At 64.1% G+C, this 55,864-nt stretch carries 55 protein-coding genes and 1 pseudogene (1 of these 56 cut by a window edge); 19 read left to right on the forward strand and 37 right to left on the reverse strand.

Annotated features, from left to right (window positions below):
• From GJ695_RS24975 to GJ695_RS25000, 6 genes are all read right to left on the reverse strand, one after another.
• Positions 1-2,231 (reverse strand): FimL-related protein (locus GJ695_RS24975; RefSeq protein WP_229261301.1); only part of this gene is annotated, 2,231 nt, incomplete at its 3' end.
• Between the two features lie 57 nt (positions 2,232-2,288).
• On the reverse strand, positions 2,289-4,598 hold the full coding sequence (locus tag GJ695_RS24980) for a methyl-accepting chemotaxis protein (RefSeq protein WP_154369605.1): 2,310 nt from the start codon (positions 4,596-4,598) through the stop codon (positions 2,289-2,291).
• A gap of 18 nt (positions 4,599-4,616) precedes the next feature.
• On the reverse strand, positions 4,617-5,165 hold the full coding sequence (locus GJ695_RS24985) for a chemotaxis protein CheW (RefSeq protein WP_154369607.1): 549 nt from the start codon (positions 5,163-5,165) through the stop codon (positions 4,617-4,619).
• 2 nt (positions 5,166-5,167) lie between these two features.
• A complete protein-coding gene (locus tag GJ695_RS24990) occupies positions 5,168-5,533 on the reverse strand; it encodes a response regulator (RefSeq protein ID WP_154358213.1) in 366 nt (121 codons plus the stop codon).
• A 19-nt stretch (positions 5,534-5,552) separates the two neighbouring features.
• Complete coding sequence (locus GJ695_RS24995) at positions 5,553-5,945, reverse strand: response regulator (protein ID WP_154369609.1); 393 nt, start codon at positions 5,943-5,945, stop codon at positions 5,553-5,555.
• Positions 5,946-6,024: 79 nt separating this feature from the next.
• Positions 6,025-6,177 (reverse strand): rubredoxin, encoded by a 153-nt coding sequence (locus GJ695_RS25000; protein WP_110845658.1) that lies wholly within the window; start codon positions 6,175-6,177, stop codon positions 6,025-6,027.
• 95 nt (positions 6,178-6,272) lie between these two features.
• Between GJ695_RS25000 and thiD the strand changes: the two genes are divergently transcribed.
• On the forward strand, positions 6,273-7,127 hold the full coding sequence (thiD, locus tag GJ695_RS25005; protein WP_166455329.1) for a bifunctional hydroxymethylpyrimidine kinase/phosphomethylpyrimidine kinase: 855 nt from the start codon (positions 6,273-6,275) through the stop codon (positions 7,125-7,127).
• Positions 7,128-7,151: 24 nt separating this feature from the next.
• Positions 7,152-8,438, forward strand: a complete 1,287-nt coding sequence (gene hemL, locus GJ695_RS25010; RefSeq protein ID WP_154369613.1) for a glutamate-1-semialdehyde 2,1-aminomutase — start codon at positions 7,152-7,154, stop codon at positions 8,436-8,438.
• Positions 8,439-8,466: 28 nt separating this feature from the next.
• On the opposite strand, the gene GJ695_RS25015 is transcribed toward hemL, so the two are convergent.
• Together GJ695_RS25015 and GJ695_RS25020 are read right to left on the reverse strand one after the other, a co-directional pair.
• A complete protein-coding gene (locus GJ695_RS25015; protein WP_154369614.1) occupies positions 8,467-9,792 on the reverse strand; it encodes an ABC transporter ATP-binding protein in 1,326 nt (441 codons plus the stop codon).
• Between the two features lie 10 nt (positions 9,793-9,802).
• On the reverse strand, positions 9,803-11,533 hold the full coding sequence (locus GJ695_RS25020; protein WP_154369616.1) for an ABC transporter permease: 1,731 nt from the start codon (positions 11,531-11,533) through the stop codon (positions 9,803-9,805).
• A gap of 228 nt (positions 11,534-11,761) precedes the next feature.
• Between GJ695_RS25020 and GJ695_RS25025 the strand changes: the two genes are divergently transcribed.
• Positions 11,762-12,175, forward strand: a complete 414-nt coding sequence (locus tag GJ695_RS25025) for a hypothetical protein (RefSeq protein ID WP_229260641.1) — start codon at positions 11,762-11,764, stop codon at positions 12,173-12,175.
• Here the strand turns inward: GJ695_RS25025 and corA are convergent, their stop codons facing one another.
• The 9 genes from corA to mpl form a co-directional block, all read right to left on the reverse strand.
• Positions 12,176-13,141 (reverse strand): magnesium/cobalt transporter CorA, encoded by a 966-nt coding sequence (gene corA, locus GJ695_RS25030; protein ID WP_154358206.1) that lies wholly within the window; start codon positions 13,139-13,141, stop codon positions 12,176-12,178.
• A 134-nt stretch (positions 13,142-13,275) separates the two neighbouring features.
• On the reverse strand, positions 13,276-13,980 hold the full coding sequence (mtgA, locus tag GJ695_RS25035) for a monofunctional biosynthetic peptidoglycan transglycosylase (protein WP_154369618.1): 705 nt from the start codon (positions 13,978-13,980) through the stop codon (positions 13,276-13,278).
• Positions 13,977-14,795, reverse strand: a complete 819-nt coding sequence (gene aroE, locus GJ695_RS25040; protein WP_154369620.1) for a shikimate dehydrogenase — start codon at positions 14,793-14,795, stop codon at positions 13,977-13,979. Before aroE ends, mtgA begins: the two co-directional genes overlap by 4 nt.
• 3 nt (positions 14,796-14,798) lie before the next feature.
• Positions 14,799-15,686: a TonB family protein gene (locus GJ695_RS25045; protein ID WP_166455330.1), complete on the reverse strand. Its 888-nt coding sequence runs from the start codon at positions 15,684-15,686 to the stop codon at positions 14,799-14,801.
• Positions 15,687-15,770: 84 nt separating this feature from the next.
• Complete coding sequence (locus tag GJ695_RS25050; RefSeq protein ID WP_154369622.1) at positions 15,771-16,484, reverse strand: DUF6445 family protein; 714 nt, start codon at positions 16,482-16,484, stop codon at positions 15,771-15,773.
• Positions 16,485-18,530, reverse strand: coding sequence for a ribonuclease catalytic domain-containing protein (locus tag GJ695_RS25055; RefSeq protein WP_154369624.1), 2,046 nt, complete (start codon positions 18,528-18,530; stop codon positions 16,485-16,487).
• On the reverse strand, positions 18,527-19,129 hold the full coding sequence (locus tag GJ695_RS25060; protein WP_154369626.1) for a chorismate--pyruvate lyase family protein: 603 nt from the start codon (positions 19,127-19,129) through the stop codon (positions 18,527-18,529). Before GJ695_RS25060 ends, GJ695_RS25055 begins: the two co-directional genes overlap by 4 nt.
• A complete protein-coding gene (locus GJ695_RS25065) occupies positions 19,126-19,704 on the reverse strand; it encodes a YqiA/YcfP family alpha/beta fold hydrolase (RefSeq protein WP_154369628.1) in 579 nt (192 codons plus the stop codon). The genes GJ695_RS25060 and GJ695_RS25065 overlap by 4 nt, the downstream gene beginning before the upstream one ends.
• Positions 19,704-21,068 carry a UDP-N-acetylmuramate:L-alanyl-gamma-D-glutamyl-meso-diaminopimelate ligase gene (mpl, locus tag GJ695_RS25070; protein WP_154369631.1) on the reverse strand — a complete coding sequence of 455 codons (1,365 nt, stop codon included), beginning with the start codon at positions 21,066-21,068 and terminating at the stop codon, positions 19,704-19,706. Before mpl ends, GJ695_RS25065 begins: the two co-directional genes overlap by 1 nt.
• A 78-nt stretch (positions 21,069-21,146) precedes the next feature.
• Between mpl and GJ695_RS25075 the strand changes: the two genes are divergently transcribed.
• From GJ695_RS25075 to GJ695_RS25110, 8 genes are all read left to right on the forward strand, one after another.
• The gene (locus tag GJ695_RS25075) at positions 21,147-21,782 is read left to right on the forward strand and encodes a hypothetical protein (protein ID WP_154369633.1); all 636 of its coding nucleotides are present in this window, start codon (positions 21,147-21,149) and stop codon (positions 21,780-21,782) included.
• Positions 21,779-22,321 carry a TlpA family protein disulfide reductase gene (locus GJ695_RS25080; protein WP_154369635.1) on the forward strand — a complete coding sequence of 181 codons (543 nt, stop codon included), beginning with the start codon at positions 21,779-21,781 and terminating at the stop codon, positions 22,319-22,321. Before GJ695_RS25075 ends, GJ695_RS25080 begins: the two co-directional genes overlap by 4 nt.
• Before the next feature lie 83 nt (positions 22,322-22,404).
• Positions 22,405-22,842 carry a type II 3-dehydroquinate dehydratase gene (aroQ, locus tag GJ695_RS25085; RefSeq protein WP_154369637.1) on the forward strand — a complete coding sequence of 146 codons (438 nt, stop codon included), beginning with the start codon at positions 22,405-22,407 and terminating at the stop codon, positions 22,840-22,842.
• Between the two features lie 88 nt (positions 22,843-22,930).
• Positions 22,931-23,395, forward strand: coding sequence for an acetyl-CoA carboxylase biotin carboxyl carrier protein (gene accB / locus GJ695_RS25090; protein WP_154369639.1), 465 nt, complete (start codon positions 22,931-22,933; stop codon positions 23,393-23,395).
• 105 nt (positions 23,396-23,500) lie between these two features.
• Positions 23,501-24,877 (forward strand): acetyl-CoA carboxylase biotin carboxylase subunit, encoded by a 1,377-nt coding sequence (accC, locus tag GJ695_RS25095; protein ID WP_154369641.1) that lies wholly within the window; start codon positions 23,501-23,503, stop codon positions 24,875-24,877.
• A gap of 2 nt (positions 24,878-24,879) precedes the next feature.
• Positions 24,880-25,812, forward strand: coding sequence for a 50S ribosomal protein L11 methyltransferase (gene prmA, locus GJ695_RS25100; protein WP_154369643.1), 933 nt, complete (start codon positions 24,880-24,882; stop codon positions 25,810-25,812).
• Between the two features lie 9 nt (positions 25,813-25,821).
• A complete protein-coding gene (locus tag GJ695_RS30405; RefSeq protein ID WP_154369645.1) occupies positions 25,822-27,273 on the forward strand; it encodes a DUF3426 domain-containing protein in 1,452 nt (483 codons plus the stop codon).
• Between the two features lie 9 nt (positions 27,274-27,282).
• Positions 27,283-28,221 (forward strand): carbohydrate kinase family protein, encoded by a 939-nt coding sequence (locus tag GJ695_RS25110; protein ID WP_154369648.1) that lies wholly within the window; start codon positions 27,283-27,285, stop codon positions 28,219-28,221.
• Positions 28,222-28,278: 57 nt separating this feature from the next.
• Here GJ695_RS25110 and GJ695_RS25115 read toward each other — a convergent pair whose 3' ends face one another.
• The 3 genes from GJ695_RS25115 to GJ695_RS25125 all read right to left on the reverse strand — a co-directional run bounded on the left by GJ695_RS25115 (position 28,279) and on the right by GJ695_RS25125 (position 31,215).
• Positions 28,279-28,812, reverse strand: a complete 534-nt coding sequence (locus GJ695_RS25115; protein WP_371866600.1) for a YggT family protein — start codon at positions 28,810-28,812, stop codon at positions 28,279-28,281.
• Positions 28,813-28,892: 80 nt separating this feature from the next.
• Positions 28,893-29,843 carry a transcriptional regulator gene (locus GJ695_RS25120; RefSeq protein WP_154369650.1) on the reverse strand — a complete coding sequence of 317 codons (951 nt, stop codon included), beginning with the start codon at positions 29,841-29,843 and terminating at the stop codon, positions 28,893-28,895.
• Positions 29,844-30,771: 928 nt separating this feature from the next.
• On the reverse strand, positions 30,772-31,215 hold the full coding sequence (locus tag GJ695_RS25125; protein WP_208023459.1) for a winged helix DNA-binding protein: 444 nt from the start codon (positions 31,213-31,215) through the stop codon (positions 30,772-30,774).
• Between GJ695_RS25125 and GJ695_RS25130 the strand changes: the two are divergent.
• Positions 31,187-32,082 (forward strand): annotated as a pseudogene (locus GJ695_RS25130) (FAD-dependent monooxygenase). The gene GJ695_RS25125 and the pseudogene GJ695_RS25130 overlap by 29 nt on opposite strands.
• On the opposite strand, the gene GJ695_RS25135 reads toward GJ695_RS25130, so the two are convergent.
• The 13 genes from GJ695_RS25135 to GJ695_RS25195 all read right to left on the reverse strand — a co-directional run bounded on the left by GJ695_RS25135 (position 32,071) and on the right by GJ695_RS25195 (position 47,156).
• The gene (locus tag GJ695_RS25135) at positions 32,071-33,096 is read right to left on the reverse strand and encodes a PDDEXK nuclease domain-containing protein (RefSeq protein WP_154369652.1); all 1,026 of its coding nucleotides are present in this window, start codon (positions 33,094-33,096) and stop codon (positions 32,071-32,073) included. The pseudogene GJ695_RS25130 and the gene GJ695_RS25135 sit on opposite strands and share 12 nt — an antisense overlap.
• A 121-nt stretch (positions 33,097-33,217) precedes the next feature.
• The gene (locus tag GJ695_RS25140) at positions 33,218-34,327 is read right to left on the reverse strand and encodes a ribonucleotide-diphosphate reductase subunit beta (protein ID WP_110845188.1); all 1,110 of its coding nucleotides are present in this window, start codon (positions 34,325-34,327) and stop codon (positions 33,218-33,220) included.
• Between the two features lie 68 nt (positions 34,328-34,395).
• Entirely contained in the window at positions 34,396-37,332 is a 2,937-nt protein-coding gene (locus GJ695_RS25145) for a ribonucleoside-diphosphate reductase subunit alpha (RefSeq protein WP_154369654.1), read from the reverse strand.
• A gap of 222 nt (positions 37,333-37,554) precedes the next feature.
• Entirely contained in the window at positions 37,555-38,151 is a 597-nt protein-coding gene (gene ampD, locus GJ695_RS25150; RefSeq protein ID WP_166455331.1) for a 1,6-anhydro-N-acetylmuramyl-L-alanine amidase AmpD, read from the reverse strand.
• On the reverse strand, positions 38,148-39,569 hold the full coding sequence (locus GJ695_RS25155; protein WP_154369656.1) for a sigma-54-dependent transcriptional regulator: 1,422 nt from the start codon (positions 39,567-39,569) through the stop codon (positions 38,148-38,150). The genes ampD and GJ695_RS25155 overlap by 4 nt, the downstream gene beginning before the upstream one ends.
• Positions 39,569-41,272 (reverse strand): sensor histidine kinase, encoded by a 1,704-nt coding sequence (locus tag GJ695_RS25160; RefSeq protein ID WP_154369658.1) that lies wholly within the window; start codon positions 41,270-41,272, stop codon positions 39,569-39,571. Before GJ695_RS25160 ends, GJ695_RS25155 begins: the two co-directional genes overlap by 1 nt.
• Before the next feature lie 15 nt (positions 41,273-41,287).
• The gene (locus GJ695_RS25165) at positions 41,288-41,584 is read right to left on the reverse strand and encodes a PP0621 family protein (protein WP_154369660.1); all 297 of its coding nucleotides are present in this window, start codon (positions 41,582-41,584) and stop codon (positions 41,288-41,290) included.
• The gene (locus GJ695_RS25170) at positions 41,581-42,384 is read right to left on the reverse strand and encodes a cytochrome C assembly family protein (protein WP_154369662.1); all 804 of its coding nucleotides are present in this window, start codon (positions 42,382-42,384) and stop codon (positions 41,581-41,583) included. Before GJ695_RS25170 ends, GJ695_RS25165 begins: the two co-directional genes overlap by 4 nt.
• Positions 42,385-42,406: 22 nt before the next feature.
• Positions 42,407-43,204, reverse strand: coding sequence for an ABC transporter ATP-binding protein (locus GJ695_RS25175; protein ID WP_154369664.1), 798 nt, complete (start codon positions 43,202-43,204; stop codon positions 42,407-42,409).
• On the reverse strand, positions 43,204-44,028 hold the full coding sequence (locus GJ695_RS25180; RefSeq protein WP_154369666.1) for an ABC transporter permease: 825 nt from the start codon (positions 44,026-44,028) through the stop codon (positions 43,204-43,206). The genes GJ695_RS25175 and GJ695_RS25180 overlap by 1 nt, the downstream gene beginning before the upstream one ends.
• Entirely contained in the window at positions 44,028-45,008 is a 981-nt protein-coding gene (locus GJ695_RS25185) for an ABC transporter substrate-binding protein (RefSeq protein ID WP_371866601.1), read from the reverse strand. Before GJ695_RS25185 ends, GJ695_RS25180 begins: the two co-directional genes overlap by 1 nt.
• A gap of 108 nt (positions 45,009-45,116) precedes the next feature.
• Positions 45,117-46,118 (reverse strand): M48 family metallopeptidase, encoded by a 1,002-nt coding sequence (locus GJ695_RS25190; protein WP_154369668.1) that lies wholly within the window; start codon positions 46,116-46,118, stop codon positions 45,117-45,119.
• Between the two features lie 3 nt (positions 46,119-46,121).
• On the reverse strand, positions 46,122-47,156 hold the full coding sequence (locus GJ695_RS25195) for a YjgN family protein (protein WP_154369670.1): 1,035 nt from the start codon (positions 47,154-47,156) through the stop codon (positions 46,122-46,124).
• Between the two features lie 182 nt (positions 47,157-47,338).
• Here GJ695_RS25195 and ffh point away from each other — a divergent pair, with 182 nt between their 5' ends.
• Both ffh and GJ695_RS25205 read left to right on the forward strand, forming a co-directional pair.
• Positions 47,339-48,706 (forward strand): signal recognition particle protein, encoded by a 1,368-nt coding sequence (gene ffh, locus GJ695_RS25200; protein WP_154358179.1) that lies wholly within the window; start codon positions 47,339-47,341, stop codon positions 48,704-48,706.
• Between the two features lie 179 nt (positions 48,707-48,885).
• The gene (locus GJ695_RS25205) at positions 48,886-49,266 is read left to right on the forward strand and encodes an SWIB/MDM2 domain-containing protein (RefSeq protein ID WP_154369672.1); all 381 of its coding nucleotides are present in this window, start codon (positions 48,886-48,888) and stop codon (positions 49,264-49,266) included.
• Positions 49,267-49,374: 108 nt separating this feature from the next.
• Here the strand turns inward: GJ695_RS25205 and GJ695_RS25210 are convergent, their stop codons facing one another.
• Both GJ695_RS25210 and GJ695_RS25215 read right to left on the reverse strand, forming a co-directional pair.
• Positions 49,375-49,986, reverse strand: a complete 612-nt coding sequence (locus GJ695_RS25210) for a lytic transglycosylase domain-containing protein (RefSeq protein WP_154369674.1) — start codon at positions 49,984-49,986, stop codon at positions 49,375-49,377.
• Complete coding sequence (locus GJ695_RS25215; protein ID WP_154369676.1) at positions 49,986-51,722, reverse strand: proline--tRNA ligase; 1,737 nt, start codon at positions 51,720-51,722, stop codon at positions 49,986-49,988. The genes GJ695_RS25210 and GJ695_RS25215 overlap by 1 nt, the downstream gene beginning before the upstream one ends.
• 202 nt (positions 51,723-51,924) lie before the next feature.
• Here GJ695_RS25215 and GJ695_RS25220 point away from each other — a divergent pair, with 202 nt between their 5' ends.
• Complete coding sequence (locus tag GJ695_RS25220; protein ID WP_229260642.1) at positions 51,925-52,542, forward strand: RNA pyrophosphohydrolase; 618 nt, start codon at positions 51,925-51,927, stop codon at positions 52,540-52,542.
• 56 nt (positions 52,543-52,598) lie between these two features.
• Complete coding sequence (locus GJ695_RS25225; RefSeq protein WP_154369678.1) at positions 52,599-53,024, forward strand: DUF1841 family protein; 426 nt, start codon at positions 52,599-52,601, stop codon at positions 53,022-53,024.
• Positions 53,025-53,118: 94 nt separating this feature from the next.
• On the opposite strand, the gene GJ695_RS29870 is transcribed toward GJ695_RS25225, so the two are convergent.
• Both GJ695_RS29870 and GJ695_RS29875 read right to left on the reverse strand, forming a co-directional pair.
• Positions 53,119-53,460, reverse strand: coding sequence for a c-type cytochrome (locus tag GJ695_RS29870; protein WP_154369680.1), 342 nt, complete (start codon positions 53,458-53,460; stop codon positions 53,119-53,121).
• A gap of 11 nt (positions 53,461-53,471) precedes the next feature.
• Entirely contained in the window at positions 53,472-53,819 is a 348-nt protein-coding gene (locus GJ695_RS29875) for a c-type cytochrome (protein ID WP_154369682.1), read from the reverse strand.
• A 202-nt stretch (positions 53,820-54,021) separates the two neighbouring features.
• Here GJ695_RS29875 and GJ695_RS25240 point away from each other — a divergent pair, with 202 nt between their 5' ends.
• The 3 genes in view from GJ695_RS25240 to GJ695_RS25250 are tightly spaced (at most 1 nt apart) and all read left to right on the forward strand, a layout consistent with a single transcriptional unit that may run on beyond the window.
• Positions 54,022-54,870 carry an AAA family ATPase gene (locus GJ695_RS25240; RefSeq protein ID WP_154369684.1) on the forward strand — a complete coding sequence of 283 codons (849 nt, stop codon included), beginning with the start codon at positions 54,022-54,024 and terminating at the stop codon, positions 54,868-54,870.
• Positions 54,867-55,460: a GNAT family N-acetyltransferase gene (locus GJ695_RS25245; RefSeq protein ID WP_154369687.1), complete on the forward strand. Its 594-nt coding sequence runs from the start codon at positions 54,867-54,869 to the stop codon at positions 55,458-55,460. Before GJ695_RS25240 ends, GJ695_RS25245 begins: the two co-directional genes overlap by 4 nt.
• Position 55,461: 1 nt before the next feature.
• On the forward strand, positions 55,462-55,864 hold the 5' end (the start) of the coding sequence (locus GJ695_RS25250; RefSeq protein WP_154369689.1) for a vWA domain-containing protein. The gene runs 767 nt beyond the window's last position; 403 of the gene's 1,170 nt are visible here — the first part of the coding sequence; its start codon is at positions 55,462-55,464; the stop codon falls past the right edge of the window.

Here is a 55,864-nt window from a genome sequence, read left to right on the forward strand (position 1 = left end):
GCCGACGCGGCGGGCGGCGCGAGGTCGGCTTCGCCGCCGTCCTGCACGCGCGCTGCGGCAGCGGTCAGGGCGTCGGCGTTGCGCGCGGAGACGCCGCTGGCGACCAGCTCGGCCACCCACGCGCCCATCTCCTGCGCTGCGCCGTTCAGCAGTTCAAACAAGGCATCCGTGGCCGGCCGCTGCTCCGCCAGCCACACGTTCATCACCTTCTCCAGCGCATACGCGGCATCGGCAAACTGATTCAGGCCCACCATCCGCCCGCTGCCCTTCAAGGTATGGAAGGACCGCCGCAGCATGGTCAGATTCTCTTCGCTGCCCGCCTCCGCGCGCGGCCTGGCCAGCGTCGCATCCACGAACACCAGCACCTCCTGCGCCTCGGAGATAAAGATCTCCAGCAGCTCGGCCTCCACCGCCGCATCGCTGGCGGCAGGCGGCGGCGCTTCCGTCGGCATTGCGGTCGGCGCCGGCGCAGGCACCTGCTCGTCCAGCACCGGAATCGACTCCGAACCAGCCATCTTCTTGAACGGCACCGATCGGAAACTGCCCTGTTCAGCGTCAAACGCAAACCGCTCTCGCGCACCGGTCGCATTCTGCGCCAGCATATCGACAAAGAATCCCAGCGCGCCCACATTCTGCGCAATATCATCCAGCGCCTTCGGCTCCGCCGACGGATCGCCCTCACCGCGCGCCAGCGCCAGCACGGCCGCCTTCACATGCTGCGCAGCCTGCATCGCATCATCCTGATCCAGCACCGACAAGGCGCCCTGCAACTGATGCAGTACCGGGTCCAGCTCCAGCAGCGACGGCCGTTTCGCCGGTTCAGCGTAGTAGTCGTCCAGCACCTTCTCCACCTGGCGCAGACCGCTCTTCATCTCCATCGCCAGGGCGACCACGGTGTCGTCCTGCTGCATCTGATGCGTCAAGCCTTTTTGCCACTGCGCCGGCTCGGGCGGCGTGGCGCCGGAGACCAGCGCCAGCAGGCGCGCGCCGATGGTATCGGCATGCGCGGCAAAATCATCCGGCAGATGACGGATATGCTGCAAGCCATGTTCGGCAAACAGCAAGGCGGTGGCCATCTCCAGGGCCAGCTCTTCACTGCGGCCGGCGGATTGCGCCTTGCGCGCAACGTCCGCCAGTTGACGCAGCAAGGCGCTCAACGCCGGCAGGTTCAGTTTTTCGCATTCGGCCGCCGCGTCGGACAACGCCACATCAAAAGCGGCATCCAGATCGGGATCGATTTCCGCGTTGGCGAGACGGTCCCAGTTCGATTTGGCCTGCGCGATGCCGGCCTTGGCGCGCTCCAGCGCCTCGACATCGATCTGGCCGTAGCGGCGCGTTTCGTAATCCGCTGGCGCCAGGCCATCCAGCGCATAGGCGCCGCGCAGCTGCCGCACCACGCTGGCGGCCGAATCGGCGCCGGCGGTGGCGATGAAGAATAGCGCGTCGCGCAGCATCGCTTCCGGCTGCGCCGCCGTCCCCTGGCTCAACCGGCGGATCTGTAGATTGATCATGCCGAACAGCTGCTTGACGTACAGGCTGGCCGTGAGCTGGCCGCCGGCCACCAGCTCGGCGAAGCCCTGCATCGCCAGCCAGAAAGCGCGCGCCTGGCCGTCCTGCTGCGCATCGGCCACCAGTTCGACGGCGTTCAGCAAAGCGGCGGCGTGTTCCTGCTGCTGCGGCAGATCGGTGCTTCTCAGATATGGCAGCAGCGCGCGCTCGAAGCGCTGGCGGTAGGCGGCGTAATCCGGCGCGGCATCGGCAGCGTCACCAGTCGCGGCGGCGGCAAGCGGCAAGTTGACCGGTTGCGACAAATCAGGGAAGAACAAATCAGCCGGATGGATGCGCTCCGCCCCCATCATCTCCTGCACCGCGCGATAATACGGGAACAACCTGGCCGGCTGCGACGGCGCGCCTTCCAGCAGCTCCTCCAGATACTCCACCAGCGCCTGATATAGCTGCGCCACCGCCTGCACGTTATCGGTGCTGCATTTCAGCGTGCCGGCCTTGAAGCGGTCCAGCGCCGCCTCGGCCACCTCGGTCATCAGGCTCACGCCATCCAGATCCACCATCTGCAAGGCGCCGTGCGCCTGGTGCAGGTGCGACTTCGCGTGCTGCAATTGCGTGGCCTGATCTTCCGGTTCCCGGCCGCCCGCTTCAAACAGGGCGGTGCGCGAACGCGCCAGCGACTCGCGAATTTCCACCATCACCCACGACAGGGGGCCGGTATCCAATTGCGGTTGCGGGGGAAGCGAAAGATCGGTGTTGGTCATGCTTGTCTCGGCCTTTGATTAAGCGATCCGGAAGCGCGCCACGGAGTTCTTCAACTCCTGCGCCAGCACGGATAACTTGTGAATCGATTGCGCGGTTTGCTGCGTGCCGTCCTGGGTCTGCTGCGTCACCGTCAAAATATGCTGAATGTTCTGCGCCACGCCGGACGCCGACGTGGCCTGCTGCCCGGTCGCCTGCGAAATCCCGGAGATCAGCTCCGCCAGGCGGTTGGATACCTGCGAAATATCGTGCAGCGCCGCGCCGGCCGCGTCGGACAGGCGCGCGCCCTCGACCACGCCCTGCGTCGATTTCTCCATCGCCGCCACCGCATCGTGGGTATCGGTCTGAATCGTCCGCACCAGCGCGCCGATCTGCTTGGCCGCTTCGGCCGAACGTTCCGCCAGCCGCTGCACCTCCTCCGCCACCACCGAGAAGCCGCGTCCGGCCTCGCCGGCCGATGCGGCCTGGATCGCCGCGTTCAGCGCCAGCACATTGGTCTGCTCGGTGATGTCGGAAATCAGCTCGGTGATTTCGCCGATCTCCTGCGACGACTCGCCCAGCCGCTTGATGCGCTTGGACGTGTCCTGAATCTGTTCGCGGATCTCGTGCATGCCCTTGATGGCGTTTTCCACCGCCGTCGACCCCTGCTGCGCCGCCACCACCGACTGGCGCGCCACGTCGGCCGATTCGCTGGCCGAACGCGACACGTCGGTAATCTCGTTGGCCATCTTCACCACCGTGGACGACGCATCCTGGATCTCGCGCGACTGCTGCTGCGATGCCGACAGCAGGTCGCTGGAAATGCTCTGCGCGTGCGTGGACGCCCTGGTCACCTGCTCCGCCGTCGCCGTCACCCGGCCCACCAGGCCGCGCAGCTCTTCCACCGTGTAGTTGACCGAGTCGGCGATGGCGCCGGTGATGTCCTCGGACACCGTGGCCTGCACCGTCAAGTCGCCGTCCGCCACTTCCTGCAGTTCGTTCATCAGGCGCAGAATCGCCGCCTGATTCTGGTCGTTGGTGGCCTTGGCTTCCTCTTCCTTTTGCTGCGATTGCTGACGCATGGCTTCCGCTTCCTGGCGGCGGCGCTCGGCGCCGCGCGTGCGGTTGTGGGAATCCATCAGCAGCACGCGGCCGATGGCCGCCGCGCTCACCAGCGTCAGCATGCCGCCGGCTACCATCAGCCAGAAGGTGATGCCCAGCGAATCCTGGCTCTCGCGGTAGGTCTGCTGCAGCACCGTCAGGCGCTGGCGCAGCGCTTCGTTGTCGTTGAAGATCAGCTGCTCGGCGGCGCGCGCGGCGCTGAATTTATCCAGCTTGCTCAATACCGCCGCCACCAGCTTCTGGTACTCCTCGAAATCGGTCTGCAAGGCGGTGAACTTGGCGCGCAGGTCCGGCTCGCGCACGGCGGCCAGGCCGAATGGCACGCTGCCGTTGAGGAAGCCGTCGATGGTGTTGCGGAACACCGTGGTGTCGCGTCCCAGCTGGAACGCGGTCTCCGAGCTGATGCCGCCGGCGGTGAGGAATTCGCCGGCGCTGCGGCTCATGCGCTGGGTCAGCATGGTCAGCTTGCCGAGCGCCGCGATCTCGCGCGCCGAGCCGCCGCGCTGCACCTTGACGGCGATGATGTCCTCGGTGCGCGCCAGCAGGTCGGGCGACATGTCGTTCAGCTTTTGCAGGGTTTTATCCATGCCGCTCAGGTCCGCCTTCAGCAGCAGGATGGTGCCGGCGGCGAGGTCGGTCGCGGTCCACTGCTTGCGCGCGGCCGCCACCACGGTGGCGATGTCGGAGCGCGGCTCGCCGATCGAACGGCCCTGGTAGGTGCCGCCGCGCGTCATCAGGTTGATATCGCTGGTGAGTTCCTTGCGGCTTTCCTCCAGCTGGCGGAAGCCTTCGGCGCTGCCCTGCACCGCGTTGGGCGCGGCCTTGCCGATGCGCTGCGAGTGCATCAGCGCATCGCTGGCGACCTGGGTCTGGGCCGAGCGGTTGGCACTGTGGATGGTATTCAGCGCAACAAACACCGCGCTCAGTGCCAGGCAGACCGCCAGCGCGGTCGACAGCAGGCTCAGTTGGCGCTGCGCCGGCAGGTGGCCGATCAGCGGCAGCTTGAAGCCTGGGCCTGTTTCGACGGGTGCGGCGGCGCTGCGGCGGCGGCCCAGCGCATCGCGCAGGCGCAGCGGTGCGTCGCCATCATCCGGCGCTGGTGCAGCGGCGGCCGGCGCCGGCCTGGCGGCCGTGTGCAGAAACTGCGAATCGCCGAACTCCGAATTCGCGCTTGCGTCTTGAGCGGCATTCCGGCTGCCGCGCGAGAAAATCCCCATCTTGAAAGCCATTACACCCTCTCCGGATTATCAGTATTTGCCGACCAGTCCTACATGCGAAAAACGGGATTCCAGCACCAGCTGCGCCAGATCGATGCGACGCCACGCCTGTCCATCGGCGTCGCTGAACTGCTGCCGGCACCAGGCCGGCGCGCCGTCGTCGGCCGGCGCTTGCTGCATCTCGGCCAGCTTACGCAGGCCCAGCACGCGCTCGACCTGCAAGGCGCAGTTGAAGCCCAGCGCCGGCGCGAAGGTGATCAGGCGGCGCTCGGCCGGCGCGCTGTCGCCGGCGCCCTGCCCCAGGTAGCGCGCCAGGTCGATCACGCCGGTCAGGTGGCCGCGGATATTGGTCAGGCCCAGATACCAGTCCTGCGTCAGCGGCACCGGCGTGGCCGGCTGCAGCGGCACGATCTCGCTGATCTGGGTCAGGTCCAGCAGGCACGGATGGCCGCCCAGCAGCACGCCCAGCTCACGCCCGCCCACCGCCGCGCCGCTCCTGGCGGCCTGCATGCGTTCCAACAGCTGCACCTGGTACTGGCGCAGGCGGCTGCGGCGTTCGGCGGGAGCCTGGCTGTCCATCGTCAGTTCAGCGCCGCGATTTTGCCCAGCAGTTCGGCCGGATCGACCGGTTTGACCAGGTAGTCGCGCGCGCCCTGGCGCAGCGCCCAGATGCGGTCCGTCTCCTGGCTTTTGCTGGAGCAGATGATGATCGGCACATCCTTCAGCTCCGGATCGCGGGCGATCGAGCGCGTGACCTGGAAGCCGTTCGCGCCCGGCATCACCACGTCCATCAGGATCAGCTCCGGTTTCTCGGCCTTGATCTTCAACAGCGCTTCCTCGCCGCTTTCGGCGACACTGACCGTGTAGCCGCTGCGGGACAGGATGTCGCTCAGGTAGTAGCGCTCAGTGGGCGAATCGTCGACGATCAGAATTCTTTGTATGGCCATATTTCCCCCTGCGGCTTTCTTATTCTGGTGTGACAGCGCCGCCGGTGTGCTCGCGCACCGCCGCCAGCAGGCTGTCCTTGGTAAATGGTTTGGTCAGATAGGCCACCGCACCGACCATGGCGCCGCGCGCACGATCGAACAGGCCGTCCTTGGAGGACAGCATCAGCACCGGCGTGGCGTGGAATTTTGCGCTTTTTTTAATCAGCGCGCAGGTCTGGTAGCCGTCCAGGCGCGGCATCAGGATGTCGCAAAACACCAGCGCCGGGTGGTGATCGTTGATCTTGGCCAGGGCGTCGAAGCCGTCTTCGGCCAGCACCACCTGGTAGCCGGCCTGGCTCAGGAAGATCTCGGCGGAGCGACGTATCGTGCTGCTGTCGTCGATCACCATGATTTTCAGGGGCGTAGAGGTCATAATGGTTAACCCGGGAATGAGGCTACACCATAGCACAAGCGACCGCGCCACTGGCGCGGCGGTTCCCGGCGGTGCACACTCAGATGGCTACCATCTCGAAATCGTCCTTGCGGGCGCCGCATTCCGGGCAGCTCCAGTTCATCGGGACGTCGGCCCAGCGGGTGCCCGGCGCGATGCCTTCGTCCGGCAGGCCGGCTGCTTCATCGTAGATCCAGCCGCAGATCAGGCACATCCAGGTCTGGAACTCCTGCGTTGTTTCGTTGCTACTCACGTTTTGCCACCCTCAATCAAGTAAAATGCCGAATTAGGTATCTTAATCTACCCGCCGTGCAAAACCAAACTTCTCCTCTCATATTAAGCTTTGGCGCCGCCGATCCGGCCGGCGCCTGCGGTGTCCAGGCCGACCTGGCGGTATTTTCGGCGCTGTCGTGCACCGGGCTGGCGGTGACCACCGCGTTGCTGATCGGCGACAGTGCCCGCGTCGAAGACAGCCAGGACATCGATCCCGACTGGGTCGCCGACCAGGCCCGCGTGCTCCTGGAAGACATGACCATGGCCGCCTTCAAGGTCGGCGCCATCACCAACCTGGAACAGGTGGCGGCGATCGCCGAGATCCTGTCCGACTACCCGGACGCGCCGCTGATCCTCGACCCATTCAGTTCACGCCTGCCGGCGCCCTCGGACGACGACGCCGAGGAACTGCTGACCGCCATCCGCCAGTTGCTGGTGCCACAGGCCACGCTGCTGATGCTGTCGCAGGTGGAGCTGGGCCGCATGGCCGAAACCTGGCGCGAGAGCGGCGATGGCGACGACACGCTGGAATCGGACGTCGAGCACCTGCTGGCCCTGGGCTGCGAATTCGTGCTGGTGACCGGCACGCCGGCCAACGGCGCGCCGGGCGAGACGGCCTCCCCCAACACCCTGGCCAACACCCTGTTCGGCGCCGATGGCGTCATCAGCCACGACGCCTGGCAGCACCTGACCGGTCCCTTCATCGGCGCCGGCGGCACGCTGTCGGCGGCCATCGCCTCCTTCATGGCGCGCGGCGCCGACGTCCCAGAAGCATCGGCGGCCGCACAGGAGTACACTGTTGGCGCGCTGGCGCATGCGCAGCGCTACGGGATGGGGAAATTTGTGCCCAACCGCTTTTTCCACTTGCAGTCTGCAGAGGACATGCAATAGCAACCAGATAACGAAGATACCATCATGACCACGACTTCCAAGAACGACCAGCTGTTTGAACGCGCCCAGAAAACCACGCCAGGCGGCGTCAATTCGCCGGTGCGCGCCTTCCGTTCGGTGGGCGGCACGCCGCGCTTCATCACCCGCGCCGAAGGCCCGTACTTCTGGGATGCGGACGGCAAGCGCTACATCGACTACATCGGTTCCTGGGGCCCGGCGATCGTCGGCCACGCACATCCAACGGTGGTGAAGGCGGTGCAGGACGCGGCCACGCGCGGCCTGTCGTTCGGCGCGCCGACCGAAGGCGAAATCGAGATGGCGGAAGAAATCGTGCGCTTGGTGCCGTCGATCGAGCAGGTGCGCCTGGTGTCGTCGGGCACCGAGGCGACCATGAGCGCGCTGCGCCTGGCGCGCGGCGCCACCGGCCGCGACAAGATCGTCAAGTTCGAAGGCTGCTACCACGGCCACGCCGATTCGCTGCTGGTGAAGGCGGGCAGCGGCCTGCTCACCTTCGGCAATCCGACCTCGGCCGGCGTGCCGGAAGACTTCGTCAAGCACACGCTGGTGCTGGACTATAACAACGTGGCGCAGATCGAAGAGGCGTTCGCCAACTTCGGCAATGAAATCGCCTGCGTGATCGTCGAGCCGGTGGCCGGCAATATGAACCTGATCAAGGCCAACGAAGACTTCCTGAAAGCGCTGCGCGCACTGTGCACCAAGCACGGCGCGCTGCTGATCTTCGACGAAGTGATGTGCGGCTTCCGCGTGGCGCTGGGCGGCGCGCAGGAACTGTACGGCATCCAGCCGGACCTGACGGCGCTGGGCAAGGTGATCGGCGGCGGCCTGCCGGTGGCGGCCTTCGGCGGCAGCGCGGCGCTGATGAGCAAGATGTCGCCGGTGGGCGCGGTGTACCAGGCCGGCACGCTGTCGGGCAATCCGGTGGCGGTGGCGGCCGGCATGACCACGCTGAAGCTGATCCAGGAGCCGGGCTTCTACGCCAAACTGGGCGCGACCGCCAAGCGTCTGGCGGACGGCCTGACGGCCGCCGCCAGGGACGCCCACATCACCTTCTGCGCCGATTCGGTGGGCGGCATGTTCGGCCTGTACTTCAGCGTCACGCCGCCGAACAACTACGCCGAGATGATGGCCGGCGACCGCGAGCGCTTCAACGTGTTCTTCCACGCCATGCTGGACGAAGGCGTGTACTTCGCGCCGGCCGCGTTCGAAGCCGGCTTCGTGTCGGCGCAGCACACGGACGAAGTGATCGACGAAACCATCGCCGCCGCCCGCCGCGTGTTCGCCAAGCTGTAACCCAAAACCAAAACCGGGTTTTTTTTATTTAGCCGTCGGCCTGTTCGTCTTCTTCGGGGCGCTGGATCACGCCGGTGTTGAAGTTGTACTCGAACAGGTCGCCGTAGCGGCCCCATTCAATGGCCACGCGCAGCGCGCGTTCGGCTTCTTCTTCGCTCAAGGTGAAGCGCAAGAGTTTGAGGAACAGGTCTTCCGGCAGGTCGCCCGACTTGTCCTGCTGCAGGCCGTGGCAGATGTAGGCGATCAGCGGCACGTGCTCCAGCAGCTGCTTGCCGAACATTTCCTGCCGCTCGGTGTTGTTGGCCTTCACATAGCGTCCGCCCAGTTCCGTCAGCAGGATGTCGCCGTTGGTCAGGTAGGCCAGGCCCAGCAGGATCAGCGCGTTCAGCACTTCCAGCAGTTCGGCGTCGGTCAGCTCGGTCTCTTCGGCGATCTTCGGCAGGTCGGCGCGGCCGTTGAACGGTTCTTCGGCCAGCAGCTCCAGAATACCCTCCATGTGCGCGATGCCGGCCTGCGGCAGGCGGTCGCCCAGTTGCAGTTTCACTTCGCGTTCGCTGATCAGTCCACTGCCGCCGCTGCCGCGACGGCCGGAACTGGCCGTCATCAGCTCATACACCTTGTCAATCAGCTGGCGCACTTCGGCGCTTTCGGCCTTGCGCGGCTGCGGCAATGAAATCGGCAGTTCGGCGCGCACGCGGCCCGGATCGCTGGCGAAGATCAGCACGCGGTCGGCCATCATCACCGCTTCCTCGATGTTGTGCGACACCACCAGAATCGCCTTGGTCGGAATCTGGCCCGACTGCCACAGTTCCAGGATTTCTTCGCGCAGGCGCTCGCCGGTCAGCACGTCCAGCGCCGAAAACGCCTCGTCCATCAGCAGCACTTCCGGCTCCATCACCAGCGCGCGGGCGATGCCGACGCGCTGGCGCATGCCGCCCGACAGCTCGCGCGGCAGCGCGCCTTCGAAGCCGGACAGGCCGATCAGGTCGATCACCTTTTCAGCGCGGCGCGCGCGTTCGTCCGGCGCCATGCCCTGCGCTTCCAGCCCCAGTTCGACGTTCTTCTGCACCGTCAGCCACGGGAACAGCGCGAACGACTGGAACACCATGCGGATGCCGCGCGCCGTGCCGTACAGCGGCATGCCGCGATACAGCACCTGGCCTTCATCGGCCTGGATCAGGCCCGCCATGATGCGCAGCATGGTCGACTTGCCGGAGCCGGACTGGCCCAGCAGCGCGACGATCTCGCCTTCGCGCAGCGTGAAGTCGACGCCTTCCAGCACCGAGCGCGCGGAACCATCGGCGGCGCGGAAATGCTTGCCGACGGCTTTCAGTTCAACGATAGGAGTGCTCATGATTCGGTTCCTAGAAATGCAGCCGGCTTTCGGCCAGGGTGTACAGGCGGCGCCAGACGAAGTGGTTAAAGCCCATCACGAAAATACACATGATGCCGATGCCCAGCGCGATGCGCGGGAAGTCGCCGGTGGCGGTCATCTCGGCGATGTAGCTGCCGATGCCGTGCGCCTTCAGGGTGGTCGGCCCCCAGCTGACGAACTCGGACACGATGGCGGCGTTCCACGAGCCGCCCGAGGCGGTGATCGCGCCCGTGACAAAGCTGGGGAAAATGGCCGGCAGCAGATAGCGGCGCCATTTCAGCCAGCCGCTCAGGCCGAAGTTCTTGGCGGCGTGGCGCAATTCGGTCGGTATCGTCGAGGCGCCGGCGATCACGTTGAACAGCAGATACCACTGCGTACCCAGGATCATCAGCGGCGACAGCCAGATGTCCGGGTTCAGGTGGTAGCGCACGATGATGATCACCGCCACCGGAAACACCAGGTTGGCCGGGAAGGCGGCCAGGAACTGCGCCACCGCCTGCGTGCGCGAAGCCCAGCGCGGGTTCATGCCGATCCAGATGCCGACCGGCACCCAGACGATGGCGGCCAGCGCCAGCAGCACCACCACGCGGATCATGGTGTACACGCCCAGCATCAGCACATGCCCCACTTCGGTCCAGCCGACCTCGGTGCGGATGAAGTGCACCAGGCTCCACAGCGCGTAAAACACCACGGCCGCGATCACCGCGTCCCACACGCGCTGCGGCACCAGCGACGGCTGATCCTTGCGCGCGCGGATCGAGGTGCCATCGTGCGACAGGCGGAACACGGCGATGGAGCGCGACAGCTGGTGGCCGAACCACTCGACCAGTTGCTGCGTGCGTTCGGTGCGGCGCAGCCAGGTCAGCAGCCAGGACGACTGCGCGGTATCGCCGCCGGTTTCCTCGAAGCGGAACTTGTCGGCCCACGCCAGCAGCGGACGGAAGAACAACTGATCGTAGGCCAGCACCGCGATCAGCATGGCGAAGATGGCCCAGCCAATGGCGCCCAGGTCGCTCTGCTCGATCGCCAGCGCGATATAGGAACCCATGCCGGGCAGCTTGATGGTCTGGTTGGATACCACGATCGCTTCCGACGCCACCACGAAGAACCAGCCGCCGGACATCGACATCATCATGTTCCACAGCAGGCCGGGCATGGCGTATGGCAGTTCCAGGCGCCAGAAACGCTGCCAGCCCGACAGCTGGAACACCTGCGCCGCTTCCGACAATTCGGCCGGCACGGTGCGGAAGCCCTGATAGGCCGAGAACGCCATATTCCACGCCTGCGAGGTGAAGATGGCGAAGATGGCCGCGCACTCCACGCCCAGCAGGTTGCCGGGGAAGAGCGCGATGAAGGCGGTCACGGTGATCGACAGGAAGCCGAGGATGGGAATCGATTGCAGGATGTCGAGCATCGGCACCATGATTTTTTCGGCGGCGCGGTACTTGGTGGTCAGCGCGGCAAACACGCAGCTGAAGATCACCGACGCGCCCAGCGCAATGAACATGCGCAGCGTGGTGCGCAGCAGGTAGTACGGCAGATAGGTCGGGTCGAGCGTCATCGGCAGCGTCTGACCGAGTTCATACGGGCGCGCCATCTGCTGGCTGCCATAGGCCATCAGCACGAAGACCGCCAGCACGATAGGCAGCAGCGCCCAGTCCCAGCGGTTACCGCCGGCTTCCACCACTTGGCGGGGGAAAAATTGCCGTTTCTTGTTCATATTATTACTTTCTCTGGGCGGCGAGGGAGGCCGCGAGGAGCAAAGGGAGGAGGGAGCGCGTGCGCTGGCCGCCATTCTAATAGATTATTACTACGAATATATTACGGTCGTGAAAGTTACTTATTATATAATTATCAGATATGAAACTCATTGCTGAAAAAAGGTCCAGGAACGACAAGTACGATGTGCTGCGCTTCGTGCGCAACAACGGCAGCTGCACCGACGCTGATGCCGCGACAGGGCATTCTGCCGCACGATCTGGTGCACTACGTGGTGGAGTCGGCGCTGCCGTTGCGGCACGGTTTCCTTAGCCTGCTGGCGCGCGGCGCCGATGCGCAGTTCGTCATGGAGGCGGTGCACGACTACGCCAATGCGCATGCGGAAACCGAGTCGGTGCAGGCGGAAGCGATCGTTGAGGGTTTGCAGGCGCAGTTGTGGTCCGGCGCCTTTGACGAGGCAGCCTTTCTGGCCGGCGCGGCGGCAGCCTGCATCGCCCGCAACAAGCCGCCGTTCGACTTCAGCCGGCTGGCGCTCGATATCAAGACCGCCCTCTACGACCGCGCCCTGGCCCTGCACCACCAGTGGCACACGGCGCCCTACTACAGCACGCTGTCGCTGGACTTCATTCCACAACCGGTGTGATTATTTCAGCCAGCCGCGATGGCGGAAGTAGAGGAAGGGAGCGATGGCGCTGGTAATCATCAGCACGATGGCGAACGGATAGCCCAGGTCCCACTCCAGCTCCGGCAGCCACTTGAAGTTCATGCCGTAGATCGAGGCGATCAGGGTCGGCGGCAGGAAGGCGACGCTGGCCACCGAGAAGATCTTGATGATCTTGTTCTGGTTGATGTTGATGAAACCGACCGTGGCGTCCATCAGGAAGTTGATCTTGTCGAACAGGAAGGAGGTGTGGCCGTCCAGCGATTCAATGTCGCGCAGAATCTGGCGCGCTTCCTCGAACTGTTCCGAGTTCAGCAGCCGGCCGCGCATCAGGAAGCTGACCGCGCGCCGCGTGTCCATCATGTTGCGGCGGATGCGGCCGTTCAAGTCTTCCTCGTGGGCGATGGCGTTCAGCGCGGCGGCCGCGTCCTGGTCGGTGAAGGTTTCCTGCAGCACGCGGCCGCTGACCTCTTCCAGCTGCTGGTAAATGCCTTCCAGCGCGTCGGCCGAATACTCGGCGTCGGTGGCGTACAGGTCCAGCAGCACGTCCATGTAGTCGGCGATCGAACCGGGACGCGAGCGCGCGCGCATGCGCACCAGGCGGAACACCGGCAGGTCGTCGGTGTGGACCGAGAACAGCATCTTGCGCGCCAAAATGAAAGCCACGGTCACGATGCGCGACGGGCCGTCCTCTTCTTCCAGCAGGAAATCGGTGCGCAGGTGCAGATCGCCGTTTTCGGCTTCGTAGTAGCGGGCCGAGGCTTCGATGTCCTTGACTTCGTCTTCGCCCGGCAGGGTGACGCCGTAGATGGTCTTGACCCAGGCGCGTTCGTCATCCGTCGGATCGGTCAGGTCGACCCAGACCGGCTCGACCTGTTCCAGGTCTGCGCGACTGTCGATGGGCACCTGGTTGAGCCGGCCATTCTGGAGAACGAAAACATTGATCATAGGTACACGCGCCTTTGGAAACAGCGCAAGTGTACCTGCAAAGCCCCCGACGAATCCAGCCCAAATCGGGGTCAGTGCCGACATTCGGACATTTCGCGCGCGAAATGTCCGAATGTCGGCACTGACCCCGGTTTTTACGGTAGATCGGCGGAGCCCATGCGGCGCAAAATCACGCCGGTGCGGCGGGCCAGGTAGTTGGAATCGCGATGCTTGTCGAAATAGCGCGGATTCGGCAGCAGCACCGCCAGTTTGGCCGCCTGCGGCGCGCTCAGGTTGGCCGCGCTGACGCCGTAGTAATGCCGCGCCGCCGCCTCGGCGCCAAAGGTGCCGTTGCCGAACTCCACCACGTTCAGGTAGATCTCGAAGATGCGCTCCTTGTCCATCAAGGTTTCCAGCATGAAGGTGATGATCAGCTCCTGCCCCTTGCGCACATAGCTGCGCGAACCGGACAGGAACAGGTTCTTGGCCAGCTGCTGGGTGATGGTCGAGCCGCCGGACACCACCTTGTGTTTCTTGTTGTTCTTCTCGTAGGCCTTTTGCAGCGCGTCCCAGTCGACGCCGTCGTGGTCGGAGAAATTGGCGTCCTCGGAGGCGATGATGGCGCGCTTCAGGTTGTTCGAGATGCGGTTGTAAGGCACCCACAGCTGCGTGATATTGGCGTTGGGATTCTTCTCGCGCAGCGCCGACTGCTGCTCGCGCATGAAGCTGGTCATGCCCGGATTATGGTCGACCCACCACCAGATCTGCAGCAGGAAATACAGCTGCACCGCCAAAAACAGCAGGATCGGGACGATGAAGACCCACTTCACCCAGCGCCATTTGCCAGCGGATTTGCTCATAATTGCGCGCGCAGCTTCTGCAACACATCGGCCGTGGCCGGCTGCACGCCGCGCCACAGGTGGAAGGCCTCGGCGGCCTGCTCGACCAGCATGCCCAGGCCGTCGCGCAACTGTGCGCCGTGCCGGGCTGCGAACTGCAAGAATACCGTGGGGGATGCTCCGTACATCATGTCCAACGCCAAAGCGCCGGGCGCGAAGACCGACGGCGCCACCGGCGGCACTTCCGCGCTCAGGCTGGCGGCGGTGGCGTTGATGACGATGTCGTATGCGCCGTCAATATCGGCAAAGCCGCAGGCCGACACCACGCCCTCGCCGCCCAGCGCGGCGAACTGTTCGACCAGGCCTTCGGCCGTGGCCACGGTGCGGTTGGCGATCACCAGCCTGGCCGGACGATGTTCCAGGATCGGCAGCACCACGCCGCGCGCGGCGCCGCCGGCGCCCAGCAGCAGCACGCGCTTGCCGGCGATCGGCACGCCGGCGTTGTTGACGATGTCCGCCACCAGTCCGGCGCCGTCGGTGTTGTCGCCGATGATGCCTTCGTCGCTGAACACCAGCGTGTTGACCGCGCCGGCCGCCCGTGCGCGGATGGTCAGCGCCTGCGCCAGCTTGACCGCTTCCAGCTTGAACGGCACCGTCACGTTGGCGCCCTTGCCGCCTTCGGCGATGAAGGCGCGCACCGCTTCGGCAAAGCCGTCCAGCGGCGCCAGGCGGCGTTCGTAGTGCATGTCCTGCCCGGTCTGCGCCGCGTAGGCGGCATGGATCTCGGGTGATTTGCTGTGGGCAATCGGATTGCCGAACACGCAGTAGCGGTCCATCGTTTATCGTCCTCCGCCGCTCATATCGGCTTGTAATTTATCTTCGCGGGTGAATTTGAAGGTGGTGATGATGACCCACAAATCGTCGCGGTCGTTCGACAGCATGCTCGGCGGGAATTTGCCGAACGGCGCCGAGCGGCGCACGATACGCATCGCCGCCTCGTCCAGCGCGGCGTTGCCGGAGCTGCGCTCGACCTTGATGCCGCCTTCCTTCTCGTAGATGGTGCCGTCCTGGAACACCGGGATCGACAGCATCAGCTGGCCATACAGCTTGCGGCCGTTCACGCTGGGGAAGTTCAGCGTGCCGGTATCCTCGATGCGCTTCTGCATGGTCTTGTAATAGATCGCATAGCCGGCCTCGCGCGTGCTGGGCGTGATCACGGTTTTCTTCGGCCGCTTGTTCTGGTCTTCGATGGTTTCGCTGATTTCCGCCACGCGGCGGGCGATGGCCTTGCTCGATTCGAGCAGGTCGGCGCCGGTTGGCGTCGGGTCCGGCTTGGCCTTTTCGGTGATCGGCGGCGCGGTCACTTGCGAGGACGAGTTCACCTGCGTCAGCAGATGCTTCTGGCGCTCTTCCAGTTCGGCGATGCGGCGCTTGTTGGCTTTGACGCTGTCGCCCATCTCGGTCTTGCGCATGTCCGGCATCGGCGACTTGGAGCGGCCCTGGTCGACCGTGCCGCCGCCGTCCAGATTGGCCTGGGCGACGGCGTCGGCCTTCAGCGGCGCCTTGTTGTGCTTGGCGTTGACGAGGATGACTTCCAGCCCCGGATCGGCGGCCTGCACCGGCGCCGGCTGCGGCGCCACGAAGCGCACCGCCAGCAAAGCGGCATGCGCCACCAGCGAGAAGCCGATGGCGAGGTATAGCAGGCGGTTTTCTTTAAAAGACTTCACGCGGGCAGGCTTCAATAGACGTCGGAACAACGCGAAGCGCTGATTTTACTCGATTTGGCGCGCCGGTCCGAACCGCTGGGGCTTTCATGCGCCGGCGGCGTTGCGGCGCAGGTTGAAGAAGGCGTTGACCGTCAGCCGGCCGGTCTGCACATCGTCCACCAGCAGTTCGGGACGCTGGATGTCGGCGCTGTGCAGCACCGTGCCCGGATAGAAGATGGCCCGGTTCCACGCCGGCTGCGCCGTGTAGACCTTCTCGAAATAACGGTCGCTGGCCACCGCGTAGCCGGGTCCGGCGCCGGTCAGCGCGGTGAAAGCGTCGCGCTTCATGGCGCGCGAGCGCAACACCATGTCGGTAAAGGCAGCGTCGGAACAGGTCTGCCGGAAAAAGCCGGTGCCGCCCAGCCGGATGTCGTGAAACAGATACAACACCATGGCCCCGGTTCCCTCCATGCCGGGCTGCGGCACGGTGTCGCGGTGACACACCCGCTGCAGGTTCTGCAGCTGCGGCGGCTGCAGCGTGGCCAGCGCCAGCCGCGTGGCCAGCATGCTGGTGCGGCGCGCGCCCAGCGGCTTGCGCACATGGCCAATGATGAACTGATCGAAAGCCTGCGCCAGCGCAGGCGGCAGGTTCAGCTCCGGGCCGGGAAAATAATTATGTTCGGCGTCGGAAAAGTCCGCGCGCGACTGCCTGGCCAGCTCGACCATCTTGTGCGGCTCCAGCAGCAAGTCGTCGACGATGACCAGGTGTTCCTTGTCGGGCAGCGGCACGACGCGGATCGCAGGGCGCGGATTGAACATTTATTCCGCTGACGTGTCGGCGGCCGACACCGCCGTGACCTCGGCCGTGTTTTCCTCGGCGGCGGTCTGGTCCGCCACTTCCGCATCACCGGCAGGGGCGTCTTCCACCTCGTCGTCCTCGAAGTCGACATCGCTGGCCGCCACGTCGGTCGGAATTTCCAGCAGGCGCGTTTCGATGGTCAGGTCGACCTCGTCCCAGCGCAGGATGTCCAGCTTGACCTGCGCGCCGCGCGCCACCGACGGCATGCCCGGCAGGCGCACGATCAGCGGAATATCGGTCAGGCGCAGCACTTCGTCCTTCAGCACCACCGCCTCCACCTGGCGCGCATTTTCCTGGCCCAGCCAGCGCAGGCACCAGTAGCGTTCCATGTTGGCCTGGTGATCCGCATAGGCCGAGTAGGCCGCATCGAACTGCGACACGATGGCGAACAGCTCCGCGTCCTTGTGCTTGAAGTGCGCCACCAGCGGCGCCATCACGCCCTTCTCGGCGCAGGCCAGGATCTGCCATTGATTGACCAGGTCGGTATAGCGGCGCAGCGGCGACGTGCTCCACGCGTACTGGTCCACGCCCAGGCCTTCGTGCGGCGCGGCGTGGGTCAGCATGCGCACCTGCATCTTGGCGTTCCAGCCGCCAACACCACGGCCCTGGCTGCGGTAAATGCCGGGCACGCCGTTGTCGTGCATCAGCTTGCCCCAGGTGCTGTTCGCGAAGATCATCAGCTCGGCGACGATCTTGTCCAGCGGCGCGCCGCGCTTGCGGCGGCTGACGGTGACCACGTCGTCTTCGACGTAGAAGTTGAAGTCGACGCGGTTGTTCTGTTCCGGCTTCAGGCCGAAGGCTTCGCGCTTGACCATGCGCGCCGCTTCCAGCACCTGCGCCCATTTCCAGATCAGGCCCAGCGATTCCTTGTGCGGGTACTCGCCCTCGCCGCTGGCCAGGGTTTCCTCGTTGACCAGGTCGTCGAGGTCGTTGTGGCGCAGGTTGTTGGCGATCGGCACCATCTCGGCGCGGGTTTCGGTGGCCAGCACCGACCAGTCGGCCGGATTCAGCGTGGCGTACAGCGACAGCGCCGGGCAGGTCTTGCCTTCGGCCAGCGTGAACGCTTCGACGATGGCGTCCGGCAGCATGGTGATCTTATCGCCCGGCATGTAGACGGTCGACATGCGCGCGCGCGCCAGCTTGTCGACCGCGTCGTCCGGCTTGATGCCGAGGCCCGGCGCGGCGATGTGGATGCCGATCTTGACGTTGCCGTCGGCCAGCCGGGTGACCGAGAAGGCGTCGTCGATCTCGGTGGTGGTCACGTCGTCGATCGAGAAGGCCTGCACCTCGGCCAGCGGCAGATTGGTCGGCGGCACCGGCACCGGCACCTCTGGGAAGCCCGCGCCTTTCGGGAAGCTCTCGAACAGGAACTTGGCCATGTGCAGCGCCTTCGGCGACTGCACGCCGCCCACCGCCAGCATCAGGCGCTGCGGATTGGTGTGCAGGTCGTTGCAGGCCGCTTCCAGCGCCTTGTATTCGATGGAATTCTTGTCCGGCTTGAACAGCAGCTGCAGCACGATGTTCTGCATCGACTCCGGCAGCTTGTTGGCTTTCAGCTCTTCCACGTAGCCGGCCTGTACCAGCGCCTGCTGTTTCTTTTTCTCGATGCCGGCCAGCGCCGCGCGCAGCGATTGCTCCGGCGCGGCCTTGTAGCGGCCACGGCCTTTTTTGTAGAAGTAGACCGGCGCCGAATGCAGGCTCAGGATCAGGCCCGCCGCCTCGGCCGGCTGCGGCGCATGGCCGAAATACTCCGCGCCCAGTTCGGCAAAGCCGAACTCTTCCTCGCCCGCGACTTCCCACAGGAACTCCAGGTCGATCTCGGCGGCGATGGCCTTGGCTTGCTCCATCAGCTCGGCGGGAGCCGGCTTTTCGAATTGCAGCAGCACGTCCTTGGTCTTGACCTTGGTGCGCTTGCCGCTGGCCATCTCGACTTGATAGGCCTCGCCGGCTTGCGTCATCACACTGCCGACTTTGAAATCGCCGGATTCTTCAAAAAATACATTCATCGTTTATTTGTGCTCGTTTTAATCAGTTCCAGCACGGCAGGCAGGAATACCTCCGTCACCAGCAGCGTACCTTGACGGCGCTGATACAGGCAGCGCCGTGCATATAATATGTGTGCGTCGGGGGCGGCGATGCCGTTTCCCACCAGCGCGGCGCGCGCGCGGCGCGCCAAAGGATGCCCTTCCCGCAATCTTGCAAATTCCAACACCCCGCGCCGCACCAGCGGATCGCCGAACAGCGTGGTGCCCAGCGAACGCTCGCCCAGCGCGCTGAACAGCGGCCAATCCGTGGCCGTCGCCGACCTCGGCACCACCGTGTGCGCGAACACTGCGGGCGTATTATCACATCTCAGCAGCACTTCCCTCTCCAAAACGCGGCCGGGGCGATGCATGCCGATCACGGCGGCCTCGTCGCTGAGGCAAATTTCGGTGCGCTGGTGCAGGCACTGCACGCGGAAAGCATTGCTGTGCGCCTTCAGCCGCGCGGTCAGCGAACCGCCTTCCATCAGCCACGGCACATAGGCCGATGGCGCGTTCAGGGCCAGCACATGCGGCTGCCACTGCGCCTGCCGCAGCGAGGCGCTTCTCGGCGGCGCGCTCAAGACCGCGCCTCGACGCCGCAGAAGGCCAGCACTTCATCCACATAGTCGGGAAACTCGGACACCGCATGGTCGCTGCCGTCGATCACGTGCTGGCGCGCGCCCTGATAGTGGGCCACCATATCACGATAGTCCAGCACTTCGTCGCCGGTTGCGGCGAGCAGGAAGTAGCGTTGCGGCTGGCTAATCCGCGGCACGTCGAGCGCGCGCAGTTCGTCGATGTACTCGCGCTTGAATTCGAACGGCGCGTCGGAGTGGAATTGCGTGGTGACGCCGACGTGCCGGTCCAGGTCCAGGCTCGGCACGATGGCCGGATTGACCAGCACCGCGCGGCAGCCGATGCGTTCGGCCAGCCAGGTCGCGTAATAGCCGCCCAGCGAGGAGCCGATGATGCTCAGTTCTTGCGCCGGGATGCCGTCGATCAGGGACAGCGTCAGCGCCATCGCTTCTTTCGGCGAGGCCGGCAGCTGCGGGCAGATCAGTTTGTCGGCCAGGCCCAGCGCCGCCATGCGCTCACCCACCACGCGCGCTTTCATGGACTTCGGCGAGGAGCGGAAGCCGTGCAGGTACAGAATCATTAGGCCAGCGCTTTCAGGATTTTGTCGTGCACGCCGCCGAAGCCGCCGTTGCTCATCACAATAATCTGGTCGCCGGGCTGCGCGGCCTTGGCCACGGCCGCCACCAGCGCGTCGATGTCTTCATAGGCGCTGGCGATGTCGCCCATCGGCGACAGGGCCTGGCCCAGGTTCCAGCCCAGCGCCTGTTCGCTGCCGTAGCCGAACACCAGGTCGGCGTCGCTCAGGCTGCCCGGCAGCGCGTCCTTCATGGTGCCCAGCTTCATGGTGTTGGAGCGCGGCTCCAGCACGGCCAGGATGCGTTTGTCCTTGCCGATCTTCTGGCGCAGGCCGCCCACGGTGGTGGCGATGGCGGTTGGATGGTGGGCGAAGTCGTCGTACACGGTGATGTCGTTGACCACGCCGCGTACTTCCATGCGGCGCTTGACGCTCTCGAACGTGGCCAGCGATTTGGCGGCCTGCGCCACCGGCACGCCGACGTGGCGGGCGGCGGCGATGGCGGCCAGCGCGTTGGCGCGGTTATGCTTGCCGGTCAGCGACCACTCGACGTGGCCGGCCACTTCGCCGTTGAACATCACATCGAACGTGCCGTCATCGTATTCGTTCAGCGCCCAATCGGCGTCCTCGCCGCGGCCGAAGCTTTCCTTCTCGCTCCAGCAGCCGCGCTTGAGCACGCGCTGCAGCGCCGCTTCGTCGCCATTGAAGATGACCCGGCCGATGCCCGGCACGGTGCGCACCAGATGGTGGAATTGGGTCTCGATCGCGCCCAGATCGGGGAAGATGTCGGCGTGATCGTATTCCAGATTGTTCAGGATGGCGGTCTTGGCGTGGTAGTGCACGAACTTGCTGCGCTTGTCGAAGAAGGCGGTGTCGTACTCGTCCGCCTCAATGACGAAGAAGATCGAATCCTTGTCACCCTGCATGCGCGCCGAGACGCCGAAATTCTTCGGCACGCCGCCGATCAGGAAGCCGGGCGCGTAGCCGGCGTCTTCCAGGATCCAGGTCAGCATGGCGGTGGTGGTGGTCTTGCCGTGCGTGCCGGCCACTGCCAGCACCCACTTGTCTTTTAATATATGGTCGCCGATCCACTGCGGGCCGGAAACGAAGGGCAGGCCGCGGTTCATGATTTCCTCGATCAGCGGATTGCCGCGCGTGACGACGTTGCCGATCACGTACAGGTCCGGCTTCAGCTCGACCTGTTCCGGGCCGTAGCCGGTGATCAGCTCGATGCCCTGCGCTTCCAGCTGCGTGCTCATCGGCGGATAAACATTGGCGTCGCAGCCGGTGACGCGGTGGCCCGCTTCTTTCGCCAGGACCGCCAGGCCGCCCATGAAGGTGCCGCAAATACCGAGGATATGAATGTGCATAGTAATAATGACGACGAGTGAAGACAGGATTTTACCTGAGCCGCCGCGCTTTTCCCGGTTCAGAGTATTATCACGTCCATGACGCCGAATGTTAATGAAGAACTCCAGCTCCTGCGTGCCGAGATTGCGGCGGCGGCCGCTCGCCTCATCGCCGAGGATGGAGCCGACTACAACACGGCCAAGCGCAAGGCCGCCAGGCAGATTCTCGGCGACACCCAGCCGCCGCTGAACCTGCTGCCGGACAATGCGCAGATCGAAGCGGAAGTGCGCATCTACCAGTCGCTATTCCATGCCGATACCCAGCCGGCCCGCGTGTTTCGCCTGCGCACGCTGGCGGTGGACATCATGGAAGGGCTGCAAGCCTTCCATCCCTACCTGACCGGCTCGGTCTTGAACGGCACCGCCGGCCCGCACGACGACATCCACCTGCAGCTGTTCGCCGACAGCGCCAAGGAAGTGGAAATCTTCCTGCTGAACCGGAATTTGCAAATCGACATCTCCGAGACGCCGCACTTCAAGGGACCGCGCCACGGCATGGTCGAAACCGTCAGCTTCATGTGGCACAAGGAAGGCGTGCACGCCGCCCTGTATGAGCTGGACGACCTGCGCGGCGCCGTCAAGACCCGCAGCGACGGCAAACTGGCCCGTGCCGACATCGCCGCCGTGCGCGCCCTATTAGTTAACAGTACCCATAGTCCCCATCCATCACCATGAGCAAAAAAAATCTGCCCGCGTATATCGCCGTCGCCGTCGTGTTTGCCGCCATCGGCGGCTATCTCGGCATCCACAAGGAACAGCCGCCGATCACCGCCGCCGCGCCGGCCGGCGTGACCGGTCCGGTGGACACCTTATATAAAGAGACGCTGCCGGACGCCAAGGGCGTCGCCACGCCGCTGGCCCAATATAAAGGCAAGGCCATGCTGGTCAATTTCTGGGCGCCGTGGTGCGCCCCGTGCGTGCAGGAGATGCCGGAGCTGTCGGCGCTGGCCGCCGGAGATGAGGGCAAGAAGCTGCAAGTTATCGGCATCGGTATCGATTCGCCGTCAAATATCGCCGAGTTTAGCGACAAATACAAGATCACCTATCCGGTGCTGGTGGCCGGCATGAGCGGCACCGAACTGTCGCGCCAGTTCGGCAACACCGGTGGCGGCCTGCCCTACACGGTGCTGATCGGCGCCGACGGCCAGATCAAGAAGACTTACCTGGGCAAACTGAAATTTGACGAGCTGCGCAAAGATCTGGCAACTCTATAAGCAGTTTCACAAGTTTTTTTCTCTTGCCAATGCACGCAGTTGGCGGCAAAATGCGGAACTTTCGCGGAGAAGGCTCACGAATCATGGCAAAAAACCTTCTACTGCTCAACGGTCCCAACCTGAATTTGCTGGGCACCAGAGAGCCAGAGGTCTACGGCGCTAGCACTTTGGCCGACATCGAACACGCTGCCCAGGCACAGGCCGAGGCGGCGGGTGCGAACTTGTCTTGCTTCCAGAGCAACCACGAAGGTGCACTGATCGACCGCATCCATGCCGCCAGAGCGGAAGGCGTGGACGCCATCGTCATCAATCCGGGCGGACTGACCCATACCAGCGTGGCCTTGCGCGACGCCCTGGCAGGGGTGGCCATCCCGTTTGTGGAAGTGCATATTTCGAATATTTACCAGCGCGAGTCATTTCGCCATCACTCTTTCCTGAGCGCGATTGCACTGGGAACGATCTGCGGACTGGGTATCGAAGGATATCGGTTTGCCATCGACTTCGTCCTTAAAAAGCGATAACCTACGCGATCTGCGCATAAAATAGCGCGGTTCCGTCCACAAGACGCCACCGCTCACTCACATTACAAGATATTCCTCTGGGGGTTACATGGATCTACGCAAGCTGAAGACCTTGATTGATTTGGTCGCGGAATCGGACATCGCCGAACTCGAAGTGACCGAAGGCGAAAGCAAAGTTCGCATCGTCAAATCGTCGGCCCTGCCGCAAAATCAGATGGTCATGATGCAGCCGCAAGCCATCCCGCAGTACAGCGCGCAGGCGCCGGCCGCCGCGCCGGTAGCCGCCGCCCCAGCCCCAGCTGCGGCCGCCGAGCCAACCGGCCACATCGTCAAATCGCCGATGGTCGGCACCTTCTACCGTTCGTCGGCGCCAGGCGCGGCGGCGTTTGTCGAAGTCGGCGCCGTGGTCAAGGAAGGCGACACCCTGTGCATCATCGAAGCGATGAAGCTGCTGAACGAGATCGATGCCGACAAATCCGGCACCATTACCCAGATCCTGGTTGAAAACGGCCAGCCGGTCGAGTTCGGCCAACCGCTGTTTGTGATCGGCTAAGACAGGCCTGCGCCCTCCCCATCGGCGACGGGCGCGCCTGCTTGGTCCGCAATCCCTCCTCACCTGACGCAGCCAATCGGCGCTCACAGACATAGCGAACCTATCATGTTTGAAAAAATCCTCATTGCCAACCGTGGCGAAATTGCCCTCCGTATCCAGCGCGCTTGCCGCGAACTGGGCATCAAGACGGTCGTGGTCCACTCGGAAGCAGACAAAGACGCCAAATACGTGAAGTTGGCCGATGAATCGGTGTGCATCGGTCCGGCGCCATCGTCGCTGAGCTACCTGAACATGCCGGCCATCATCAGCGCGGCCGAAGTCACCGACGCCGAAGCGATCCACCCCGGCTACGGCTTCCTGTCGGAAAACGCCGACTTCGCCGAGCGCGTGGAAAAATCCGGCTTTGTCTTCATCGGCCCGCGTTCGGAATCGATCCGCACCATGGGCGACAAGGTCACCGCCAAGCAGACCATGATCAAGGCCGGCGTGCCGTGCGTGCCGGGCTCGGAAGGCGCGCTGCCGGACGATCCGAAAGCCATCGTGCAGATCGCCCGCAAGGTCGGCTACCCGGTCATCATTAAAGCGGCCGGCGGCGGCGGCGGTCGCGGCATGCGCGTGGTGCATACCGAAGCGGCGCTGATCAACGCGGTGCAGATGACCAAGACCGAAGCCGGCACGGCCTTCGGCAATCCGGAAGTCTATATGGAGAAGTACCTGGAAAATCCGCGTCACGTGGAAATCCAGATCCTCGCCGACGAACACAAGAACGCCGTCTGGCTGGGCGAACGCGACTGCTCGATGCAGCGCCGCCACCAGAAGGTGATCGAGGAAGCGCCGGCGCCCGGCATTCCACGCAAGCTGATTGAAAAGGTCGGCGAACGCTGCGCCGAAGCCTGCCGCAAGATCGGCTACCGCGGCGCCGGCACCTTCGAATTCCTGTACGAGAACGGCGAGTTCTACTTCATCGAGATGAACACCCGCGTGCAGGTCGAACACCCGGTCACCGAAATGATCACCGGCATCGACATCGTGCAGGAACAGATCCGCATCGCCGCCGGCGAGAAGCTGCGCTTCCGCCAGCGCGACGTGATGCTGTCCGGCCACGCCATCGAGTGCCGCATCAACGCCGAGGACGCGTTCAAGTTTACGCCGTCGCCAGGCCGCATCACCTCCTGGCACGTGCCGGGCGGTCCGGGCGTGCGCGTCGACTCGCACTCGTATGCGGGTTATTATGTGCCACCGCACTACGATTCGATGATCGGCAAGGTCATTACCTACGGCGCCACCCGCGAGCAGGCGATCCGCCGCATGCAGATCGCGCTGTCGGAAATGGTGGTCGAGGGCATCTCCACCAACATCCCGCTGCACCGCGAGCTGATGGTCGATGCGCGCTTCATCGAAGGCGGCACCAACATCCATTACCTGGAGCAGAAGCTGGCAGACATGCCGGACCTGCACAAACTGAGTTTGAAAGCGCAATAACCATGAGCTGGACTGAAATCGTCATTGAAATCGCGCGTGACCACGCCGAAGCCCTCTCCGAGGCGCTGATGGACGTGGGCGCCCTGTCGGTTTCCGTGGAAGACGCGGACGAAGGCACCGACGCGGAAAAACCGCTGTTCGGCGAGCCGGGCATGGAACCGACCGAGGCGGCATGGGATCACAGCCGCGTGGTCGCCCTGACCGACGAAGATGACGACCAGGCCGTGATCGTGGCGGCCGCCGCCGGCCAGATCGGCCTGACCACCCTGCCGAAGTTCACCACCCGCAAGGTGGAGGAGCAGGACTGGGTGCGTCTGACCCAGTCGCAGTTCGCGCCTATCCCGATCGGCAAGAACATCTGGGTGGTGCCGTCGTGGCACGAGGCGCCGAATCCCGACGCCCTGATCCTGGAACTCGATCCGGGCCTGGCGTTCGGCACCGGCAGCCATCCGACCACCCGTCTGTGCATGGAGTGGCTGGAAGCGAATCCGGCGCCGGGCAAGACCGTGCTCGACTACGGCTGCGGTTCCGGCATCCTGGCCATGGTGGCCAAGAAGGTCGGCGCCGGCGAAGTGGTCGGCGTGGACATCGATCCGCAAGCGATCGAGTCGGCCGCCGACAACGCCGCGCGCAACCACTGCGACATCACCTTCTTCCTGCCGGACAGCTTTGCCGAGTCGCAGCACGCGACCCAGCGTTTCGATATCGTCGTGGCCAACATCCTGTCCAGCCCGTTGAAGCTGATGGCGCCGATGCTGTCCGGCCGCGTTGCCGACGGCGGTTCGCTGATCCTGTCCGGCGTGCTGGCGCGCCAGGCGGAAGAAGTGGCGGCGGCGTATGCGCCGTTCATCAAGCTGGGCGTCTGGGCCGAGCAAGACGGCTGGGTGGCGCTGCACGGCCGCCTGGGCAGCGACACTGTGCCTGCCGCGCGTTAATCAGCATCGATGGCGCTCGCCACTAAATGCCCCCACTGCAACACGGTATTTCGGGTCGCTCATGACCAGTTGAAATTACGTGGGGGCATAGTGCGCTGTGGCTCCTGCAATGAAGTCTTCGATGGCAACGCGGCCCTGCTGGAGCCGCTGACGCCACCGCCTGTTGTCCTTCCCGAACCAACGCCCCTCGACCAGAAAATGGCCGCGCTCGACACGCGCGCCGCCGAAGTGCTGGCCGTCGAGGAAGCCGAGCCGGTGCTGGAGCTCGGCGAGCCGGAAGCGCCGGAACCAGCGCCCGAGCCGCCGCCGCCCGTCCTGGAGATGGACGACGAAGCGGCTGACGTGCCCGCGCCCGAGCCGTTCCCGCTGCCCGCCGAACCAGCCGCGCTGCCGGCCGACACGGACGCCCTGTTCGACCTCGATCTGGACATGGAATCCGAACCGGACCTGGAAGCCAGCATCGATCCCGAACTGGCGCCGCAGCCGGCACTGGAAGAACTGAACGTCGAACACCTCAGCGACGACGAACTCGAAGCCGCGCTGGAAGCCGAACTGGCCGTCATGGAGCAGTCGCTGGCCGACGCGCCGCACGAAGCCGACGACAGCGCCCCGTCCGACGGCCGCCGCGAACCGACCTGGGATGATCCGGAACCGGACGAACCGCAAGCCGGCGCCGGTCCGGCGCTCGAGCGCGCCTTTGCCGCCGCCGACGACGCCATCTTCTCCGCCGACGCGGAACCCGACACGCCGCCCGCGCCTGAAGCCCGCCCGCTGCGCGACGACGAACTCGATGAAGCCGATGAAGAGGCGCTGATCCAGCTCTCCAGCGCCGGCCTGGCGCAAGCCGAAGCCGTCCGCGCCCCGGTCCTGCTGCACACGCCCAGCGCCGAAGCACCGGAGCCGCCGGCGGCGCCGGAAGAAGAACACGACGAATCGCCCGAGGAACCAGGCTTCGTCAAACGCGACCGCCAGCGCCAGAAATACGGCAAGGCCGCCACCATCGCCATGAGCCTCGGCTCGGTGCTGCTGGTCGCCGCCCTGCTCGGCCAGGCCGTCACCACCTTCCGCAACACGCTGGCCGCCGCCATGCCGCCGCTGAAACCGGCGCTGACCGCCGCCTGCAATGCGCTCGGCTGCAAGATCGAACTGCCGACGCAGATCGACGACCTGATGATCGAACAGGGCGAACTGCAAACCCTGAGCGACACCGCGTTCTCCTTCACCACGCTGCTGCGCAACCAGAGCGCCACCGCGCAATCATGGCCATCGATCGAGCTGACGCTGGACGACGCCAACGACAAACGCATCCTGCGCCGCGTGTTCACGCCGCGCGACTATCTGAGCGCCGACATCGCGCTGGACAAAGGATTTGCCCCGCACACCGAACAAGCCGTTAAACTCTACTTTGAACTTCACGATCTGAAAGCATCCGGCTATCACATCGCCGTCTTCTACCCTTAAAGACCTATCATGACCCAGACCTCTTTGATTTGCGGCTCGATCGCCATCGACACCATCCTGCAATTCCCCAACCGCTTCGACAGCATCCTGCTGCCGGACCAGCTGCACAAGGTGAACGTATCGTTCCTGGCGCCGACCATGCGCACGGAGTTCGGCGGCTGCGCGCCGAACATCGCCTACAACCTGCTGATGCTGGGCGGCGCGCCGCGCATCGTCGGCGTGATGGGCCAGGACAATGCCGCCTACATGGCGCGCTTCGGCAAACTGGGTCTGGCCACCGACAACATCCTGATCAAGGAAGACGCCTACAACGCCCAGTGCTTCGTCACCGCCGACCAGGATAACAACCAGATCAACGCCTTCCACCCGGGCGCCATGTCCTACGCCCACGAGAACGACGTCGCCAAGGCCGGTCCTGCGCGCATCGCCATCATCTCGCCGGACGGCCACCTGGGCATGCAGAAGCACGCCGCCGACCTGGCCAAATTGGAGATCCCGTTCATCTTCGACCCGGGCCAGCAGCTGCCGATGTTCAATGGCGCGGAGCTGATCGATTTCATCGACAAAGCCACCTACGTCACCACCAACGATTATGAAATCGAGCTGCTGACCGAGCGCACCGGCCTGACGCAGGCGGACATCGCCAGCCGCGTCGAAGCGCTGATCATCACCCGTGGCGAACAGGGTTCGGAGATTTACACCAAGGGCCAGCGCATCGAGATCCCGGCGGTGCCGGTGGCGGAAGCGCTGGATCCGACCGGTTGCGGCGATGCGTATCGCGCCGGCCTGCTGTTCGGCATCACCAATGGCTGGAGCTGGGAGACCACCGGCCGCCTGGCCAGCCTGCTGGGCGCGATCAAGATCGCCCACAAGGGTGCGCAGAACCACCGCTTCACCGCCGCCGAGATCGCGGACAAGTTCGAAGCAGCCTTCGGCTACCGCTTCTAAAAAAAACCCTGTGTGCTGCGGCGCTCAAGATCGCCGCATGGCCACAGGGCTTTTTTATTACCTGGCGCTGAACGCCACGCCAAGCAGGAGCTGCGCGATCTGCAGCAGGATCAGCGCCACCAGCAGCGACAGATCCAGATTCCCCACCAGCGGCACCACGCGGCGGATCGGCCGCAGCAGCGGCTCGTTGAGCGCGCGCACAAAGGGCGCCAGCGGCGCATGCGGGTTGACCCAGCTGAAGATCGCCTCGATCACCAGCAGCGCCATGAAACCGTACAGTATCCATTCCAGGAAGCGCTGGCAGGCCGCCAGCAGCACCAGTTGCGCCGGCCAGCCGGCCAGGAACAGCACCGAGGTGGCCACCAGCACGATCAGGAAGGCGCCAATCAGGCTGGCCCAGTCATAGCCGCCGACGCCCGGCACGATGCGGCGCAGGGGGCGCACCAGCCAGTCCGACAATTGGAAAGTGAACTGCGCCACCGACGATGGCGGTCGGACGCGGATCGCCTGCATCCAGAAACGCAGCAGCAAGGCCCCGCCCAACAGCACGGCGATGGCGTCGACAATCAACTTGATAATACTAATCAGCACGGAACCCCTCCAATAAAAAAGCCGCTGTGTGATTGTCTCACACAGCGGCCATTTGCCTCAGCGGCGCCTAAGCGATGAGCTTAGGATGGGCGCGTGCTGGTCGGGAACGGCCATGCGGCGGCCGGTGCCAGTACGGTTTTAGCTGCTGGCGCGGCGGCCGGCACTGCAGGAGCTGCTGCTGGTTTAGCGGCTTCCTTTTTTGGCGCAGCTTTTTTCGGCGCAGCTTTTTTCACTGCTGGCGCAGCAGCTACCGGAGCAGCGACTGGTGCCGGAGCGGCTGGCTTGGCTGCTGGTTTAGCTGCTGGTTTAGCTGCTTTCGCGGCTGGCTTGGCAGCTGGTTTAGCTGCCTTAACCGGCTTTTTTGCTGCTGGCTTAGCCGCTACCTTTGCAGCCGGTTTGGCTGCTGCTTTTACTGCTGGTTTTTTGGCGACAGCTTTTTTAGCTGCTGGTTTCGCTGCTGGTTTAGCGGCTACTTTTTTGGCGGCTGGTTTAGCGGCGGCTTTGGCGACCACTTTTTTAGCTGCTGGCTTGGCTGCTACTTTTTTCGCTGCTGGTTTGGCGGCGACTTTTTTAGCTGCTGGTTTAGCGGCTGCTTTGGCGACGACTTTCTTCGCTGCTGGCTTGGCTGCTACTTTTTTAGCTGCTGGCTTGGCGGCGACTTTCTTCGCTGCTGGTTTCGCTGCTGCCTTGGCGACGACTTTTTTCGCTGCTGGTTTAGCGGCTACTTTTTTCGCTGCTGGCTTGGCTGCTACTTTGGCGACGACTTTTTTCGCTGCTGGTTTGGCGGCTACTTTTTTCGCTGCTGGTTTAGCTGCTGGCTTGGCGGCGGCTTTTTTCACAGCTGGTTTGGCTGCTGGTTTAGCGGCAGCTTTTTTCACTGCTGGTTTGGCAGCTGGCTTGGCAGCGGCTTTTTTCACAGCTGGTTTAGCAGCAGCTTTCACTGCTGGCTTGGCGGCAGCTTTAGCGGCTGCTGGTTTTTTTGCTGGTGCGGCAGCTTTCTTAGCTGCTGGTTTCTTTGCGGCGGTAGCCATGTTTAGTTCTCCTTCATCGGGGATGGGAAAAAATTCATTACAAGATTTAAACCCGTCCGACCCGGGATTGGGCCAGGCGAATTATTCATCGGCGCAAACTAAAGCGGTTTGCGCTAATGAATTCGGCACTAGCTGAACTGCTGCATCTCCTCACAAGTGCAGCGCTTCAGCCATCGATCCACCCGCTCTCCATAGCTGGAGCAGCGTGCGGATACAAATCTTGTCGCGACGTTTTGCGGTGGTCCGGGCGTGTGTTCAGCTCCTGGAACCTGCGTCGCAGCCACGTCGCGGTTTTCGTTTTCAAACAAAAAACCGCCCGGCCTGAATTGAATCAGGCAAGACGGTTGAGCAAAAACGACGTGGTCTTGTGCATATGTGTGAATCAGTATCCTGTGTTGCGATCATCACTGCGCGGCGCGTCGTCCAAAAAAATTCGACGCACTTTTTAAATCACGCATTTTCAATTTCGTAAAGTACACGAAAACCTTGTCGGTGCGCAACCGGCACGTTAGGTATTCGCGCGCTTTTTTTCCGACTTAAGCTCGCCAACTCACATACACGTGCCGCTTCAACCTGCTCGTTTGCGTCGCCGCGCTCACTTCACGCGCGCTCAATCGGGTTCGGGAAGTGCCGCGCGCCGCGCGCTGAAAATTCGCACTTCAAAGTAAGCCTTATGCCGCCTGGGTTTCCTCGATGTCGCCGTCACCGGCTTGAAAAACGCATCACCCGCTTCCGAATCCGAGAGCGCTTGCGCTGCATCTGCGCGTCGCCACCACACTCTGTTTTTAATTCGTCGCGATTATGAGACAGAGTAAGACGAATAGCAAGCGGAATACAGCGGTGCGCCGCAGCGGCGCTGCGTTTTAGAGGAGGTGATCGAACGCGCGCGGCGCAAAAAACGCGGCGCGCGTGACGATGTAAATCGGCGTTAAGGCATGCCGCGACAGGCGGCGTTTGAAATGCGGCGGTGCTGCTCGGCGTCTTCCGACTTCCGGCTGGCCATCCATTCGTCCATGCTCGAAGCCATCCGTTTGAGCAGGTGCGCCAAGTCGCGGCGCTTGGCGTTGGTCCAGTCGGCCATCAGTTCGCCGACCAGTTCCTCGCGCATGCGGTCGACGGCGTCGGCCATCTCGCGCACCACCAGACCGGGTTCGTCGAGGTGGGTGACCTGACGGCTGACGGTGGTGCAGTCGCGGCCGACCACGCCGATCGGACCACGGCGGTCGATGCGCACCAGCAGACGAAGCAGCGCGCGTTCAGCGTCATGGTCATCTCGGATATCGGGGCGCGACCGGCCTGACCTTGCAGCTCGACCTCGCACGCTGGAAATCTTCGAAGCGCTGATGCTGCCCCAGCGTCTGACCGAAGGCATCCTGCGCGCGCGGCTGGCGGAGCTGGGCCATGCGCCGCGCCACGGTCATGCGCTGTCCGGTTTCGAGCAGGATGACTGCGGAGTCACCGCACGTGTGACGACGGCCAAAGCAAGATCGCGCTGCGGGCGCGTTACCTGGTCGGCGCCGATGGCGGCCGCAGTTTTGTCCGCAAGACCCTGGGCATAGGCTTCCCCGGCGAATCCTTGGATGCGCGCGCGGTGGTGGCCGACCTGTCGCTCGATGGTCTGACGCGCGACGTGTGGCATCGCTGGGGAAGTGGTGGTCGGCAGATCAGTCTCTGTCCTTTGCAGGGTACGCAGCTGTTCCAGTTGCAGATGCCGATTCCTTGGGACGCGGAGTTCGACCTGTCGGACGCCGGCCTCGCCGCCGCCATCGCCACGCGCAGCGGCCGTGACGACATTGTGGTGCGCGCGGTGCACTGGCGCTCCGATTACGCGATGAGCGCCCGGCTAGCAGACCGCTATCGAGTGGGCCGCGTGTTCATCGCCGGCGATGCGGCGCACGTGCATCCGCCGACCTGCGGCTACCGCGCATCGGACGCGCCGCTCACCGGCGCCGGCGGCCAGCCGCTGCGTTTGTTTTCGCTATTGAAATCGGGAGATTGCATCATGCTGCGCTATGAGCCGCGCGATGCGGCGACGCTCACGCCGCGCGCCGGCCTGCGCATCATCATGGTCGGCGAGCACGCCGAACTGCGCGCCCACGAAGGCCATCTGCGCGACGCCTACAGTTTTGTCCCCGGCGACATCGCCCTGCTCCGCCTAGACGGCTACCTCGCCGCCCTCCCCCACGACGAGCGCAGTCCCGCGCTGGCGGCTTACTTCGCCGCCCAGTCAGTGCGCTAGCCGGCGGCGCTCCAGACGCTCGCGCGCCTCCGCGAGCGCGGAGCGCAGCTGCCGTTCCAGCTCGGCCTTGGGCGGCAGCTCGGTCCAGTATTCAGCCACTGTGATGCCATCCTTCTGCACCTGCAGCAGCTCGACCTGCTCCCGGCTCGACTCCGCACACAGAATCAAACCAATCGGCGCCTCCTCGCCCGGCTGCCGCTCGTAGCGGTCCAGCCACTTGAGATAAAGCTCCATCTGCCCCTTATGCGCGGCCTTGAACCGCCCCAGCTTCAACTCGATCGCCACGAGACGCCGCAAGCGTCGATGGAAGAACAGCAGGTCCAGATAGAAGTCCTCACCATCGATGATCATCCGCTTCTTGCGCTCGACGAATGCAAAGCCTTTGCCCAGCTCCAGGATGAAGGACTTCAATTGCATCAGGATCGCCGCTTCCAGGTCGGCTTCATCATAGCCCTGGCTAAGGCCGAGAAAGTCCAGAAAGTACGGATCTTTGAAAATCGCCGCCGGCGCGGCATCCGTCGCGGACGAATCTTCAAGGCCGGATATCTGGCTTCGCTCGTAGCTTTTACGATCAATCTGCCGACGAAGCTCGCGAACGCTCCAGCCTTCCGAGACACTCCGGTCGGCATAATAATAACGAGCGGCCTCCGCTTTAATTGGTATGAGCTGTAAAAAATGTGTCCAACTCAATTGTCGCATCAGTGATGCGACAATTTCCAAATTGGAAAATGCCTGCGCAAACTGCACCATGCGGCGGAGATTCTGCACCTCAAAACCTCGGCCAAACTCACGCTCAAGTTTTTGTCCGAGACTGATCATTAGCTGCGCGCCGTACCTGGCCCGCTCGCCCGCCAACACTTCCCTGGACAAGCGGGCGCCGACCGCCCAATAAAGCTGGGTCAGCTCGGCGTTGACGCTGGCGGCCACGCGTTGGCGGCTGGAGGCAATCAGCCCGCGTAATTCCGCGTGCAGAGAGTCGACATCGGATAGCAGCGCTACATCGGATTTATTCATGGCAGTTCTCCCGGTGGATACACCAGAGATCACTCTTACGCTCAGCCGTAAACCCGATATTGATCTGCCCCAAATGAAAAAGCCCCGCAGTGCGGGGCTTTGAGAAGGGTGCGGCCGGGAGTTAGTCCCAGTTCAGCGCGCCGCCGGTCTGGTACTCGATGACGCGGGTTTCGAAGAAGTTGCGTTCTTTCTTCAGGTCGATCATCTCGCTCATCCATGGGAATGGATTCTCTTCCTGGTCGAACAGCGTCTCCAGGCCAATCTGCGTGGCGCGGCGGTTGGCGATGAAGCGCAGGTAGCCCTTGAACATGGTCGCGTTCAGGCCCAGCACGCCGCGTGGCATGGTGTCTTCGGCGTAGGCGTACTCCAGATCCACCGCCTGCAGGAACAGCTGCTTGATCTCTTCCTTGAACGCAGGCGTCCACAGCAGCGGATTTTCCATCTTGATGGTGTTGATCAGGTCGATACCGAAGTTGCAGTGCATCGATTCGTCGCGCAGGATGTACTGGTACTGCTCGGCGGCGCCCATCATCTTGTTCTGACGGCCCAGCGCCAGGATCTGGGTGAAGCCGACGTAGAAGAACAGGCCTTCCATCAGGCAGGCGAACACGATCAGCGATTTCAGCAGCTTCTGGTCGTTTTCCACGGTGCCGGTGGTGAAGGCCGGATCGGTCAGCGTGTCGATGAACGGGATCAGGAACTCGTCCTTGTCACGGATCGACTTGACTTCGTTGTAGGCGTTGAAGATTTCCTGCTCGTCCAGGCCCAGCGATTCGACGATGTACTGGTAGGCGTGGGTGTGGATCGCTTCCTCGAACGCCTGGCGCAGCAGGTACTGGCGGCACTCCGGCGCCGTGATGTGGCGGTAGGTGCCCAGCACGATGTTGTTGGCGGCCAGCGAGTCGGCAGTGACGAAGAAGCCCAGGTTGCGCTTCACCAGGCGACGCTCGTCGTCGGTCAGGCCGTTCGGGTTCTTCCACAGCTCGATGTCGCGCTGCATGTTCACTTCCTGCGGCATCCAGTGGTTGGCGCAGCCGGCCAGGTATTTGTCCCAGGCCCATTTGTACTTGAACGGCACCAGCTGGTTGACGTCGGTCTTGCCGTTGATGATGCGCTTGTCGTCGGCGTTGACGCGCAGCGCGACTTGCTCAGCCGTGCCTTCGCTTTCCAGCGCGGCTTGATTGATAGCTTGTTTGGCCGGTGCGGCCTCTTCGTCCCAGGACAGCGACATGTTTGAATTCCTCTATATATATGTGGTACTGCGCCGTCCCCACTCTGGCGGGGACGGCGCGCTCTGAATTACTGGCAGGCTTCGCATTCCTCGAAACCGTCGTCGCCTGGACGCAGGTAGCAGGCTTCGCCGTCGGCTTCGGCCGTCACGGCTGCGGCCGCAACCGGAGCGACCGGCGCCGGAGCGGCGGCCTTGGCGCTGGCCGACATGCCGCCGTCCACCGCCACCGCGTTCAGCGCGCCGGTCTTGGAGGTCGACTTCTCGGTATGGGTGGCCGAGGTGGTGCGCAGGTAGTAGGTGGTTTTCAGGCCACGCAGCCAGGCCAGCTTGTAGGTTTCGTCCAGTTTCTTGCCCGAAGCGCCAGCCATGTAGATGTTCAGCGACTGCGCCTGGTCGATCCACTTCTGACGGCGGGAAGCCGCTTCCACCAGCCAGCTTGGCGACACTTCGAAGGCGGTGGCGTAGATGTCGCGCAGGTCGTTCGGGATGCGGTCGATCTTGGCCAGCGAGCCGTCGAAGTATTTCAGGTCGGCGATCATCACTTCATCCCACAGGTCGCGCGCCTTCAGGTCGCGCACCAGGTAGGAATTGATCTCGGTGAACTCGCCCGACAGGTTGGACTTCACGTACAGGTTCTGGAAGGTCGGTTCGATGCAAGCCGACACGCCGATGATGTTCGAAATGGTCGCGGTCGGAGCGATCGCCACGCAGTTCGAGTTACGCATGCCGAACTTGGCGATGCGCTCGCGCACCGGGGTCCAGTCCATGGCCGACGACAGATCCTGCTCCAGGTAGCCGCCGCGCTCTTCGGCCAGCAGCTTGATCGAGTCCTGTGGCAGGATGCCGCGGTCCCACAGCGAACCCTTGTACGACGCGTAGTGGCCACGCTCTTCGGCCAGCTCGGTCGACGCCAGGTAGGCGTAGTAGCAGACGGCTTCCATCGAGGTGTCGGCGAACTGCACCGATTCCATCGACGAGAACGGCACGCGCATCATGTGCAGACAGTCCTGGAAGCCCATCACGCCCAGGCCGACCGGACGGTGGCGCATATTGGCGTTGCGTGCTTTTTCGACGGCGTAGTAGTTGATATCGATGACGTTGTCGAGCATGCGCATGGCGGTGCGGATGGTTTTCTGCAGCTTGACGTGGTCCAGCTTGCCTTCTTTCATGTGCGCCGGCAGGTTGACCGAGCCCAGATTGCAGACGGCGATCTCGTCCGGACCGGTGTTCAGCGTGATCTCGGTGCACAGGTTCGAGCTGTGGACCATGCCCACGTGCTGCTGCGGCGAACGGATGTTGCATGGGTCTTTGAACGTGATCCATGGGTGGCCGGTTTCGAACAGCATCGACAGCATCTTGCGCCACAGGTCCAGCGCCTGGATTTTCTTGAACACGCGGATTTCGCCGGCGGCGGCCTTGGCTTCGTAGCCCAGGTAGGCTTTTTCGAAGGCCTTGCCGACCAGGTCGTGCAGGTCCGGGGTGTCGGATGGCGAGAACAGGGTCCACTCGCCTTTTTCCATCACGCGCTTCATGAACATGTCCGGAATCCAGTTGGCGGTGTTCATGTCGTGGGTGCGGCGGCGGTCATCGCCGGTGTTTTTACGCAGGTCCAGGAACTCTTCGATGTCCATGTGCCAGGTTTCCAGGTAGGCGCACACCGCGCCCTTGCGCTTGCCGCCCTGGTTGACCGCCACGGCGGTGTCGTTGACCACTTTCAGGAACGGCACCACGCCTTGCGATTTGCCGTTGGTGCCCTTGATGTGGGCGCCCAGTGCGCGCACCGGCGTCCAGTCGTTGCCCAGGCCGCCGGCGAACTTGGCCAGCAGGGCGTTTTCCTTGATGGCGTCGTAGATGCCTTCCAGGTCGTCCGACACGGTGGTCAGGTAGCACGACGACAGCTGCGAACGCAGGGTGCCCGAGTTGAACAGGGTCGGCGTCGACGACATGAAGTCGAAGGTCGACAGCAGGTTGTAGAACTCGATGGCGCGCGCTTCGCGGTCGGTTTCGTTCAGGGCCAGGCCCATGGCGACGCGCATGTAGAACGCCTGCGGCATTTCGATGCGGGTGTCGCGGATGTGCAGGAAGTAGCGGTCGTACAGGGTCTGCAGGCCGATGTAGCCGAATTGCAGGTCGCGGTCGGCCACCAGGGCTTTCGACAGGCGCGCCAGGTCGAACTCGGCCAGCTTGGCGTCCAGCAGTTCGGCGGCGATACCCTTGGCGATGTATTGCGGGAAGTAGCTCACGTATTCGGCGGCGGCGGCGCCCTGCGCGACTTCCTTGCCGAACACTTCCTTGCGGATGGTGTGCAGCAGGATGCGGGCGGTCACTTGCGAGTAGGCCGGATCTTTTTCCATCAGCGCGCGGGCGGCCAGGATGGCGGATTTGTGCAGCTCTTCGACCGGCACGCCGTCGTACAGGTTTTTCAGGGTTTCCGCGACGATGGCGTCGGCGTCCACGTGTTTTTCCAGGCCGATGCAGGCAGCGTTGATCAGGCTGGTGACGCGGCTCAGTTCCAGCGGCTTGCGCTCGCCGTTTTCCAGCACGTGGATCTGCGGCGCGCTGATGGCGGCGGCCGAACCCTGGGCTTCCTTGGCGGCGCGGCGCTCTTCCATGTGCTTGGCGCGGTACAGCACGTAGGCGCGGGCGACGTCATGTTCGCCCGAACGCATCAGCGCCAGTTCCACCTGGTCCTGCACGTCTTCGATGTGGAAGGTGCCGCCCGATGGCTGGCGGCGCACCAGCGCCGACACCACGCTGGCGGTCAGTTGTTCTACCAATTCACGCACGCGCGCCGAAGCGGCGCCCTGGCCGCCATTGACGGCCAAAAAGGCCTTGGTGACGGCGATGGCGATTTTCGACGGTTCAAACGCGACGACCGCGCCGTTACGGCGGATGATGCGGTAGTCACCGAGGGCGCTGGCGGCCACGGCTGGGCTGCTGGCGGTGCTCGCAGCGGCCGCTGGTACCAGCGCTGGATTGATGGTGATGTCTTGAGTAGATTGCATTTAAGCTCCCCGATAACAACGTGCAGTCAGTGCTGCGCCGCGTATGTAGTGTAAAAAAACCGTGTTGGACTGACCTGGCGTACTTGCCATTCGCTCAAGATTCAGTGTCATGAGAACCACTAGATCTAGTGATAGGCCAGAACCTATCCACTGATTGTAGTGGTCACACCGTAGCACGGCAAGTGAGAAATTTTGATGATTCCAGCAATTTTGCTCTTGACTTTAAGGAAGCCCTACAGGGAAGCCAAGTTCAGCGCTAGCAGCTACTAACATTGCCTGTTTCTTAAGCAGATTTTGATAACATTCCCAATCAAATAACGGTCCCGGATCGGTTTTTCGACCCGGTGCGATGTGCTCATGGCCTTGCACATCCGTCAACGGATAGTGCTGCTGGAGCGCGATCGTCAGCGCCGCCAGCGCCGTGTATTGCGCCGCTTCGAAGGCCACGAAATCGCTGCCTTCCAGCTCGATACCGATTGAAAAGTCATTGCATTTATCCCGCCCGCGAAAGCTGGACAGGCCGGCATGCCAGGCCCGCGCGTTGGCGGAAACGTACTGGATGATGCGGCCGTCGCGGCGGATGAAAAAGTGGCTGGAGACCTTCAATCCGCGCAGGTCGGCGAACGAGGGGTCAGCATTATAGTCGATCCGGCCGGTGAACAGGTCCGACACGTGCGGCCCGCCGAAACTGCCGGCCGGCAGCGAGACGTTGTGGATCACCAGCAGCGTGATGTCGTCCGGCGTCGGGCCCGGGCGCGCGTCGCAATACGGACTGTCGTAGCGCCGCGCCTGCGGCAGCCAGCCATCGAAACCGCTCACGCTTCCGGCTCCTGGATATTCAGCTTTTGCATCTGGTAGCGCAGCTGGCGGAAGCTGATGCCCAGCAGCTGCGCGGCCTGGGTGCGGTTGAACTGCGTCTGCGCCAGCGCGCGCAGGATGATGTCGCGTTCGATCTGGTTCAGGTAGTCGGGCAGGCTGGAGGGCAGCGTGTCCGGCTGCGGCGGCATGGCCGCAGCCGCCGCTGCCACGGCGGCCGGCTCCGCGAGCGGCAGCGGCGCCGCCTCCGCCATGCGCGCCCCCTTCAGCGACAGGTCGTCGACCTGGATCACGCCGTCGTCGGCAAAGGCCAGCGCGCGCTCCAGGATGTTTTCCAGCTCGCGCACATTGCCGGGGAAGGAATAGCCGCGCAACGCTTCCAGCACGCCGGGGCCGAGCACCACCTTGTGCTCGAAAGTGCCCAGCCGTTCCAAAATGGCGCCGGTCAGCACCGGCAGGTCGTCGAGCCGTTCGCGCAGCGGCGGCAGGCCCAGCTCGATCACGTTCAAACGGTAGAACAGATCCTGGCGGAAGCTGCCCTGCTCCACGCATTGCGCCAGGTTCTTGTGGGTCGCACTAATAATACGCACGTCGACCGGTTCCTCGGCGGTGGCGCCGATCTTGCGCACGCGCCGCTCCTGGATCGCGCGCAGCAGCTTGACCTGCATCGCCAGCGGCAGGTCGGCCACCTCGTCGAGCATCAGCGTGCCGCCGTTGGCGGCCTGGAAGAAGCCGTCGCGCTCGTCGGCAGCGCCGGTGAAGGCGCCCTTGCGGTAGCCGAAGAACTCCGCCTCCATCAGCGCCTCGGGAATCGCGCCGCAGTTGACGGCGATGAAGGGCTGCGCAGCGCGCGAGCTTTGCGCGTGGATCTCGCGCGCCGCCAGTTCCTTGCCGCTGCCCGATTCGCCGTGGATGGCGATCGGCGCCATCGAGCGCGCCAGCCGCGCGATCTGCGCGCGCAGCGCCTGGATCACGGCCGATTCGCCGCGCAGCCGGCTGGCCGTCGGCGTGGCGGCCGGCGCCTGTCCCGCCGCCGGCGCCGCGTTCAGGCGCAGGGCCGACTGCACCATCAGCCGCAGCTGGTCCAGCGCCACCGGCTTGGAGATGTAGTCGAAGGCGCCGGCTTTCAGCGCGATCACCGCGTTGTCGGCGCTGCCGAAAGCGGTGACCACCGCCACCGGCGTGTTCTTGTAGGCGGCCGTGACCTCGCGCACCAGTTCCAGCCCGAGGCCGTCCGGCAGGCGCATATCGGTCAGCACCAGCTGGTATTCGCGCTCCGCCGTGGCCAGCAGCGCGCGCGCCTCGCCCAGCGTGGCGGCGCTGTCGACATCCAGCCCCATTTTCAGCAGAGTCAGTTCCAGCAGTTCGCGCAGGTCGGCTTCGTCGTCGACAACCAGGACCCGGGGGGAACGAGCATTCATCAAACAGCCTTTCCTTGCTTCTGCCCAGGCCAGGCGAAAGTAATTACAAACCGCCCGCTCAGGGACGGGCTGCCATCGGCGTTGTCCTTGTTATCGAAACGATACTCATAGTCCAGCCGCGCTTCGTTATTCAAGCACAGTTCGCGCGCCAAGTACAATCCCAGCCCGGTGCCCTTGCTGGACGTGGTGTAGAACGGCTCGAACAGATGCGCCCGCACTTCCGGCGAAATGCCGGGGCCATCGTCCTGCACGTGCAGTTCCAGCCGCTGCGCCGTGTCGCTCACCACGTTGATGCGGATCGACTCCGGCCCGCCGCTGGCGTAGCGCACCGCGTTGTTGAGCAGGTTGAGCACCACCTCGCGCAGGTGCAGCGCGTCGAAGCGCACCTGCACGCCGGGCGCCGCCGCCAGGCCGAGGATGTCCGGCGCCAGGCCGTGGGTCTCGATGAATTCCGCGCGCAGCTCGGCCAAAAAGACGTCCAGCGCCAGCGGCTCGCTGTGCGGCTGCACCTTGCGCGACAGTTGCAGGATGTCCTCCACCATGCGGTTCACCCGCGCCACGTTGTCGCCGACGATCTTCAGCAGCCGCTGCTGCACCGGGTCGGTCAGGTCCTCGCCCAGCAGCGAGGTGGCGTGGCCGATGGCCGACAGCGGATTGCGCACCTCGTGCGCGATGCTGGCGGTGAGCCGCCCCATCGACGCCAGCTTCAGTTGCTGCGCCTGGTTTTCGATGCCAGTCACGTCCTGCAGGAAGATCACGCTGCGTTCGGCGCCCTGGCCCAGCCCCGCCATGTCGGCGGCGGCGAAGCGCACTTTCAGGTGCGCGGCCAGGTCGCGGCGCGCGCTCCAGGCGGCGCTCATGCCTTCCAGCGCGGCGTCGTTGAACGGCTTGATGGTCAGGAAGGCGGTGGAACGGGTGGCGTCGGCGCGCCAGGCTTCGTAGGCTTGCGTCAGCGGCGACAGCGAGGCCGCCGCCGACAGCTTGAAGCGCACCTCGGCGCCGACCAATCCCAGCATCTGCTGCGCCGCCGGATTGCCGGCGAACACCTGGCCATCGGCGTCGACCACCAGGATGCCGTCGCCGATATTCGCCATCACCAGCCGGTTGACCGCCTGCTGCACATTGATCTCGACGCCGCGCTGGCTGGCCAGTTCCTCCTGCCCGATCAGCCGCGCCGCCATGCGGTTCACCACCAGCACCGCGGCCAGGAAGGCGGCGCCGTACAGGCCGGCCTGCATGACGTCGCGGTCGTTCTCGCTGAGAAAGACCTGCCAGGTGCTGTCGCCGAGCAGGAACAGCGTCACCAGCGAGGCGCAGAACAGCGCCATCGTCAGCGGCGCCAGGATGGCCAGGCCGGCCAGCGGGAACAGGTAGAGGATCGCCAGCCCGCTGCGCATGCCGCCGCTGGCCAGGTACAGCATGGAGATGATGGCCAGGTCGCAGGCGATCTGCGACAGCAGTTGCAGCAGGAAGCGGCGCTGCCAGTACACCGCCGACAGCGCGAAGCCGATCGACAGTCCCAGGTACACCAGGCAGATTTGCAGGTACAGCGACTGGCTGGCGGCCTGCGCGCTGCGGCTGTCGAAGCTCAGGTAAACCAGCAGCACCAGCGCGATGATCACGCGGCTGGCGTTCAGCGTCTGCAGCGAGCGCCAGAAGGTGGCGCGCGATTCAGCCGTCAGCGCATGCAGGCGCGCCATCATGACGCGCTTTCGGGATCAGGCCGACGGCAGGGCGGCATGGCCGGCGCTGCAATAGTCACGGCCGTTGGCCTGCACCGTTTCCGAGGCAGGATAGAACACGCCGCAATGCGCGCATTGCAGCATCACTTCGGCGTCGTTGGCGGCCTGGGCGGCGGCGCGCGCCTTGTAGGTGGGCGCCGGTTGCGGCTGCGCCGGCGGCTGCTGCGGCTGGCGGAACTGCTGCTGGTGGCGCTTTTGCGCCGCGCGGATCTTGGAGCGGACCGCGAAGATCACCAGGAAAACCAGTCCCAGCCAGAAAATAATACGGCTCATGCCCAACCCTTATGCAAAACCACTTCAAACACAAACCGGCTGCCGACATACGCCAGCAGCAAGGTCGCAAAACCGGCCAGCGTGAAGCTCAGCGCGGTCTTGCCGCGCCAGCCGCGGAAACGGCGGCCGGCCAGCAGCGCCGCGAACAGCACCCAGGACAGCAGCGTGAACGCCGATTTATGGTCCCATTTCAGCGCCTGGCCGAACAGCTGTTCCGAGAACACGATGCCCGACAACACGGTCAGGCTCAGCAAGGTGAAGCCGAAGCCTATCATGCGGAACAGCAGTTTTTCCATGGTCAGCAGCGCCGGCAGCTGGTCCAGCGCGCCGGACAGGAAGGATTTGGTGTCGCGCCGCGCATGCAGGCGCGACTCCTGCAGCGCCATCAGCACGGCGTGGAAGGCGGCGATGGTCAGCGTGCTGTAGGCCATGGTGGCGATGGCGATGTGCCAGCCGAACAGCGGCGACTTGCCTTCCAGCGGCACCAGATTGCCGGGGAAAATCACCTGCAGCAGCGCGGCCACGGCGGCGCTGGGCATCACCAGGCGGCGCATGCCGTCCAGGCTGAAGTTGCGGTTTTCCAGCCAGTAGGCCGCCACCGACACCCACAGCGCCGACGACAGCATGGCGGCGAAGCCGAAGCGCAGTTCGCCGCCGCCGGCAATGTCGGCCCACAGGCCGACGCCATGCAACAGCCAGGCCGCCAGCGTGACGGCCGAAATCAGGCCGCCACGGCGCGATGGCAGGGCGGCGCACAGGATGTACAGCGCGATGGCTGCGATAAAGGAATAGATCTGCATTCCCGCAGTTTACACCATCGCCTCAGTCCACGGCTGCCATGCGCAGCTCGTCGTGGTGGTGGCGTTGTTGTTCTTCCATCACCAGCTGGCCCAGCTCGCGTTTCAGCGCATTGAATTCGGCGGCGGCCGGGTCGCGCAGGCGCGGCAACTCGACCAGCATGTCGCGCTTGACGGTGCCGGGCCGGTACGTCATCACCACGATGCGGTCGGCCAGGTAGATCGCCTCCTCGATCGAATGGGTGACGAAGATGATGGTCTTTTTCAGCTCGGCCCAGATGCGCAGCAGCTCGTCCTGCAGGTTGCGCCGGGTCAGCGCGTCGAGCGCGCCGAACGGCTCGTCCATCAGCATGATCGGCGAGTCGAGCGCCAGCACGCGGGCGATCGCCACCCGCTGGCGCATGCCGCCCGACAGGTCTTTCGGGTAGCGGCTGCGGAAGTCCTGCAGCGACAGCATGGTGAGCAGCTGGTCGACGGTGGCGGCGATCTGCGCCTTGGGCTGGCCCTTGATCTGCAGGCCGAAGGCGATGTTGTCGGCCACCGTCATCCATGGGAACAGCGCGTATTCCTGGAACACCATGCCGCGCTCCGGACCCGGCGCCGTGACCAGCCTGCCGTCGGCGCTGATGCTGCCGGACGATGGCGGCGCAAAGCCGGCCACCGCGTTCAGCAGCGTCGACTTGCCGCAGCCGGAAGGCCCGAGCAGGCAGACGAACTGGCCCTGCGGGATCTCCAGGTTGATATCCTTGAGCGCCACCACTTCGCGCTCGGCGGTCTGGAACACCTTGTTCACCTGCGAGATGACGATATGGGAGGCGCTCATTAATTCTCCAGGCCGCGGTGCCAGCGCAGCAGATGGTTATTCAGCTTGTTCATGCCGACGTCGATCGCCAGGCCGATCAGGCCGATGGAGATCATGCCGGCGATGATCTTGTCCGACCAGAAGTACTCGCGCGCCTCGAGGATGCGGAAACCGAGGCCGTTGTTGACCGCCACCATCTCGGCCACGATCACCACGATGAAGGCCGTGCCGATGCCGATCCGCACGCCGGACAGGATGTAGGGCACGGCGGCCGGCAGGATCACCCGCACGAACATGGTGAAGCCAGAGGCGCCCAGGTTGCGCGCGGCGCGGATGAAGATGCCGTCGACCTGGCGCACGCCGGCGATGGTGTTCATCAGCACCGGGAAAAACGCGCCCAGCGCGATCAGGAAAATGGCGGGCGGATTGCCCAGTCCGAACCACAGCATCGACAGCGGAATATAGGCGATCGGCGGAATCGGCCGCACCATCTGCACCAGCACGTTGAACCAGTCATACACGCGATTGCTCATGCCCATCGCCAGGCCCAGCGGCAAGGCCAGCCCGCCGCCGATCAGGAAACCGACCACCACGCGGTACAGGCTGCTGAGGGAATCGGTGATCAGTTCGCCGGAGAAGGCCCAGTGCAGCCAGCTGCCGGCCGCCGGATCGTAGGGCTGCAGCGGCAGCAGGTAGGCCACCCACTTCTCCGCCACCGCCAGCGGCGACGGCAGCACCTGCGGATTGACCCAGCCCAGCGACGCCACCATCTGCCACAGCGCCACCACCAGCGCCGGCAGCACCAGGCCGATGCCGACCTGGCGCCACGAAGACGTGGCGGCCATTACTTCACGCCCAGCGACTTCTTGGCCGCTTCCAGCAAGTCGGTCTTGACCCAGTCCTTGGCCACCGGCGGCTTGGCCATGCGGCCGACGCCGGTCTTGACCATGACGTCGGTGGTGGTCTGGATGTGCTCGGGCGTGATGTCGTAGCTGTACGGTGAATTGCCGATGGCGTCGTCGAAATCGTCCTTGGTGATCTGGCCCTTGAACACCACCTCGCGCACGTACTTCTCGGCGATGGCCTTGTTGTCGATGAAGGTCTTGGTGGCCTGGACGAAGCAGTTCATGAACTTCTCGGCCAGCGGCCGCTTCTCCTTATAGAACTTCTCGGTCATCACCATGGTGCGCACCGGCTCGCCGATCGGCGTGTCGTAGGGCTTGATGATCTCGGTGCCGAAGCCCTTGTTGATGGCCTGCGAGGATTGCGGCTCGGACTGCATCATGGCGTCGATCTGCTTGCCCAGCAGCGCCTGGTTCAAGTCGGCATAGGCCAGGAACACCAGCTGCACATCCTTGCCCGGCTGGTCGGAGACGCTCAGGCCGTTCTGCTGCAGCTCGGCCAGCAGCAGCACCTCCTGGATGCCGCCGCGCGTCACGCCCACCTTCTTGCCCTTGAGTTCCTTGACGGATTTCAGCTTCAGGTCGGCGCGGCTGACCAGCTGCGCGCCGCCCTTGGCGAAGCCGGCCACCACGTAGATCGGCGCACCGCCGGCGCGGCCGGAAATCGCCGCCTCCGACGCGGTGGTGCCGACATCGAGTTCGCCGGCGATGATCGCCTGCATCACATCCAGGCCCTTGGCGAACACCCGCTCGTCGACCTTGATGCCGCACTTGGGCGCGATTTCCTTGATATACGAGACGGCGCCGTAATGGGCAAATTTCAGGTTGCCGAGCCGGACCACTTCCTGGGCCTGGGCCGGGGCCAACGCGGCGGTCATGACTGCGGCGCTGCAGAGTGCTGCTTGAAGTTTGATCCGTTTCATCCGTCTCTCCTGTATATGTTGTTCGGAAATCATACCAAGCGGAATCGTTCTTGCATATCAGCGCATTCCGAGTCTGTGCGATGTTGATCTACGAGCAATAACGCCGGCCTAGCGCGCAGCGGCGGCGCGCAGCCGCGCCAGGCGCTCGCTGCTGGGCGGATGGCTGGACAGATAGCCCATGTCGCCGCCCTGCTGCTGCTCCAGCTGTTGCAGGCGGCTGAACACATCCACCAGCGGCTGCACGCCCAGACCGTTGTGCAGCATCATGGCCACGGCGTAGTCGTCGGCGTCCTGCTCCGCATCACGCGAGTACTTCATGTCCAGCAGCAGCGCCGGCGCGGTGGCCATCAGCGCCGACATATCGCCGAACACCAGGCCGGACACCGCCGTCACCACCGAGCCCTGGATCAGCCGGCGCATGCTGTGATGCTCATGCAGATGGCCCAGTTCATGCGCCAGCACCGCCAGCACCGCGGTGTCGTTGTTCAACAGCTGGACCATCTGGTCGGTCAGCACGATGTCGCCGGACGGCAGCGCAAACGCGTTCGGACCGATGCGGCTGCTGCGGAACAGCAGCCGCCAGCCGGGCGCGCCGCCGCGCGGCGGCTGCAGGCTGCGGAAGCGTCCGGTCAGCGTGGCCTGGCGTTGCGGCGACAGCGTGCTCGGCGCCAGCAGGCGCTGGTCCATCAGCGCCAACACACCGGCGCCCAGCTGCCGCTCGACCCCGGCCGGCAACGCGGCGGCAATGCCGGCCGCCAGCGTCGGCAGCAGGTACAGGTATCCCAGCCACAGCAGCGCCACCGTGGCGGCGGCCGCGGCCAGCACCGCGCGCCAGCTTTGCTGCAGCCGCACCACCAGGCTGTCGCGATGGCCGGTCTCCTGCAGCAGCCGCGCAAAGGCGGCGTGGTCATCCACTTCCAGATAGGCGCCGTCGGCAAACGTCACCTTGCGCGCCGCCCCGTGGCTGCGCTCGGACACCCGCAGCGCATGCAGCGGCGCGCGCCGTTCGACGTCGCCGTGCAGCACTGCGTGGCCCGCTTCCACGCTCAGCGTGACGTGCCGCAGGCGCGAACTGCGGCCGTCGAAATAGCGGGCGGCAACGGCGGTCATGGCTTACATCGACAGGTCGAGATCGAACAGATCGGCCGCGCCCTCGCCGGTGGCGCCGACTTCGTCCTGCGGCGCCGCCAGCACGTCGTCCAGGCTGCCTTCCGGCAGCAGCGCAATCGATTCGATGCGGTAGCGCAGCGTGCGCACGCGCGCAAACGGCAGGAACAGGCCCAGCGTGCAGATCACCGCCAGATAATTGGTGACGGTAATGAAGATCATGCGGCCCCATTGCATGTCGGACTGGAAGCGGTGCTCTTCCAGCCGGGTATGGTTCCACACCAGGTTTTGCAGCATGTTCATGAACAGCGGATACACCAGGAAGAACCAGGCGTAGCCGGCCATGACCACCATGCCGGCTTCGGCCGCGCGCTGCTGGCTGTAGCTGTGGATGCCGTCGGGTTGATTACCCAGCGACATGATGAACCAGGTCAGCAACGCAAAGCCGCCGCCGCCGATCAGCAGCAACACGCCGTACAGCTTGTAGAAATCGCCGACGCCGGCATCGAAGGCAAAGCGCGCGTTGCCGTAGCGGGCGCTGTTGTGCTGCCAGGCCTTGGCGCGCTGGTGGACGAAGGGCACCGCCAGGCCGGCGGTGACGCCGCTCAGCCACGGCCGCACCATGTAGTTGATGTAGGCGTCGTGGACGTCGCCGGCAAAGCGGAAGCGGATGCCGCGATAGCTGGTGTTATGCAGGCGGAACTGCAAGCTCTTCCAGATGAACCAGGGCGAAACCGCCGCCAGCCCGAGGATGGCGACGAAGGCCAGCAGCGGCGAGCTGTGCAGCGTCAGCGCGTAGACGCCGACAAACACCGCCGCCAGCAGACGGCCCTTGAGGATGGCCACGGCATTGCCGTGGTACTCAAAGCTGCTGCCGGCCAGTTCGGTGCTCGAATAAAAATACTGGTTGCGGCGCACCTTGGCCCAGGCTGAATAGATGCCGAGCGTGACGATGGTCAGCAACAGGTTGACGATCCAGATACGGAAATACTCGCCGCCTGTGGCGTGAAAGCGCATGCGCTGCGGTTGCTGCTGTTCCATATTCCCCTCTCAGTATGATAATTACATAGATGATAAGAAGATGCCTGCCATCCACTATATTGTCAATGAGAAATTGTACTTTTTTGGCAATACATCAAATGCGTGACTGCCCGGGCGATGCGGTAAAATGGCGGCCATTGTCCGGCCCTGCGGCCGGCGTCACCACCGACTGATCGATCACCATGCTAGATAATCTGACTCAACGCCTCGCCAAGGTCGTCAAGACCATGCGCGGCGAGGCCCGCCTGACCGAAGCCAACACCGCCGAGATGCTGCGCGAAGTGCGCATGGCGCTGCTCGAGGCCGACGTCGCCCTGCCGGCCGTGCGCGACTTCATCGCCCGCGTCAAGGAAAAAGCCCTCGGCGAGGAAGTGATTTCCTCGCTGTCGCCAGGCCAGGCCCTGGTCGGCGTGGTGCAGCGCGAGCTGGCCGCCCTGATGGGCGCCGACCTGGGACCGGAAGCGGCCCAGCTGAGCTTTGCCCAGCAGCCACCCGCCATCATCCTGATGGCCGGTCTGCAAGGCGTGGGCAAGACCACCACCGTCGGCAAGCTGGCCAAATATCTGAAGGAAGAAAAGAAAAAGAAAGTGCTGACCGTGTCGGCCGACGTCTATCGCCCGGCCGCGATCGCCCAGCTGCAATCGGTGACGGCGCAGGTCGGCGCCGACTTCTTCCCGTCGACTGCCCAGGACAAACCGGTCGACATCGCGCTGGCCGCGCTGGACTGGGCCAAGAAGCACTACCACGACGTGCTGATCATCGACACCGCCGGCCGCCTCGGCATCGATGAAGAAATGATGAAGGAGATCGCCGCCGTGCACGGCGCGGTCAAGCCGATCGAAACCCTGTTCGTGGTCGACGCCATGCTGGGCCAGGACGCCATCAACACCGCCAAGGCCTTCAACGACGCGCTGCCGCTGACCGGCATCGTGCTGACCAAGCTGGACGGCGACTCGCGCGGCGGCGCCGCGCTGTCGGTGCGCCACATCACCGGCAAGCCGATCAAGTTTGCCGGCGTCTCGGAAAAGCTCGACGGCCTGGAAGCCTTCGATCCGACCCGCATGGCCAACCGCGTGCTGGGCATGGGCGACATCCTGGCGCTGGTCGAGGAAGCGCGCAAGGGCGTGGACGCCAAGGCCGCCGCCGACCTGGCCGCCAAGGTCAAGTCGGGCGGCAAGTTCGACATGAACGACTTCAAGGCGCAGCTGGGCCAGATGAAGAAAATGGGCGGCATGGCCAGCCTGGTCGACAAGCTGCCGGCGCAGTTCCAGCAGGCCGCCGGCAACGCCAACATGGACCAGGCCGACAAGCAGGTGCGGCGCATGGTCGGCATCATCGACTCGATGACCCCGGCCGAACGCGCCAAGCCGGAGCTGATCAAGGCCACCCGCAAGCGCCGCATCGCGGCCGGCGCCGGCGTGCAGGTGCAGGAAGTGAACCGCATGCTGAACCAGTTCGAACAGATGCAGACCATGATGAAAAAGCTGTCGGGCGGCGGCATGATGAAGATGATGCGCTCGATGAAGGGCATGATGCCGGGCCTGCGCTAGACGGGGAAAAGCCCCGGTTTACGCTCCTGGAAGGTGCGTGCGCGCCCGGAAGCCCGCGTTTACGTGGTGTTTCCGGGAAAAAACGCGAAAAACACTTGCGTACTGGTTAAATCCCCACCAATATTAGCCGGTGCGATCAATTGCGCAATTTTCCATGTGTTCGTTAAGGAGGCTCGAATATGGCAACAGCCAAAAAAACCCCAGCAGCACCCGCTAAGAAGCCTGCGGCCAAACCGGCCGCAAAGAAAGCAGCAGCACCAGCAAAAGCAGCAGCGAAACCAGCAGTGAAAAAAGCAGCCCCCGCAGCACGCAAACCGAACGCCGCCTTCATGAAAGCGTTGACGCCATCGGCCTCCCTGGCTGCCGTCGTTGGTGCCGCTCCTCTGCCGCGCACCGAAGTGACCAAAAAAGTGTGGGATTACATCAAGAAGTTGGACCTGCAAGATCCAGCCAACCGCCGCATGATCAATGCCGACGACAAGCTGAAAGCGGTATTCGGCGGCAAAGCCCAAGTCTCCATGTTCGAAATGACCAAGCTCATTTCCGACCACCTGAAATAAGCGTTCAGCGCTGACGAAAACAGCCCCAAAACCGGGGTCAGTGCCGACATTCGGACATTGGGTAGCACGCTACCCAATGTCCGAATGTCGGCACTGACCCCGGTTTTTTTATTTCCAGTTGTTCCACGCCGCCAGCACGGCGTTCGGGTAGTCCGGCTTGCCGCGGCTGCCGTTGTAGCGGCCCAGCGCCAGGTACAGATTGCCCGCCTCCATGTCCAGGTACATGCGCAGGATCGAACAGCCATAGCGCAGATTGGTCTGCATGTTGAACAGGGCGCTGCGGTTGCGGTCGCCGATGATGTTGGTCCAGAACGGCATCACCTGCATGTAGCCGCGCGCGCCGACGATCGACACCGCGTACTTGCGGTAGGCCGACTCCACCTGGATCAGCCCCAGCACCATGCCCGGATCGAGCCCGGCGCGGCGCGCCTCGTACCAGACGGTGGCCAGGAACTCGTTGCGGGTCTGGTCGTCCGGCAGCTTGCGCTTGAGCCGGTAGGACATGGTCTCCAGCCAGTTCTGGTAGCGCGCCTGGTCGGACGGATTGCGGAAGCTCGGCGTTGGCGGCGTCGCGTCCTTGATCGCGTTCGACAGCGCCAGCCGCACCGCGTCGGCCAGCGCTTCCTCCTTCTGGTTGCCGGCCAGCGCCAGCGGCGCGGCCGCGGCCAAGGCCAGCAACGTCGCCGCCGCCAGCACCGTCCGGCGCAACAGCGCGGTCATCACTGCGCCATCTTGCCTTTGATGAAGGCCAGCACCTCGGCCACCGGCACGGCGGTCGCTTCGGTATCGCGGCGGCCCTGGTATTCCAGGTTGCCTTCCTTCAGGCCGCGGTCGCCGATCACCACGCGGTGCGGCACGCCGATCAGTTCCCAGTCGGCGAACATCTGGCCCGGACGGGCGCCACGGTCGTCGAGGATGACGTCGATGCCGGCCGCCACCGCGTCGGCGTACAACTGCTCGGCCGCCTGCTTGACCGCTTCGCTGCGGTCCATGCCCATCGGGCACAGCACCAGCTCGAACGGCGCCAGCGAGGCCGGCCAGATGATGCCCTTGTCGTCGAAGTTCTGCTCGATGGCCGCGCCCAGGATGCGCGTCACGCCGATGCCGTAGCAGCCCATCTGCAGCGGCGCCGGCTTGCCGTTTTCATCGAGGAAGGTGGCTTTCATCGCTTCCGAGTAGGCCGTGCCCAGCTGGAACACGTGGCCCACTTCGATGCCGCGCTCGATCGCCAGCACGCCCTGGCCGTCCGGCGAGGCGTCGCCTTCGACCACGTTGCGCAGGTCCAGCACCAGGTCCGGCTCGGCGCAATCGCGGCCCCAGTTGGCGCCGGTGTAGTGGTAGCCGGCGTCGTTGGCGCCGCAGACGAAGTCCGCCATGTTGGCGACCGTGCGGTCGGCCACCACGGTGACCGGCGCCTTGGTGCCGATCGGCCCCAGGTAGCCCGGCACGCAGCCGTAGACTTCCAGGATCTCGGCCTCGGTCGAGAAGCGGTGCGCGGCCAGGCCCGGCACCTTGCCGACCTTGACTTCGTTCAGTTCGTGGTCGCCACGCAACAACAACATGAAATACTGTTTAGCTGGTTTGCCGTCGGTTTCGGTCTCGACGGTCAGCGCCAGCGTCTTGACGGTCTGCGCCAGCGGCAGCTTCAATTGCTCGGCCACCAGCTCGCACTTGGTGGCGTTTGGCGTCTCAACCTTGGTCAGCGCCTGCGCCGCAGCCGGACGGGCGGCGTTGACCGGCAGCGCCTCGGCCGCCTCCATGTTGGCCGCGTAGTCCGAGGTCGGGCAGTACACCAGCGCGTCCTCGCCGGTGCTGGCGATGACGTGGAATTCGTGCGAGCCGGTGCCGCCGATGGCGCCGTTATCGGCTGCTACCGCACGGAACTTCAAACCGAAGCGGTTGAAAATACGGGTATAGGCGTCATACATGATCTTGTACGACGCCTGCATGCCGGCCAGGTCGCGGTCGAACGAGTACGCATCCTTCATGGTGAACTCGCGGCCGCGCATCAGGCCGAAGCGTGGACGGCGCTCGTCGCGGAATTTGGTCTGGATGTGGTAAAAATTCAACGGAAGTTGACGGTACGATTTAATTTCCGAACGAACAACATCGGTGATCACTTCCTCGGCGGTCGGCTGGAAGGCGAACTCGCGGCCGTGGCGGTCCTTGATGCGCAGCAGTTCGGCGCCCATCTTGTCCCAGCGGCCGGTTTCCTGCCACAGCTCGGCAGGCTGGATCAGGGGCATCAACAGCTCGACCGCGCCCGATTGGTTCATTTCTTCGCGCACGATCGCTTCGACCTTGCGGATGATTTTCAGACCCATCGGCATGTAGGTGTAGATGCCGGAACCGAGCCGTTTGATCATGCCGGCGCGCATCATTAACTGATGGCTGACGATCTCGGCATCGGAAGGCGCTTCTTTAAGCGTGGAAATAAAAAAACGTGAGGCGCGCATACGGTGAATTCTTTTTAAAAAGAGAGAGTTATAATCAACCTAATTTTAAAGGATTAGCTGGCTGATGCATCCATACTTTATACAAATGCGTTCAAATCAGGGCCCTCCGGCGGTTTTCGTACCCCGAAAACCGGTCCGGCGTGCCTTTTTGTGGGCAAAAATATAAGACAGGAGCTCGGCCGCAGAAAGTTTGAGGTGCAATATGCTCGATCGTGAAGGGTTTCGGCCCAACGTCGGCATCATCCTGCTGAACGCCCAGAACGAGGTGTGGTGGGGCAAGCGGGTGCGCGAGCACTCATGGCAATTTCCGCAAGGCGGCATCAAATATGGGGAGACGCCGGAGCAGGCGATGTATCGCGAGCTGGAAGAGGAAATCGGTCTGCGGGCCGAGCACGTCAAGATTGTCGGTCGCACCCGCGACTGGCTGCGCTATGAGGTGCCGGACCATTTCATCAAGCGGGAAATCCGCGGCCACTACCGTGGCCAGAAGCAGATCTGGTTCCTGTTGCGGATGTGCGCGCGCGATAACGACGTCAACCTGCGCCTGACCGACCACCCGGAATTCGACGCCTGGCGCTGGCATGACTACTGGGTGCCGCTGGACGTGGTGATCGAGTTCAAGCGCGAGGTCTACCAGCGCGCCCTGCAGGAACTGTCGCGCTTCCTGACCTGGCCGGCCAACGGCCACGACCGCCGGCACCACGGCTCGCGCTACCTGCGCCAGCCGCACGCGCCGCGCGCCGCCCCGGCGGCGCTGGCGGCGGTCGACGCCGACTGCGGCTGCGCCGACAAACCGGACGCCGGCAAAGACGGCGGATGATGCAAAAAAGCGGGACAGTCCGACTGTCCCGCTTTTTTTACGTACAATGGCGGCCTATGTTCAATCCTTCCTCCGACGATGTCCGCCGCTTCTTCTGCGAAGCCTACCGCAAGCAGCGCGCCCACGACATCCTGACCCCGATCGAAACCATGGCGGCCGACTGGATCCGCCACCATCCCGAATACCACGACGTGCTGGCGGATGTGGAGACGGCGCTGACGCGCGACTACCAGGTCGAGGGCGCGCAGGCCAATCCCTTCCTGCATTTGTCGATGCACCTGTCGATCGACGAGCAGATCTCGATCGACCAGCCGCCCGGCATCCGCGCGCTGGCGACCGAACTGACGCTCAAGCTGGACGACGCCCACGCGGCGCAGCACGTGATCATGGACTGCCTGGGCGAGATGATCTGGAACGCCCAGCGCACCGGCACCCCGCCCGACGGCGCCGCCTACATCGAAGCCATCAAGCGCCGGCTGTAAAACCCGGGGTCAGGTCCCCATTTCTACACGAGCTCTGCCGTAGCCAAAGCTACGGCAGAGCTCGTGTAGAAATGGGGGACCTGACCCCGGAGTTTTAGCGGTGGGTGGCCAGGTTGCCCGGCAGGCTGTGCAGGTAGGCCGCCAGGTCCTTGATGTCCTGGTCGCTCAGCGGCTTGACCTGGCCGGTCATGATGGCGTTGCTGCGGCCGTTGGGGGCGTCGCCGCGCTTGTAGGCTTTCAGCGCGTGCTCCAGGTAGTCCTTGTGCTGGCCGGCCAGCTTCGGATAGCTGGGGTCGATCGGCGTATTGAAATCCTTGCCGTGGCAGCTGAAGCAGGCGTATTTTTCGGTCAGCGCCTTGCCGGCGTCGAGGTTGCCGGCCGCCTGCGCGGCACCGGCGAGCAGGGCCAGGCCTGCAATGGCGATCAGTTTGTGCATGAACTCGGTCCTCATTTCGGGTCGGCGGTGCGGGTCTGCTGCGCATAGAACGCCGCCACGTCGGCGATGTCCTGGTCGCTCAGGCTGGCGGCGATGCCGCGCATCGACGGGTGCTTGCGCTCCCCCTTCTTGTAGGCCTGCAGCGCGCTCTCGATGTACTTGGCCGACTGGCCGCCAATCATCGGCACCGGGAACACTTCGGGGAAGGTGGCTTTGTAGCCGGGAATGCCGTGGCAGCCGATGCACATTTCGATCTTGGCTTTGGCATTCTGGACGTTGCCCACCACTTCCGCGGCGACGGCGACGTGGGCGGTTGGGGCGAGGCCTGCGAGCACGAGGAGTGCGGTGAGTTTTTTCATGGTGTCTCTAAGTAAGTAATCGGATACTGCGATCTCGGATACTTCTACCACGGAGTCAATTCTATTGACTTTTGCTCTATAAGTGCAGGGATTCTAACCTAAGTATTTTTTATAAACAACACAAGCCCCCTGCCGTATCGAGCCCCCGCTCTAGCGTTTCCTTTTATACTGTTTGCTCTTTCTCTTCCCCGGATCGCCCACCATGCACGCACGTTTTGAAGGTTCCGACCAATACGTCGCCACCGCCGACCTGAAACTGGCCGTCAACGCCGCCCTCACCCTGCAACGCCCGCTGCTGATCAAGGGCGAACCGGGCACCGGCAAGACCATGCTGGCCGAGGAAGTGGCGGCCGCGCTGAACATGCCGCTGATGCAGTGGCACATCAAGTCGACCACCAAGGCGCAGCAGGGCCTGTACGAGTACGACGCCGTCTCGCGCCTGCGCGACTCCCAGCTCGGCGACGAACGCGTGCGCGACATCCACAACTACATCGTCAAGGGCGTGCTGTGGCAGGCCTTCACGGCGCCCGAGCCGGTGGTGCTCTTGATCGATGAAATCGACAAGGCCGACATCGAGTTCCCCAACGACCTGCTGCGCGAACTCGATCGCATGGAGTTCTACGTCTACGAGACGCGCGAGATGGTGCAGGCCAAGCACCGCCCGCTGGTGATCATCACCTCCAACAACGAGAAGGAGCTGCCGGACGCCTTCCTGCGCCGCTGCTTCTTCCACTACATCAAGTTCCCCGACCGCGACACCATGCAACAGATCGTCCAGGTGCACTACCCGCACCTGAAGCAGGAGCTGCTGGCGCAGGCGCTGCAGACCTTCTACGAGGTGCGCGAGGTCCAGGGCCTGAAGAAAAAACCGTCGACCTCGGAATTCCTCGACTGGCTCAAGCTCTTGATGGCGGAAGACATCCCGCCCGAAGCGCTGCGCAGCCAGGACCAGAAAGCCATCGTGCCGCCGCTGCACGGCGCGCTGCTGAAGAACGAGCAGGACATCCACCTGTTCGAACGTCTGGTCGCCATGGCGCGCCACAACCGATGAACACCCTGCTGCCCACCACGCTGGAACTGCACGGCGTGCGCCTCGAACCGCTGGGCGCCCACCACGCCGACGGCCTGCGCGCGGCGGCCGCCGACGGCGAACTGTGGACCCTGCGCGTGACCTCGGTGCCGGCGCCGGACGAGGTGGACGCCTACATCCGCAAGGCCATCGCGCAGCGCCCCACCCGGCTGGCATTCGCCGTGATCGACAGCGCCAGCGGCACGCTGGTCGGCACCACCAGCTACCACGACATTGTGGCCGACATCGGCCGCCTGGAGATCGGCTACACCTGGTACGCCAAAAGCCGCCAGCGCAGCCACGTCAACACCACCTGCAAGCTGCTGCTGATGACGCACGCCTTCGAGACCGTCGGCGCGGCGCTGGTCGGCCTGCGCACAGATAACTTCAACCACGCCTCGCAGGCCGCCATCGAGCGCCTCGGCGCGAAGAAGGACGGGGTGCTGCGCCACCACGCGCTGCGCCGCGACGGCACCGTGCGCGACACCGTCATGTACAGCATCACGGCCGGCGAGTGGCCGGAGATCAAGGCGCACCTGCGCTACCAACTGGCCCGGCACGGAACCGTCTGACATGCTGATCGATTTCTTCTTCACGCTGAAAGACGCGAAAATCCCGGTGACGATCAAGGAGTTCCTGACGCTGCTGGAGGCGATGCAAAAGCAGGTCATCACCACTTCGCTGGATGACTTCTACTACCTCGCGCGCCTGACGCTGGTGAAGGACGAGGCCCATTTCGACAAGTTCGACCGCGCCTTCGGCCTGTACTTCAAGGGCATCAGCGCGGTGTTCGACGACCACGCCAGCGTGCCGCTGGACTGGCTGGTGCAGCGCATGAAGCGCGAGCTGACGCCGGAGCAGATCGCAGCGCTGGAAAAATTCGGCTACGACAAGCTGATGGACCGCCTCAAGGAGCTGCTCAAGGAGCAGAAGGCGCGCCACGAGGGCGGCAACAAGTGGATCGGCACCGGCGGCA

Origin of the sequence: Duganella alba (genome assembly GCF_009674495.1) — a bacterium.
Classification (GTDB): domain Bacteria; phylum Pseudomonadota; class Gammaproteobacteria; order Burkholderiales; family Burkholderiaceae_D; genus Rugamonas; species Rugamonas alba.

Excerpts from the sequence above, each read along its gene's own strand:
- GJ695_RS24980 (WP_154369605.1), bottom strand. The coding sequence starts at position 4,598 with ATGGCTTTCAAGATGGGGATTTTCTCGCGCGGCAGCCGGAATGCCGCT.
- GJ695_RS24985 (WP_154369607.1), bottom strand. The coding sequence starts at position 5,165 with ATGGACAGCCAGGCTCCCGCCGAACGCCGCAGCCGCCTGCGCCAGTAC.
- GJ695_RS24990 (WP_154358213.1), bottom strand. The coding sequence starts at position 5,533 with ATGGCCATACAAAGAATTCTGATCGTCGACGATTCGCCCACTGAGCGC.
- GJ695_RS24995 (WP_154369609.1), bottom strand. The coding sequence starts at position 5,945 with ATGACCTCTACGCCCCTGAAAATCATGGTGATCGACGACAGCAGCACG.
- GJ695_RS25000 (WP_110845658.1), bottom strand. The coding sequence starts at position 6,177 with ATGTGCCTGATCTGCGGCTGGATCTACGATGAAGCAGCCGGCCTGCCG.
- hemL (WP_154369613.1), top strand. The coding sequence starts at position 7,152 with ATGACCACGACTTCCAAGAACGACCAGCTGTTTGAACGCGCCCAGAAA.
- GJ695_RS25015 (WP_154369614.1), bottom strand. The coding sequence starts at position 9,792 with ATGAGCACTCCTATCGTTGAACTGAAAGCCGTCGGCAAGCATTTCCGC.
- GJ695_RS25020 (WP_154369616.1), bottom strand. The coding sequence starts at position 11,533 with ATGAACAAGAAACGGCAATTTTTCCCCCGCCAAGTGGTGGAAGCCGGC.
- GJ695_RS25025 (WP_229260641.1), top strand. The coding sequence starts at position 11,762 with ATGCCGCGACAGGGCATTCTGCCGCACGATCTGGTGCACTACGTGGTG.
- corA (WP_154358206.1), bottom strand. The coding sequence starts at position 13,141 with ATGATCAATGTTTTCGTTCTCCAGAATGGCCGGCTCAACCAGGTGCCC.
- mtgA (WP_154369618.1), bottom strand. The coding sequence starts at position 13,980 with ATGAGCAAATCCGCTGGCAAATGGCGCTGGGTGAAGTGGGTCTTCATC.
- aroE (WP_154369620.1), bottom strand. The coding sequence starts at position 14,795 with ATGGACCGCTACTGCGTGTTCGGCAATCCGATTGCCCACAGCAAATCA.
- GJ695_RS25050 (WP_154369622.1), bottom strand. The coding sequence starts at position 16,484 with ATGTTCAATCCGCGCCCTGCGATCCGCGTCGTGCCGCTGCCCGACAAG.
- GJ695_RS25055 (WP_154369624.1), bottom strand. The coding sequence starts at position 18,530 with ATGAATGTATTTTTTGAAGAATCCGGCGATTTCAAAGTCGGCAGTGTG.
- GJ695_RS25065 (WP_154369628.1), bottom strand. The coding sequence starts at position 19,704 with ATGATTCTGTACCTGCACGGCTTCCGCTCCTCGCCGAAGTCCATGAAA.
- mpl (WP_154369631.1), bottom strand. The coding sequence starts at position 21,068 with ATGCACATTCATATCCTCGGTATTTGCGGCACCTTCATGGGCGGCCTG.
- GJ695_RS25075 (WP_154369633.1), top strand. The coding sequence starts at position 21,147 with ATGACGCCGAATGTTAATGAAGAACTCCAGCTCCTGCGTGCCGAGATT.
- GJ695_RS25080 (WP_154369635.1), top strand. The coding sequence starts at position 21,779 with ATGAGCAAAAAAAATCTGCCCGCGTATATCGCCGTCGCCGTCGTGTTT.
- aroQ (WP_154369637.1), top strand. The coding sequence starts at position 22,405 with ATGGCAAAAAACCTTCTACTGCTCAACGGTCCCAACCTGAATTTGCTG.
- accB (WP_154369639.1), top strand. The coding sequence starts at position 22,931 with ATGGATCTACGCAAGCTGAAGACCTTGATTGATTTGGTCGCGGAATCG.
- accC (WP_154369641.1), top strand. The coding sequence starts at position 23,501 with ATGTTTGAAAAAATCCTCATTGCCAACCGTGGCGAAATTGCCCTCCGT.
- prmA (WP_154369643.1), top strand. The coding sequence starts at position 24,880 with ATGAGCTGGACTGAAATCGTCATTGAAATCGCGCGTGACCACGCCGAA.
- GJ695_RS30405 (WP_154369645.1), top strand. The coding sequence starts at position 25,822 with ATGGCGCTCGCCACTAAATGCCCCCACTGCAACACGGTATTTCGGGTC.
- GJ695_RS25110 (WP_154369648.1), top strand. The coding sequence starts at position 27,283 with ATGACCCAGACCTCTTTGATTTGCGGCTCGATCGCCATCGACACCATC.
- GJ695_RS25120 (WP_154369650.1), bottom strand. The coding sequence starts at position 29,843 with ATGGCTACCGCCGCAAAGAAACCAGCAGCTAAGAAAGCTGCCGCACCA.
- GJ695_RS25125 (WP_208023459.1), bottom strand. The coding sequence starts at position 31,215 with ATGCCTTCGGTCAGACGCTGGGGCAGCATCAGCGCTTCGAAGATTTCC.
- GJ695_RS25135 (WP_154369652.1), bottom strand. The coding sequence starts at position 33,096 with ATGAATAAATCCGATGTAGCGCTGCTATCCGATGTCGACTCTCTGCAC.
- GJ695_RS25140 (WP_110845188.1), bottom strand. The coding sequence starts at position 34,327 with ATGTCGCTGTCCTGGGACGAAGAGGCCGCACCGGCCAAACAAGCTATC.
- GJ695_RS25145 (WP_154369654.1), bottom strand. The coding sequence starts at position 37,332 with ATGCAATCTACTCAAGACATCACCATCAATCCAGCGCTGGTACCAGCG.
- GJ695_RS25155 (WP_154369656.1), bottom strand. The coding sequence starts at position 39,569 with ATGAATGCTCGTTCCCCCCGGGTCCTGGTTGTCGACGACGAAGCCGAC.
- GJ695_RS25160 (WP_154369658.1), bottom strand. The coding sequence starts at position 41,272 with ATGATGGCGCGCCTGCATGCGCTGACGGCTGAATCGCGCGCCACCTTC.
- GJ695_RS25165 (WP_154369660.1), bottom strand. The coding sequence starts at position 41,584 with ATGAGCCGTATTATTTTCTGGCTGGGACTGGTTTTCCTGGTGATCTTC.
- GJ695_RS25170 (WP_154369662.1), bottom strand. The coding sequence starts at position 42,384 with ATGCAGATCTATTCCTTTATCGCAGCCATCGCGCTGTACATCCTGTGC.
- GJ695_RS25175 (WP_154369664.1), bottom strand. The coding sequence starts at position 43,204 with ATGAGCGCCTCCCATATCGTCATCTCGCAGGTGAACAAGGTGTTCCAG.
- GJ695_RS25180 (WP_154369666.1), bottom strand. The coding sequence starts at position 44,028 with ATGGCCGCCACGTCTTCGTGGCGCCAGGTCGGCATCGGCCTGGTGCTG.
- GJ695_RS25185 (WP_371866601.1), bottom strand. The coding sequence starts at position 45,008 with ATGAAACGGATCAAACTTCAAGCAGCACTCTGCAGCGCCGCAGTCATG.
- GJ695_RS25190 (WP_154369668.1), bottom strand. The coding sequence starts at position 46,118 with ATGACCGCCGTTGCCGCCCGCTATTTCGACGGCCGCAGTTCGCGCCTG.
- GJ695_RS25195 (WP_154369670.1), bottom strand. The coding sequence starts at position 47,156 with ATGGAACAGCAGCAACCGCAGCGCATGCGCTTTCACGCCACAGGCGGC.
- ffh (WP_154358179.1), top strand. The coding sequence starts at position 47,339 with ATGCTAGATAATCTGACTCAACGCCTCGCCAAGGTCGTCAAGACCATG.
- GJ695_RS25205 (WP_154369672.1), top strand. The coding sequence starts at position 48,886 with ATGGCAACAGCCAAAAAAACCCCAGCAGCACCCGCTAAGAAGCCTGCG.
- GJ695_RS25210 (WP_154369674.1), bottom strand. The coding sequence starts at position 49,986 with ATGACCGCGCTGTTGCGCCGGACGGTGCTGGCGGCGGCGACGTTGCTG.
- GJ695_RS25215 (WP_154369676.1), bottom strand. The coding sequence starts at position 51,722 with ATGCGCGCCTCACGTTTTTTTATTTCCACGCTTAAAGAAGCGCCTTCC.
- GJ695_RS25220 (WP_229260642.1), top strand. The coding sequence starts at position 51,925 with ATGCTCGATCGTGAAGGGTTTCGGCCCAACGTCGGCATCATCCTGCTG.
- GJ695_RS25225 (WP_154369678.1), top strand. The coding sequence starts at position 52,599 with ATGTTCAATCCTTCCTCCGACGATGTCCGCCGCTTCTTCTGCGAAGCC.
- GJ695_RS29870 (WP_154369680.1), bottom strand. The coding sequence starts at position 53,460 with ATGCACAAACTGATCGCCATTGCAGGCCTGGCCCTGCTCGCCGGTGCC.
- GJ695_RS29875 (WP_154369682.1), bottom strand. The coding sequence starts at position 53,819 with ATGAAAAAACTCACCGCACTCCTCGTGCTCGCAGGCCTCGCCCCAACC.
- GJ695_RS25240 (WP_154369684.1), top strand. The coding sequence starts at position 54,022 with ATGCACGCACGTTTTGAAGGTTCCGACCAATACGTCGCCACCGCCGAC.
- GJ695_RS25245 (WP_154369687.1), top strand. The coding sequence starts at position 54,867 with ATGAACACCCTGCTGCCCACCACGCTGGAACTGCACGGCGTGCGCCTC.